This window comes from Qipengyuania sp. SM2507, assembly GCF_053714505.1.
Map to the genome: position 1 here is coordinate 171,521 of NZ_CM132307.1, position 56,775 is coordinate 228,295.

Annotated in this window: 50 protein-coding genes (2 of these 50 only partly in view); 20 read left to right on the top strand and 30 right to left on the bottom strand. The window is 66.3% G+C overall.

The window, feature by feature from the left end:
* Positions 1 to 763, bottom strand: the 5' portion of a protein-coding gene (gene pabB / locus ACWIKC_RS00795; RefSeq protein WP_454598244.1) for an aminodeoxychorismate synthase component I. It extends 1,049 nt beyond the left edge of the window; the window shows 763 of its 1,812 coding nt (coding positions 1-763); its start codon is at positions 761 to 763; the stop codon falls past the left edge of the window.
* A 105-nt stretch (positions 764 to 868) separates the two neighbouring features.
* Here pabB and ACWIKC_RS00800 point away from each other — a divergent pair, with 105 nt between their 5' ends.
* Positions 869 to 2,443, top strand: coding sequence for a helicase HerA-like domain-containing protein (locus ACWIKC_RS00800; RefSeq protein ID WP_454599520.1), 1,575 nt, complete (start codon positions 869 to 871; stop codon positions 2,441 to 2,443).
* Between the two features lie 2 nt (positions 2,444 to 2,445).
* Here ACWIKC_RS00800 and ACWIKC_RS00805 read toward each other — a convergent pair whose 3' ends face one another.
* The 6 genes from ACWIKC_RS00805 to ACWIKC_RS00830 form a co-directional block, all read right to left on the bottom strand.
* Positions 2,446 to 3,873, bottom strand: a complete 1,428-nt coding sequence (locus tag ACWIKC_RS00805; RefSeq protein ID WP_454598245.1) for an ATP-binding protein — start codon at positions 3,871 to 3,873, stop codon at positions 2,446 to 2,448.
* A 4-nt stretch (positions 3,874 to 3,877) separates the two neighbouring features.
* Complete coding sequence (locus ACWIKC_RS00810; RefSeq protein WP_454598246.1) at positions 3,878 to 4,609, bottom strand: response regulator; 732 nt, start codon at positions 4,607 to 4,609, stop codon at positions 3,878 to 3,880.
* 57 nt (positions 4,610 to 4,666) lie between these two features.
* Positions 4,667 to 5,413: an EF-hand domain-containing protein gene (locus ACWIKC_RS00815; RefSeq protein ID WP_454598247.1), complete on the bottom strand. Its 747-nt coding sequence runs from the start codon at positions 5,411 to 5,413 to the stop codon at positions 4,667 to 4,669.
* 179 nt (positions 5,414 to 5,592) lie between these two features.
* On the bottom strand, positions 5,593 to 5,994 hold the full coding sequence (locus tag ACWIKC_RS00820) for a cupin (protein ID WP_454598248.1): 402 nt from the start codon (positions 5,992 to 5,994) through the stop codon (positions 5,593 to 5,595).
* Between the two features lies 1 nt (position 5,995).
* On the bottom strand, positions 5,996 to 6,391 hold the full coding sequence (locus ACWIKC_RS00825; protein WP_454598249.1) for a VOC family protein: 396 nt from the start codon (positions 6,389 to 6,391) through the stop codon (positions 5,996 to 5,998).
* 57 nt (positions 6,392 to 6,448) lie between these two features.
* A complete protein-coding gene (locus ACWIKC_RS00830; RefSeq protein ID WP_454598250.1) occupies positions 6,449 to 8,269 on the bottom strand; it encodes an aminopeptidase P family protein in 1,821 nt (606 codons plus the stop codon).
* A gap of 141 nt (positions 8,270 to 8,410) precedes the next feature.
* Between ACWIKC_RS00830 and ACWIKC_RS00835 the strand changes: the two genes are divergently transcribed.
* A complete protein-coding gene (locus tag ACWIKC_RS00835; RefSeq protein ID WP_454598251.1) occupies positions 8,411 to 10,591 on the top strand; it encodes a S9 family peptidase in 2,181 nt (726 codons plus the stop codon).
* Between the two features lie 5 nt (positions 10,592 to 10,596).
* Complete coding sequence (locus ACWIKC_RS00840) at positions 10,597 to 10,992, top strand: acyl-CoA thioesterase (protein ID WP_454598252.1); 396 nt, start codon at positions 10,597 to 10,599, stop codon at positions 10,990 to 10,992.
* 15 nt (positions 10,993 to 11,007) lie between these two features.
* On the opposite strand, the gene ald is transcribed toward ACWIKC_RS00840, so the two are convergent.
* Positions 11,008 to 12,126, bottom strand: coding sequence for an alanine dehydrogenase (ald, locus tag ACWIKC_RS00845; protein WP_454598253.1), 1,119 nt, complete (start codon positions 12,124 to 12,126; stop codon positions 11,008 to 11,010).
* A gap of 178 nt (positions 12,127 to 12,304) precedes the next feature.
* Between ald and ACWIKC_RS00850 the strand changes: the two genes are divergently transcribed.
* Positions 12,305 to 13,558: a GGDEF domain-containing protein gene (locus tag ACWIKC_RS00850; RefSeq protein ID WP_454598254.1), complete on the top strand. Its 1,254-nt coding sequence runs from the start codon at positions 12,305 to 12,307 to the stop codon at positions 13,556 to 13,558.
* A 331-nt stretch (positions 13,559 to 13,889) separates the two neighbouring features.
* Here the strand turns inward: ACWIKC_RS00850 and ACWIKC_RS00855 are convergent, their stop codons facing one another.
* The 3 genes from ACWIKC_RS00855 to ACWIKC_RS00865 all read right to left on the bottom strand — a co-directional run bounded on the left by ACWIKC_RS00855 (position 13,890) and on the right by ACWIKC_RS00865 (position 17,930).
* Positions 13,890 to 15,041, bottom strand: coding sequence for a DUF547 domain-containing protein (locus ACWIKC_RS00855; RefSeq protein WP_454598255.1), 1,152 nt, complete (start codon positions 15,039 to 15,041; stop codon positions 13,890 to 13,892).
* A 472-nt stretch (positions 15,042 to 15,513) separates the two neighbouring features.
* A complete protein-coding gene (locus ACWIKC_RS00860; protein ID WP_454598256.1) occupies positions 15,514 to 17,280 on the bottom strand; it encodes a hypothetical protein in 1,767 nt (588 codons plus the stop codon).
* A gap of 245 nt (positions 17,281 to 17,525) precedes the next feature.
* The gene (locus tag ACWIKC_RS00865) at positions 17,526 to 17,930 is read right to left on the bottom strand and encodes a response regulator (protein ID WP_454598257.1); all 405 of its coding nucleotides are present in this window, start codon (positions 17,928 to 17,930) and stop codon (positions 17,526 to 17,528) included.
* Between the two features lie 309 nt (positions 17,931 to 18,239).
* Here ACWIKC_RS00865 and ACWIKC_RS00870 point away from each other — a divergent pair, with 309 nt between their 5' ends.
* The gene (locus tag ACWIKC_RS00870; RefSeq protein ID WP_454598258.1) at positions 18,240 to 18,788 is read left to right on the top strand and encodes a hypothetical protein; all 549 of its coding nucleotides are present in this window, start codon (positions 18,240 to 18,242) and stop codon (positions 18,786 to 18,788) included.
* A 76-nt stretch (positions 18,789 to 18,864) separates the two neighbouring features.
* On the opposite strand, the gene ACWIKC_RS00875 is transcribed toward ACWIKC_RS00870, so the two are convergent.
* The 5 genes from ACWIKC_RS00875 to ACWIKC_RS00895 all read right to left on the bottom strand — a co-directional run bounded on the left by ACWIKC_RS00875 (position 18,865) and on the right by ACWIKC_RS00895 (position 23,066).
* Entirely contained in the window at positions 18,865 to 19,164 is a 300-nt protein-coding gene (locus ACWIKC_RS00875; RefSeq protein ID WP_454598259.1) for a hypothetical protein, read from the bottom strand.
* Between the two features lie 135 nt (positions 19,165 to 19,299).
* Entirely contained in the window at positions 19,300 to 19,647 is a 348-nt protein-coding gene (locus ACWIKC_RS00880) for a hypothetical protein (protein ID WP_454598260.1), read from the bottom strand.
* Positions 19,648 to 19,763: 116 nt separating this feature from the next.
* The gene (locus ACWIKC_RS00885; protein WP_454598261.1) at positions 19,764 to 19,940 is read right to left on the bottom strand and encodes a DUF1328 domain-containing protein; all 177 of its coding nucleotides are present in this window, start codon (positions 19,938 to 19,940) and stop codon (positions 19,764 to 19,766) included.
* Positions 19,941 to 20,057: 117 nt separating this feature from the next.
* Positions 20,058 to 22,400 carry a DNA translocase FtsK 4TM domain-containing protein gene (locus tag ACWIKC_RS00890; RefSeq protein ID WP_454598262.1) on the bottom strand — a complete coding sequence of 781 codons (2,343 nt, stop codon included), beginning with the start codon at positions 22,398 to 22,400 and terminating at the stop codon, positions 20,058 to 20,060.
* 99 nt (positions 22,401 to 22,499) lie between these two features.
* Positions 22,500 to 23,066, bottom strand: coding sequence for a thiamine phosphate synthase (locus tag ACWIKC_RS00895; RefSeq protein WP_454598263.1), 567 nt, complete (start codon positions 23,064 to 23,066; stop codon positions 22,500 to 22,502).
* On the opposite strand from ACWIKC_RS00895, the gene ACWIKC_RS00900 reads away from it, so the two are divergent.
* Positions 23,065 to 23,760 (top strand): YggS family pyridoxal phosphate-dependent enzyme, encoded by a 696-nt coding sequence (locus ACWIKC_RS00900; RefSeq protein ID WP_454598264.1) that lies wholly within the window; start codon positions 23,065 to 23,067, stop codon positions 23,758 to 23,760. The genes ACWIKC_RS00895 and ACWIKC_RS00900 overlap by 2 nt on opposite strands.
* An 84-nt stretch (positions 23,761 to 23,844) precedes the next feature.
* On the opposite strand, the gene ACWIKC_RS00905 is transcribed toward ACWIKC_RS00900, so the two are convergent.
* The 3 genes from ACWIKC_RS00905 to ACWIKC_RS00915 all read right to left on the bottom strand — a co-directional run bounded on the left by ACWIKC_RS00905 (position 23,845) and on the right by ACWIKC_RS00915 (position 31,147).
* A complete protein-coding gene (locus ACWIKC_RS00905) occupies positions 23,845 to 26,598 on the bottom strand; it encodes a TonB-dependent receptor (RefSeq protein WP_454598265.1) in 2,754 nt (917 codons plus the stop codon).
* A gap of 101 nt (positions 26,599 to 26,699) precedes the next feature.
* Positions 26,700 to 29,459 carry a [protein-PII] uridylyltransferase gene (locus ACWIKC_RS00910; RefSeq protein ID WP_454598266.1) on the bottom strand — a complete coding sequence of 920 codons (2,760 nt, stop codon included), beginning with the start codon at positions 29,457 to 29,459 and terminating at the stop codon, positions 26,700 to 26,702.
* Positions 29,456 to 31,147: a class I adenylate-forming enzyme family protein gene (locus ACWIKC_RS00915; protein WP_454598267.1), complete on the bottom strand. Its 1,692-nt coding sequence runs from the start codon at positions 31,145 to 31,147 to the stop codon at positions 29,456 to 29,458. Before ACWIKC_RS00915 ends, ACWIKC_RS00910 begins: the two co-directional genes overlap by 4 nt.
* 166 nt (positions 31,148 to 31,313) lie before the next feature.
* Between ACWIKC_RS00915 and lgt the strand changes: the two genes are divergently transcribed.
* Genes lgt through ACWIKC_RS00930 form a run of 3 tightly spaced genes read left to right on the top strand, consistent with a single transcriptional unit; the run spans position 31,314 to position 33,716 of the window.
* Positions 31,314 to 32,177 (top strand): prolipoprotein diacylglyceryl transferase, encoded by an 864-nt coding sequence (gene lgt / locus ACWIKC_RS00920; RefSeq protein WP_454598268.1) that lies wholly within the window; start codon positions 31,314 to 31,316, stop codon positions 32,175 to 32,177.
* Positions 32,174 to 33,253, top strand: coding sequence for a class I SAM-dependent methyltransferase (locus ACWIKC_RS00925; protein WP_454598269.1), 1,080 nt, complete (start codon positions 32,174 to 32,176; stop codon positions 33,251 to 33,253). Before lgt ends, ACWIKC_RS00925 begins: the two co-directional genes overlap by 4 nt.
* A gap of 43 nt (positions 33,254 to 33,296) precedes the next feature.
* Complete coding sequence (locus ACWIKC_RS00930; protein ID WP_454598270.1) at positions 33,297 to 33,716, top strand: DUF2147 domain-containing protein; 420 nt, start codon at positions 33,297 to 33,299, stop codon at positions 33,714 to 33,716.
* On the opposite strand, the gene ACWIKC_RS00935 is transcribed toward ACWIKC_RS00930, so the two are convergent.
* The 4 genes from ACWIKC_RS00935 to ACWIKC_RS00950 form a co-directional block, all read right to left on the bottom strand.
* Entirely contained in the window at positions 33,713 to 35,260 is a 1,548-nt protein-coding gene (locus ACWIKC_RS00935; RefSeq protein WP_454598271.1) for a glycine betaine ABC transporter substrate-binding protein, read from the bottom strand. The genes ACWIKC_RS00930 and ACWIKC_RS00935 overlap by 4 nt on opposite strands.
* Complete coding sequence (locus ACWIKC_RS00940) at positions 35,257 to 36,033, bottom strand: ATP-binding cassette domain-containing protein (protein WP_454598272.1); 777 nt, start codon at positions 36,031 to 36,033, stop codon at positions 35,257 to 35,259. The genes ACWIKC_RS00935 and ACWIKC_RS00940 overlap by 4 nt, the downstream gene beginning before the upstream one ends.
* On the bottom strand, positions 36,030 to 36,536 hold the full coding sequence (locus ACWIKC_RS00945) for a hypothetical protein (protein ID WP_454598273.1): 507 nt from the start codon (positions 36,534 to 36,536) through the stop codon (positions 36,030 to 36,032). Before ACWIKC_RS00945 ends, ACWIKC_RS00940 begins: the two co-directional genes overlap by 4 nt.
* Positions 36,537 to 36,616: 80 nt before the next feature.
* On the bottom strand, positions 36,617 to 38,137 hold the full coding sequence (locus tag ACWIKC_RS00950; protein ID WP_454598274.1) for a sensor histidine kinase: 1,521 nt from the start codon (positions 38,135 to 38,137) through the stop codon (positions 36,617 to 36,619).
* A gap of 169 nt (positions 38,138 to 38,306) precedes the next feature.
* On the opposite strand from ACWIKC_RS00950, the gene ACWIKC_RS00955 reads away from it, so the two are divergent.
* The 6 genes from ACWIKC_RS00955 (at position 38,307) to ACWIKC_RS00980 (ending at position 44,005) form a co-directional block, all read left to right on the top strand.
* A complete protein-coding gene (locus tag ACWIKC_RS00955) occupies positions 38,307 to 39,476 on the top strand; it encodes an isovaleryl-CoA dehydrogenase (protein ID WP_454598275.1) in 1,170 nt (389 codons plus the stop codon).
* The gene (locus ACWIKC_RS00960) at positions 39,473 to 41,083 is read left to right on the top strand and encodes a carboxyl transferase domain-containing protein (RefSeq protein ID WP_454598276.1); all 1,611 of its coding nucleotides are present in this window, start codon (positions 39,473 to 39,475) and stop codon (positions 41,081 to 41,083) included. Before ACWIKC_RS00955 ends, ACWIKC_RS00960 begins: the two co-directional genes overlap by 4 nt.
* A gap of 37 nt (positions 41,084 to 41,120) precedes the next feature.
* Positions 41,121 to 41,741, top strand: a complete 621-nt coding sequence (locus ACWIKC_RS00965) for a lysophospholipid acyltransferase family protein (protein ID WP_454598277.1) — start codon at positions 41,121 to 41,123, stop codon at positions 41,739 to 41,741.
* The gene (locus ACWIKC_RS00970; RefSeq protein ID WP_454598278.1) at positions 41,738 to 42,544 is read left to right on the top strand and encodes a DUF1295 domain-containing protein; all 807 of its coding nucleotides are present in this window, start codon (positions 41,738 to 41,740) and stop codon (positions 42,542 to 42,544) included. The genes ACWIKC_RS00965 and ACWIKC_RS00970 overlap by 4 nt, the downstream gene beginning before the upstream one ends.
* Positions 42,545 to 42,642: 98 nt before the next feature.
* The gene (locus ACWIKC_RS00975) at positions 42,643 to 43,269 is read left to right on the top strand and encodes a hypothetical protein (protein ID WP_454598279.1); all 627 of its coding nucleotides are present in this window, start codon (positions 42,643 to 42,645) and stop codon (positions 43,267 to 43,269) included.
* A gap of 97 nt (positions 43,270 to 43,366) precedes the next feature.
* Complete coding sequence (locus tag ACWIKC_RS00980) at positions 43,367 to 44,005, top strand: hypothetical protein (protein WP_454598280.1); 639 nt, start codon at positions 43,367 to 43,369, stop codon at positions 44,003 to 44,005.
* Between the two features lie 18 nt (positions 44,006 to 44,023).
* On the opposite strand, the gene ACWIKC_RS00985 is transcribed toward ACWIKC_RS00980, so the two are convergent.
* Genes ACWIKC_RS00985 through gyrB form a run of 4 tightly spaced genes read right to left on the bottom strand, consistent with a single transcriptional unit; the run spans position 44,024 to position 48,552 of the window.
* Complete coding sequence (locus ACWIKC_RS00985; protein WP_454598281.1) at positions 44,024 to 44,185, bottom strand: hypothetical protein; 162 nt, start codon at positions 44,183 to 44,185, stop codon at positions 44,024 to 44,026.
* Positions 44,186 to 44,191: 6 nt separating this feature from the next.
* Positions 44,192 to 44,779 (bottom strand): M50 family metallopeptidase, encoded by a 588-nt coding sequence (locus ACWIKC_RS00990; protein ID WP_454598282.1) that lies wholly within the window; start codon positions 44,777 to 44,779, stop codon positions 44,192 to 44,194.
* A complete protein-coding gene (locus ACWIKC_RS00995; RefSeq protein WP_454598283.1) occupies positions 44,776 to 45,942 on the bottom strand; it encodes an AI-2E family transporter in 1,167 nt (388 codons plus the stop codon). Before ACWIKC_RS00995 ends, ACWIKC_RS00990 begins: the two co-directional genes overlap by 4 nt.
* A 6-nt stretch (positions 45,943 to 45,948) precedes the next feature.
* On the bottom strand, positions 45,949 to 48,552 hold the full coding sequence (gyrB, locus tag ACWIKC_RS01000; RefSeq protein WP_454598284.1) for a DNA topoisomerase (ATP-hydrolyzing) subunit B: 2,604 nt from the start codon (positions 48,550 to 48,552) through the stop codon (positions 45,949 to 45,951).
* A 155-nt stretch (positions 48,553 to 48,707) separates the two neighbouring features.
* Here gyrB and ACWIKC_RS01005 point away from each other — a divergent pair, with 155 nt between their 5' ends.
* From ACWIKC_RS01005 to guaA, 3 genes are all read left to right on the top strand, one after another.
* Entirely contained in the window at positions 48,708 to 50,093 is a 1,386-nt protein-coding gene (locus tag ACWIKC_RS01005; RefSeq protein ID WP_454598285.1) for an L-serine ammonia-lyase, read from the top strand.
* Positions 50,094 to 50,144: 51 nt separating this feature from the next.
* Complete coding sequence (locus tag ACWIKC_RS01010; RefSeq protein ID WP_454598286.1) at positions 50,145 to 51,704, top strand: class I adenylate-forming enzyme family protein; 1,560 nt, start codon at positions 50,145 to 50,147, stop codon at positions 51,702 to 51,704.
* A gap of 465 nt (positions 51,705 to 52,169) precedes the next feature.
* Positions 52,170 to 53,744: a glutamine-hydrolyzing GMP synthase gene (gene guaA / locus ACWIKC_RS01015; RefSeq protein WP_454598287.1), complete on the top strand. Its 1,575-nt coding sequence runs from the start codon at positions 52,170 to 52,172 to the stop codon at positions 53,742 to 53,744.
* Positions 53,745 to 53,808: 64 nt separating this feature from the next.
* Here the strand turns inward: guaA and ACWIKC_RS01020 are convergent, their stop codons facing one another.
* Positions 53,809 to 54,237 carry a hypothetical protein gene (locus ACWIKC_RS01020; RefSeq protein ID WP_454598288.1) on the bottom strand — a complete coding sequence of 143 codons (429 nt, stop codon included), beginning with the start codon at positions 54,235 to 54,237 and terminating at the stop codon, positions 53,809 to 53,811.
* A gap of 66 nt (positions 54,238 to 54,303) precedes the next feature.
* On the opposite strand from ACWIKC_RS01020, the gene ACWIKC_RS01025 reads away from it, so the two are divergent.
* Positions 54,304 to 55,032 carry an endonuclease III domain-containing protein gene (locus tag ACWIKC_RS01025; RefSeq protein WP_454598289.1) on the top strand — a complete coding sequence of 243 codons (729 nt, stop codon included), beginning with the start codon at positions 54,304 to 54,306 and terminating at the stop codon, positions 55,030 to 55,032.
* On the opposite strand, the gene gloA is transcribed toward ACWIKC_RS01025, so the two are convergent.
* Complete coding sequence (gloA, locus tag ACWIKC_RS01030; RefSeq protein ID WP_454598290.1) at positions 55,029 to 55,517, bottom strand: lactoylglutathione lyase; 489 nt, start codon at positions 55,515 to 55,517, stop codon at positions 55,029 to 55,031. The genes ACWIKC_RS01025 and gloA overlap by 4 nt on opposite strands.
* 137 nt (positions 55,518 to 55,654) lie before the next feature.
* Between gloA and ACWIKC_RS01035 the strand changes: the two genes are divergently transcribed.
* Positions 55,655 to 56,440 carry a hypothetical protein gene (locus ACWIKC_RS01035; RefSeq protein WP_454598291.1) on the top strand — a complete coding sequence of 262 codons (786 nt, stop codon included), beginning with the start codon at positions 55,655 to 55,657 and terminating at the stop codon, positions 56,438 to 56,440.
* A 15-nt stretch (positions 56,441 to 56,455) separates the two neighbouring features.
* Here ACWIKC_RS01035 and ACWIKC_RS01040 read toward each other — a convergent pair whose 3' ends face one another.
* Positions 56,456 to 56,775: the 3' portion of a DUF924 family protein gene (locus tag ACWIKC_RS01040; RefSeq protein ID WP_454598292.1), read on the bottom strand. Its footprint extends 232 nt past the window's final position; the window shows 320 of its 552 coding nt (coding positions 233-552); the start codon falls outside the window, past its right edge; the stop codon is at positions 56,456 to 56,458.

Below are 56,775 nucleotides of genomic sequence, written 5' to 3' on the forward strand. Positions count from 1 at the left end.
CGACACGGCTGAGATCGTTGCGCAGCAGATCGACGATCATCAGATTCTCGGCCTTGTCCTTGACCGATCCGGTCAGTTCCGCGGCCAGCGCCTCGTCTTCGGCCTCGTTGGCGCCGCGCGGGCGGGTGCCCTTCATCGGCTTGGCCTTGGCCTCGCCATCCTTGAGCGAAACGAACAGCTCGGGCGACAGGCTGAGCAACCAGTGATGCCCGTCGAACACCAGCCCGCCATAGCCCGCCTGCGCCGCGGGGCGCAGCGCGGCGTAGAGTGCCAGCGGATCGCCGGTGAAGCCCCCGGCCAGCGGCAGGGTGAGGTTCGCCTGATAGATATCGCCCGCGCGGATCGCCGCCTGCAGTTCTGCGAAGGCTTCGTCATAAGCGCCTTGCGAGACTTGGGGATCGAGCGGGCCGAGGCTGGCTCGGCCCACGGCTCGCTCCGCCAGCCAGGCGGGCATGTCGGCGGCGGCAATGCGCTCGGGCTCGTCGAACAGTCCGAGCCAGACCAGCGGGCCCATGGCGCCCGATCGCGCATCGGCCAGCGGGGCGAGCCGCGGTTCCAGCGCCAGACCCGCCTCATAGGCGATATAGCCCGCCAGCGGCTTGCCCCGTTCGCGCCGCGCCGCATCGGCGGCGGCGAGCACCTGCGCGACCTCATCCGGGCGGCGGGCGACGAAGGTCGCAAGCGGGTCGGCGAACGTCAGCGCGGCCGCCGCGCCATCGCCGCGCGCGTCGTCGAGCAGGACCATGGGCGTGCGCTCATTCATCGTCCGCCTCCTTTAGTCGCTGCTGCTGTCCTGTCGAGGTGCTTGACCCGCGCGGCCAGCCTGCGCACATCCGCGGGAATGACAGCGGTAATCGGGGTGGATGCGATGGACGGAATATTCCTCGGGCTCGGGGCCAATGGCGAGCGGCAATATCTCCGGCTCGACCAGGCCAATCGCCATGGCCTGATCGCGGGCGCCACCGGCACCGGCAAGACCGTCACGCTCCAGGGGCTGGCCGAGAGCTTCTCCGCGCAGGGCGTCCCGGTGTTCGTCGCCGATGTGAAGGGCGATCTGGCGGGGGTGGCGATGGCGGGCAGCCCGCAGTTCAAACATGCCGACAAGCTCGAGGCGCGCGCGGCGGAACTGGGCATGACGGACTACGGCTATGCCGACAACGCCGCGGTGTTCTGGGACCTCTATGGCGAGCAGGGCTTCCCGATCCGCACCACGGTCAGCGAGATGGGTCCGCTGCTGCTCGCCCGCCTGCTCGATCTCAACGAGACGCAGGAAGGCGTGCTGCAGATCGTCTTTCGCCATGCCGACGAGAACGGGCTGTTGCTGCTCGATCTGGGCGATCTGCAGTCGCTGCTCGCCTGGGCCTATGAGAATTCGAGCGCGCTGTCGGGGACCTATGGCAATGTCTCGAAGCCCAGCGTCGGCGCGATCCAGCGGCAATTGCTCAGCTTCGAAAGCCAGGGCGCGGACATGTTCTTCGGCGAGCCCGCGCTCGAGATCGACGATCTCATCGCCACCGACGAGCGCGGTCGCGGGGTGATCAACGTGCTCGCCGCCGACCGGCTGATGCGCAGCCCCAAGCTCTATGCGACCTTCCTGTTCTGGCTGCTCGCCGAACTGTTCGAGAGTCTTCCCGAGGTCGGCGATCCCGAGAAGCCGCGGTTGGTGTTTTTCTTCGACGAAGCGCATCTGCTGTTCGACGATGCGCCCGCCGTGCTCGAGGACACGATCGAGCAGGTCGTCCGCCTGATCCGCTCCAAGGGCGTCGGGGTCTATTTCGTCACCCAGAACCCGATCGACATCCCCGAGAAGATCGCCGGCCAGTTGGGCAACCGCATCCAGCATGCGCTGCGCGCCTTTACCCCGCGCGACCAGCGGGCGGTCAAATCGGCGGCGGAGACCTTCCGGGTCAACGACGCGCTCGACGTCGAACGCGCGATCACCGAACTCAAGGTGGGCGAGGCGCTGGTCTCGACGCTGGACGAGGACGGCGCCCCTTCGGTGGTGCAGCGCACGCTGGTCAAGCCGCCGCATTCGCGGCTGGGGCCGGTCACCGCGGAAGAACGCCGGATCGTCAATTCTGTGAGCGAGGTGGAAGGCAAATACGATTCCACCGTCGATCGCGAAAGCGCGACCGAGGTACTCGCCGCCAAGGCGGCCGACGCCGCGGCGACGGCCGAGGAAGTCGAGCAGAAGGGCAAGGCCGAGGTCGGTCGCCGCAGCCGCAAGACCACCACGCTGTGGGAGCGCGCGGGCAAGGCGGCGGCGGGGGCGGCGGCGAGTTCGACCGCGAGCGTGCTGGCGGCGCGGATACTGGGCAAGACCAGCCGCGCCGATCCGGTGCGCACCGCGACCACCGCCGCGGCGGGGACCATCGCCACCAGTTTCGGCGGCGCGATCGCCGGGCGGTTCGTGCGCAACCTCGTCGGCGGGCTGATGCGCTAGGGTTACCCGGTCGGCAGCCGGAACTCGGCGCGCAAGCCGCCCTGGGGCCGGTTGGCGAGCACCAGCGTGCCGCCATGCTGCTCGGCCACCGCGCGCGCCAGCGCCAGGCCGAGTCCGGCGCCCCCGGTGTCGCGATTGCGGCTGGCCTCGCCGCGGGTGAAGGGTTCGAGCATCTCGGCGAGGCGATCCTCGGGGATGCCGGGGCCCTTGTCCTCGACCCGCAGCACCGCCCAATCGCCTTCGCGCAGCACGGTGATCTCGGCCGACCCGCCATAGCGCAGCGCATTGGTGATAAGGTTGCGCAGGCCGCGTTTGACCCAGGTGATGCGCACCGGGGCGGGGATGCGGACCTGCTGCTCCATCGTCACCGGCTCGCCCATATCCTCGAATTCCTCGACCACCGATGCTGCCAGCGCGCCAAGCTCGGTGCGTTCGGCGGGCACATCGCTGCGCCCGATGCGGGCCAGCTGGAGGATTTCATCGAGCGTGCGGGTGATATCCTCGATGGTCGCGGCCATGATGGCGCGCGCCCTGGGGTTCTCGACGCCTTCGATGCGGACGCGCAGCGCGGCGAGCGGGGTCTTGAGATCGTGGCCGATCGCGCCGAGCATGACGTCCTTTTCGTCGAGCATCGAGCCGATCCGCGCCTGCATGGCGTTGTGCGCGGTGATTAGTCTGCGGATATCCTCGGGTCCGCTGAGCGCCAGCGGTAGCTCGGGCGCGCCCGTTCCCGTGAAGCGTCGCGTGCTTTGGGCGAGCGCGCCGAGCGGGCGGGTGATCCGGCGCAGGACGAACCACAGCAGCACCATCAGCACCGCCACCAGAATTATGGTCTGCAGCAGCAGCGTGCCGAGGATGCGCCCCTCGCGCGGCGGGTCGAGGACCCGGGCGATTTCCCATTGCGCGGCGCCGTCGCGTCGCAGGCCGACGACGAGCAACTCGGGCGGACGCTCGGCCATCGCGTTGCGCAGCCGCAGTTGGCGCTGTGTCGCCGTAGCGAGCAAGGGATCGGCTTCGGCGCTCCGCGTGGTGACGACCAGTTCGGCGATATCGACACCCTGTGTGGACAGGATCGCTTCGATCGCCGCCTCGCTTTCCGGGTCGCGCCGCTCGGTGGGCAGGAGCGGCGAGCTTTCTTGCGTGGTGTAGCGGATGCGGCGCGGCAGGCGGCGCATGCGGTCGTCCCGGCGCGGGCTGCGCGCGACCTGCGCCATCTGGCGCATATGGCGCCGCGCCTGGCGGTCTTCCACGCTGCGAGGGCCCGACGCCCCGGCGACGAGATGGAAGGCGGCGGTGTTGAGCAGGGCGGTCTCGCGGCGCTGCTCCGCGGCGCGATAGAGCAGCACCGCCGATATCGCCTGCGCCACGATCAGCGCGACCGCGACTGCGAGCATGGTCTGCCCGATCAGGCTGCGCGGGATCAGTCGCATCGGGTCAGTTCGCGATCACGGCGCGCGTCACATCGGCTGCGAACCGGTACCCGCCGCCGCGGACGGTCTGGATATAATCGGGATTGCGGCTGTCGCTTTCGATTTTGCGGCGCAAACGGCTGACCTGATTGTCCACCGCGCGGTCGAACAGATTCGCTTCGCGCCCCTGGACGAGATCGAGCAGCATGTCGCGATCGAGGACCTGGCGGGGATGATCGCAAAAAGCGCGCAGCATGCGGAATTCGGCGGTCGAGAGCGGCACGGTGACGCCCTCGGGATCGGCGAGGCGTTGTTTGAGCGGATCGAGCGTCCAGCCGTCGAAACTGTAGCCGAGTTCCGGGGCTTCGGGCGCGTCGTGGCGTCCCGAGCGGCGCAGGACCGAACGGATCCGCGCCACCAGCTCGCGCGGCTCGAAGGGCTTGGTGACGTAATCGTCCGCGCCGATCTCGAGCCCGACGATACGGTCGGTCGCCTCGCCGCGCGCAGTCAGCAGGATCACGGGCAGTTGGCGGTTCTCGACCAGGTGGCGACACAGCGAGAGACCGTCCTCGCCGGGCATCATGATGTCGAGCAGGACGATGTCGGGGGTTTCGCTGGTCAGCCGGCTGCGCGCCGCGGCGGCGCTGGCATCTTCGCGCACGACGAACCCCTGGCCGGTGAGATACTCGGCCAGGGGTTCGCGCAAGGTGGCCTCGTCATCGACGAGGAGGATGGTGGTGGGCGCAGGATCGGTCATCGGGTTGTTCCTGCACCTAGCGTTGGGCTGATCGTTGCGACAAGCCCTGCTGCGGGTTTACTGCTGCGCCTGACCCGCGCGCCGCTGTCGCATCCGCTCGCGCATCTGCGTCCGCATCTGGGCATGGGCGGCCTGGCGTTCCTCGGCGGTAATGGCGCCATTGCCATCGGCATCGACCCGGGCGAAGTGCGCTGCAACCGCCTGATCGAACTCTGCGCGGGTGATTGCACCGTCGTTGTCGGTGTCGGCGGTGCGCAGCATCATGCCGCCCATTGCGTGGCCACCACGCCCGCCGCGGACGCTACGACCCATCCGGTCGGAACGCTGGCCGCGTCGTTCGGCGCGGTCACCGCGATCGCCACGATCGCTGCGCGCCTCGCGCGCCGCAGCCATTTCTTCCTGCGACAATCCGCCGGAATTGTCGGTGTCGTGCTGGGCAAAGCGCGTGTCACGGCGTTCAGCCATCTTCTCGCGGCGCTCGGCCATGCGTTCTTGACGCTGGGCGCGGCGCGCTTCGCCGGCGGCCTGCATTTCGGCCTGGGTTACTTCGCCGTCATTGTCGGCATCCATTGTGGCGAAGCGCGCCGCCTGGCGTGCGGTGCGATCGGCGGCGTCGATCACGCCGTCGGAATTGGCATCCATCCGCGCGAACATGGTGGCATGCCGGCTTTGCATTTCGGCAAGCGTGACCTGGCCGTCGCCATTGGCGTCGGCTCCGGTCTTGCCGTGATTGTCCGCGAGCGCGGCACTGCCGCCGGCCAGCGCGAGCGCGGCGACGGAAAGGGTGAGGGCGATGGTCTTCATAGGGGCGTACTCCGTTTCGGTTCGATCGGGAAAGTTGCGGCAGCACCGGCAGGGAGGACAGGGCAAGCCGCAACTCATGGCATCGCTTCTACAGCGCGCATGTCGCAGGATTATGCCCGCTATGGACCTTATTGTCGCAATTTGTATCGCCCGGACCGCGCCGTTCACCCGCGCGCAAGTCAGCGGGGCCGGTGCTGGGTGCCTTCGCCAGCGGTGATGAAGATAGCGGTTGCCGGATCGATGACATCCGCGATGTGCCACACGCCCGGCGGATTGATCGCATAATCGCCCGAGTTCAGCGTCACCGTCTCGCGCCGGCCATCGGGCCATTCCTGCGTCAGCACCATCGCTCCTGCGGTGCAGATGACCAACTCGCTGCCGTGAGGGTGCATCTCCCAACTCGGCCAGCTCTCGGTGAAGCTGTATTGCGACACCAGCCGCCCTTCGCGACCGTCGCCGCCATGGCGCGCGCCGTAGCCCTCGTACCAGTCCATCGCGCCGGTGAAGGCAGGCTGGGGGACTGCGGTGGCACCCAGCCCGAGATGGACGAAGCTTTCGTCGAGCCGGTTGGGCCCCGCCATCCTACCCGGCCTTTTCCATCGCGAAGGCGTTCAACTTGTTGCCATCGGGATCGCGGAAATAGGCGGCGTAGAAGACATTGCCCTGCTCGTCCGCCTCGCCGCGCGGGCCGGGTTCGCCCTCGTCGGCCCCGCCATGGGCGAGCGCGATGGCATGCAGTCGCTGGACCTGGGCGCTGTCCACGGCCTGCAGCGCCACCATCATCCCATTGCCCACGCTCGCAGGCTTGCCGTCATAGGGCTTGGTCGCCGCGATCCCGGCGGGGCCGTCCATCTCGCCCCAGGCGATGAAGCTGTCGAACTCCATCATCCGGCCGACCCCCATCTCCCTGGCGATGGCATCGTAGAACTTTGCGGCGCGTTCGAGGTCGTTGGTTCCGACCGTCACATATCCCAGCATTCGCATCACTCCCTGACGACTCGCGACCACAGGAACATTACGCGAACGAATGCGCTCCTACAAGGGCGCGCATTCCGCTTCGAGCCAGGCGAGATCCGGGCCGTCGAGCTGCGGCGCGAGGATGGCGTGCACCTGCGCGTGATAGGAATTCCACCAATCGATTTCGCTCTCGGTCAGCAGGGTCTTGTCCACCAGTCGGCGGTCGAGCGGTACGAAGGTGAGCGTCTCGAAGCCGAGCCAGTCGCCTTCGGCACTGTCGATATCGACTTCGACGGTCAGCACCAGATTCTCGATCCGGATGCCGAACTGACCCGGCTTGTAGTATCCCGGCTCGTTCGACAGCAGCATGCCCGCCGCCAGAGGGGTGTCGGTGCCCGCAAAGGCGCCGCCGGATTTGGAGATCCGCTGCGGGCCTTCGTGGACCGAGAGATAGCTGCCCACGCCGTGGCCGGTGCCATGGCCGTAATCGACCCCCGCCTGCCACAGGTGCATCCGCGCCAGCGTGTCGAGCTGGCCGCCATTGGTGCCGACGGGGAAGTGCGCCTGCGCGAGCTGGATATGGCCCTTGAGCACGCGAGTGTTGCGATCGATCATTTCGGCGCTGGGTTCGCCCGGGCCGACCCAGACGGTGCGGGTGATGTCGGTCGTCCCGTCGAGATATTGCCCGCCCGAATCGCACAGGAAGATGCTCGAGGGCGGGATCGGGATGTTGGAATCCTCGTCCACCTTGTAATGCGGCAGCGCGGCATGGCCGCCCGCAGCGGAGATGGTGTCGAAGCTGGTATCCTTGAGGTCCGGGCTGAGACCTCGGAATTCGCGCAATTTGGCCGCGGCGCCCAGCTCGTCCACCTTGCCTGAGGGCGCGTTCTCGGAAATCCAGCGCAGGAAGCGCGTCACCGCGGCGCCGTCGCGCGCCTGGGCATCGCGATGGCCCTGCTGTTCTGCGGGGGTCTTGATCGCCTTGGGCAGGACCGCAGGATCTTCTGCGCGCGTCACTTTGGCGCCGGCTTTTTCCAGCGCGTGGAAGATACCTGCCACCGCGCGATCGGCATCGACCGCGACGCTCTTGCCCGAGAGGCCTTGCAGCGCCGGCACGAACTCGGCCCGGTCGCGCAGCGTGACCGCATTGCCGAGATGCTGTGCCAGTTCGGGCGAGACCTTGTCGGGCGCGATGAACAGGTCCGCCGTCCCGTCGGCGCGGACCAACGCGTAGGACAGCGCCACCGGCGTGTTGGCGATATCGGCGCCGCGCATGTTCATCAGCCAGGCGACCGAATCGAGCGCGGTGACGACGGTCGCATCGTAGCCTTCTTCCTTGAGCCAGTCGGCGATTTCGTTGCGCTTGTCGGCGCTCGAGCGGCCGGCGTAGCGATCATCGTGGGGCACTGCCTGCGCGGGCGAAGGCGCGGGCCGGTCTTCCCAGATCGCGTCGATCGGATTGCTGTCGAGCGGGACCAGTTCGATACCCTTGCGGTTCAGTTCCTTTGCCGCAGTCTCTGCCCATTCCACGCCGTGGAGCCAGGCGTCATAGCCGATCCGCGCGCCCTTTTGAGCGTGCTTCGCGATCCATTTTGCCGGGCTGGTGGCGGGCACATCCTCGTAATCATAGAGCGTCGCATCGACCTGTTCGCGGACTTGGACGGTGTAGCGCCCGTCGGTGAACATCGCCGCGCCCTTGCCCGAATATTGCCCCGCCAGCACCGCCGCGCTGCCCGCGCTGCCCGCGAAGCCGGTCAGCCACAGCAGCCGTTGGGCGTAGGAGCCGACATATTCGCTCATATGTTCGTCGGAAATCGGGATGACGAAGCCGTCGAGGTTGCGGCGCTGCAATTCCTTGCGCAGGGCATCGAGGCGGGCTTCATGGGTGTTCATCAGCATCGGCTTTGACCTTTCATCTGGGCCGGTCGGCAATTGCGCGACTCGGCGCTTGCGGCGCGCGTCGCAGCCGCATAATCATCCCACCCGACATAGCGATGCGTAGGCCAGCTTTCCACCGCTTGCGCCGCAAGAGAGGGGTCAATGATGGCTTTCATGCGATTGAGCCGCGTATTTTGTGCCGCCGGACTGGCGCTCGCCACCCCTCTCACCGCCCAGACCCCCGAAGGGAACTCCGTGCCCGAAACCGTTTCTTTGCCGACCTCTCCCCCGATCGCCGAGCTGCGCGACCATTCCTATACGCGCCACGGCATTACCATCGCCGACCCCTACAACTGGCTGCACGACAAATCCTATCCCACGGTCGATGACACGGATGTGCTCGCTTATCTCAACGCCGAGAACGCCTGGTTCGAAGCGCAGATGAAGCCGCAGCAGACGCTGGTCGACACGCTGTTCGAAGAGATGAAGGCGCGGATCAAGGAAGACGATTCGACCGTGCCGCAACGGAGCGGGAAATTTCTTTACTGGTCCGAATTCGAGCAAGGCGCGGAATACCGCAAATATTACCGCAAGCCGCTCGCGGGGGGCGATCCGCAGCTGATCCTCGACGAAAACGCACTGGCCGAGGGCAAGGAGTATTTTCGCCTCGGCGCCTTCTCGGTGAGCAACAACGGGCGCTATCTCGCCTATTCGGCGGACGACAACGGCTCCGAGCGCTTCGATGTCCATATCAAGGATCTCGAAACCGGCGAACTGCTGCCCGATACCATTCCCGGCACGCTCTCCGGCCTGGTCTGGGTGATGCAGGATCGCGGGCTGGTCTATGGCGTCGCCAACGACAATTGGCGCGTCCACGACGCGACGCTGCATGTGCTCGGCACCCCGGTGAGCCAGGATGTCGAACTCTATCGCGAGACGCGGGACGATGGTTTCCGCGTCGGTGCCGGCATCTCCGCGCAGGAAGACTGGCTGATCATCGGCACCGGCGACAACGAGACCAGCGAGGTCCGGCTGGTCCGCGCCGACGATCCGACCGGCGAGCAGATCGTGGTCGCCCCGCGCCGCAAGGGTGTCGAATACGATGTCGATATTCGCGACGGGAAAGTCTTCGTCCTCACCAATGACGAGCACGTCAACTTCAGGCTCGCCACCGCCGATCTCGCGACGCCCGGCGAATGGACTACGCTGATCGCCGGATCCGACGAATTCTACCTGACCGATTTCGCGTTGTTCAAGGATTACTACGTCACCGAGGGGCGGCTGAGCGGGCTCGACCAGATCCAGATCCGCGATTACGCCGATCCCGCGCTGGTCAAGCCGGTCGCCTTTGCCGAAGCCAGCTTCAACACGGGACTCTCGGACAATCCAGAATACGACCAGGACAAGCTGCGCCTGTCCTACGAGAGCATGGTCACCCCCAACTCGGTTTATGACTACGACGTCGCCAGCGGCGAGCTGGAACTGCTCAAGCAGCAGGAAATTCCCAGCGGCTACGACCCCTCGCTCTACACCACCGAGCGGCTCGAGATCACCGCGCGCGATGGCACCAGGGTTCCGGTCAGCGTGGTGATGCGCAAGGATCGACCCAAGGGCGAAAACGGCAGTGCCGGGCCGCTCCACCTCTACGCCTATGGCGCTTATGGCTACGCCGTGCCGCCAGGCTTCTCGACCACGCGGCTGAGCCTGGTCGATCGCGGCTATGCCTATGCGATCGCGCATATCCGCGGCGGCGACGATCTGGGGCGCAAATGGTATCTCGCGGGCAAGCTCAATGAACGCACCAACACCTTCAACGATTTCGTCGATGTCGCGAAAGGGTTGATCGCGGCGGGCTACACCGAAAAGGGCAGGATCAGCATTTCGGGCGGCTCCGCCGGGGGCGAGTTGATGGGCGCGGTCGTCAACACCGATCCCGAGTTGTGGGGCGCGGTGGTGGCGCATGTGCCCTTCGTCGATGTCCTCAACACCATGCTCGACGCGGATCTGCCGCTGACGCCGGGAGAATGGCCCGAATGGGGCAACCCGATCGAGAGCAAGCAGGCCTTCGCCTATATCCTCTCCTACAGCCCCTATGATCAGGTGGTGGCGCAGGACTATCCGCCCATGCTGGTGACCGCGGGCCTCAACGATCCGCGGGTGACCTATTGGGAACCGGCCAAATGGGTCGCAAAACTGCGTGTCACCAAGTCCGACGACAACACGCTGCTGCTCAAGACCAACATGGGTGCCGGGCACGGCGGCAAGTCGGGCCGTTTCCAGTCGATCTACGAGACCGCCGAGGAAGTCGCCTTCATCCTGTGGCAGATGGGCGAGGCAAAGTAGTCCTTTTGGCGGAGCGCTTCCAAAAGGCCTTCACTGCGGCGCCAGAGCACATCGACGTGATGGGCCACGTCAACAATGCGGTGTGGGTGCAGTGGATCCAGGACATGGCGACCGCGCATTGGGATGCGGCCGCCAGGGCCGAGGATCGCGCCGCGGTGGTCTGGCTCGTGGTGCGGCACGAGATCGACTATCGCGGCAATATCGCCGAGGGCGAAAGCGCCACCGCCACCACCTGGATCGAGGGCGAACCCAAGGGTGCCAAATCGCTGCGCCGGGTCGATTTCCACGATACGGATGGCAAGCTCGTGGTCACGGCCGCGACCACCTGGGCCATGCTCGACCGCGCCAGCGGGCGACCGCTTCGGGTCAGGCCCGAACTGCTCGCCCCGTTTCGCGACTGAAACGGTCCTCGCCGACTACTCCGCCAATACGTCCGCGACCGAGCGGTACTCGTAGCCCAGTTCCGTCGCGACCGCTTCATAGGTCACCGATCCGGCGTGGACGTTGAGTCCTTCGGCGAGATGCGGGTCGCGGCGCATCGCCTCCTTCCAGCCGAGCCGCGCGATCCGCAGCGCGTGCGGCAGGGTGACGTTGTTGAGCGCATAGGTGCTGGTCCGCGCCACCCCGCCTGGCATGTTGGCGACGCAGTAGTGGACCACATCGTCGACCACATAGGTCGGATCGGCATGGGTGGTCGGCCGGCTGGTCTCGAAGCAGCCGCCCTGGTCGATCGCGACATCGACCAGTACCGAGCCGGGCTTCATGCATTTGAGCATCTCGCGGCTGACCAGCTTGGGCGCCGAGGCACCGGGGATCAGCACCGCGCCGATGACCAGATCCGCCTCGCAGACCGCCTCGTCGAGATTGGCCTTGTTGGAAAAGCGGGTCGAGGCGCGCGCCTCGAAATGGGTGCCGACCTTCTCGAGCACCTCGGGATCGCGGTCGAAGATGGTGACATCGGCGCCCAGCCCGACCGCCATCTGCGCCGCGTTGAAGCCGACCACGCCGCCGCCGATCACGATCACCTTGCCCGGCATCACACCCGGCACGCCGCCTAGCAATACGCCGCGCCCGCCGTGGGCCTTTTCGAGCGCCGAGGCGCCGGCCTGGACGCTCATCCGACCTGCCACCTGGCTCATCGGCTTGAGCAGCGGGAGCGAATCATTGCGCCCCGTCACAGTCTCGTAGGCGATCGCGGTGACGCCCGACTTGACCAGATCCGCAGTCTGCGCGGCATCGGGGGCGAGGTGGAGATAGGTGTAAAGGATCTGCCCTTCGCGCAGCTTGGCGCGTTCCTCGGCCTGGGGTTCCTTGACCTTCACCACCATCTCGCATTCGGCGAAGATCGGGTCGGGTCCGTCGACGATCCGCGCGCCGGCGGATTCATATTCGAGATCGGTCGCGCCGATGCCCAGCCCCGCGCCGCTCTGGATCCAGACCTCATTGTCCTGGAGCACCAGCTCGCGGGCGCTTTCGGGCGTCAGGCCGACGCGGTATTCGTGGTTCTTGATTTCGGTGGGGCAGCCGACGCGCATGGGGAGGTCTCCTTGGGAAGCGGGCCCCCGTTACAACTGCAACCAGTCGGGCACAAGCGGCGAAGGTCGGTTCGAGGGAGTGTAGGAAAGGCGTTTCGCGCTGGTCCTTTGCGTGCCCCGGCCACCGCTTGCGGGGGGTGTGGAAGACTCTTAACCGCCTTTGTCCTAAGGGGACCCAATGTATGGTCGCGCCAGTATCGCAACACGCGCAGTCGACAGGCTCGACGAGCGCGTGCCGTTTCGCGACTGGCCACCCAAACTCAAGGCCCAGTGGCATGATTTTTTCTCGGCCCGGATCAACCGCGAGCTGCGCTTCATGCATGCGGTTGGGCTGGCGACCTGCCTTGCGTGCCTGGTGCTCGATGCGCAGGCCGGGATTCTCGGGCTGGGGCTGACGCTGCGTCTGGGTCTGGTCGTACCCGCCTATCTCTTCGCATTGGCGTTGCTGCGGCGCGGCGACGGGCTGGTGCGCGCGCTGGCGACGGTCGTTCCGATCGCGCTGTTCGTCGGCGTGGCGAGCTATCTCGGCATGGCGGCCCAGAGCGTCTTCACCGACCGCTATGTGCTGGCCAGCGCGATGCTGATCGCTTTTTGCATCGTGCTCCAGCCACTCCGCCTCGGCGCCACGCTGTTCCTCGCCGCCGCCGGCTTTGCCGCGATCGCGACCCCCGTGCTGGCCATCGCGGGGATCGGGGCGGGCAACATCGATCTGTTCGCCTTCACCCTGTTGTGCTGCACCGTTCCGATCGCGATCAAATTGCGCGGCGACAGGCTCAAGGACAGCAATTTCATTCTCACGCTCAAGAGCCGCGAGGCGCAGGACGACCTGCTGGCGGTCAATCGCCATCTCGAGACGCTGAGCAGCGTCGACGCACTGACCGCGGTTCTCAACCGTCGCGGTTTCGAACAAAGGTTCGCGGCAGCCTTCGAGGCGGCGCGCCAGACCGGTGACATGCTCGCCGTGCTGCTGCTCGACATCGACCATTTCAAGCGTTTCAACGACACCCATGGCCACCAGGCCGGGGACCGCTGCCTGACCGAGGTCGGGCAATTGTTGAACAGCGAGTTCGAGCGGCACGACGGGTTCGCCGGGCGCTATGGCGGCGAGGAATTCATCGGTGCGATGGTCGGCAAGGCGAGCCGCGAGGCCGAGGCCTTCGCGAACCGTATCAGGACGCAGATCGCTCAACTCGCCATTCTCGATCACGAGGGCCGGGCGGATTCGATAACCGTCAGCGTCGGGGTGCGTGTCGGCAGCCCGCGGACGACCGACCGCGAGAAATTCGTCACCGATGCCGACCGCGCTCTTTACGCGGCCAAGGATTCGGGGCGGAATCGCGTCGTGGTGCTCGGCGATGACGCCAAGGATGCGCGCGGCGGCAAGGCATCGAGCTCGGAGGCCTTGCCGGATGTCGCGGACGGGGTGTCCTGAGGATAGCCTCGCGGATAGTCGAGTGGCACTTTTGCGAGACCATCGCGCAGTCTTTGCGTTATTGCTGGTGAACTGTTTCCCGACTGCCGGGCAGCGTCGAGAGCACAACAGGCAGATTGCTTCACTTGCTCGCAACGCGGGTTGTAGATTCCGCTAGCCGCGCTGCCGCGAAAAAAGCCGGCTTTCGGCTGTCGACCCAATTGCGGTCGTCCAATATGCAAGACAATAAGGGAATGAGGCGTCGTTACCTAGCGTCCGCTTGTATGCTGGCCTATGCGTCATGATTCTTACAGTAATGGGGGGTCAGCAACCTGAACTATTCAAGCGAAGGTCAATCGACTTCGGGAGATGTCAGGGCCTCATCTTCCTGTAAAATGATGACCGTCCCAAGCTTTCCGGCCTCGATAAGCCGTTCAATTTTTTTGACCCTTTCATCAATAAAGATCTGAACAGCGAGATCGTTGCGGGCGCCGAGCTGTCGGCAATCGCCCGGCCCCCGCGTCAACGGATCCCAGGTGCAATGCTCCGTTTGCGAAATCGGCGAATCGCGCTCCCCCTTCGACAGGTCCGCGATGTCCGTCTCATAAATGTCTGCACTCACACTATTGGTGCGATCTATAATTTGCTGAACATCGTTCTCTGCAAACCTCGTGAGGTGTGTCCGCAAGTCAGCGTCGAAATTGGTAAAATAGAATGGCTCGGCTTCGCGGTAGATTTCGGAGACCCTCATGCGGTCACCGCTGCGACTGACACCGCGAAGCGAGTTTACAAATTCGCGGGCGCTGCTCGCCAATTGCTGGTCAAGATACTTCGCGGTGAAAGCTCGCCGGGGCAGGGAAGGTCCACCGATATCTCCGCGAAAGAAGCTGTAGATCACGCGGGGATCGCGCCAGTTGGGATAGACGATTTTGGTGCGGATGTCCTGAGGGCTCATGGCCACCCCCGCCACCGTGATGAACTTGGCCTCATCGAGCGCCGTTTCATTCACCTTGACATTACGCGGGCTTTGGACCGGGTAGGCCAGCGCGATCTGTTCGATTACTGCGACATTGTGCAGATTTATCCAGAATGCGAGCTGTTCGTTGCGCGGCAGCGCTGCCAGATCGAGCTCGCTGCCGATCCTTTCCAGATCGCGTCTATATTCTGTCAATGCCGCTTTCTGCGTATCTTGCAAAAGCGAATATGCGACCCGGTTGCCTTCGAGCCGATAGATAGAATCGTGCCCATAAATCAGTCGTGAGCCACTGCTGGCAACGCGCCGGGGCGCGACCTGGCGCAAGGAAGCGCCCATTGGCAGCACGAACCATCTGAGGGCGTCGTCCCACGATTCATAGTCCAGGGTGATGTCGAGCGAAGCCGCGCGCGGCTTGAACGCATCGAATGTTGAGCTGGATTCGATGGACGGATTGGCCTCAATTTCGGAAGCCGCCCCCAAGGTGGGCGCAGCAGCCAAAGCAAAACCTAACGCAATCAATTTAATCACTATGTCAGCCTCCGACCGCAAACATCGTCTGCATGCTACTTCACCTCGGCCCCAAGGCCTAATGCGGTCCTTATCCTAAGTTTCCAGTCATTATTTCGAAAATCCGGAAATGTGAGCTGCACCTCACATGTTGGCAAGGAAAGGCGGGCGGCTCTGGCGTGACCAGCAATCCAAAAAGGCTTGGACGGCGTTGGGCGGTTGATGCGGAAATTTCCAATCTTGAGACGATTGACGCGATGTGCGAGCCACTGGTCAGTATAATCCTCTGTCTCGTGATGATGATGGCGGTCCGCTTTCCACCCATTTGCCGACATGGGTGAGCGATGCTGCAGCATCCGAAAGCGGACGGGCATCCTTGGGTCGATCATCCCCCAAAGCCCGACGGTCGGCAAACGACCCGATTGCGGACGTTGCCATGCTCTAACATCGGCATGGCGCAGATTCGCATGGGGACGACCATTACGCGGGCTCGCTAATCGCTGACGGACAACCGACGCGCCCGGTAATCGCTGGTCGGCGGCGTCGCCAGCGCGGCGGGATCGATGCGGTACCAGATGGGATCGCGGCCCAGCGAGGCGTTGTAATTGGGGGTGAAGGTCAGCGGGTCCTTCTCGGGCGCCAGCAGCGTCGGGCCGTAGAATGCCTTGGTCTGTTCGGGCGGATAGCCCAGCAGCGCGAGCAGCGTCGGGAAGATGCGGAAATGGCTCATCGCATCCCGGTTGGTTGCGGCGATGGCCTCCCAGTCGGTCGCGGCGGAGGGGCCTTCGCCCGGACCTCCACCCGTCGCGGCGATCACCACCAGCGGCACCGCGCCTTCCTCACCGCCGCGCGGCTCGGGGACGCAATGCGTCGGCCCGCCCGGCCCGCCGCCTTCGTGGAGATTTTGCCCGTGGTCTGCGGTGTAGAGCAGCACCGCGCCGCTGCCTGCCACGCGCGGCAGCAGCAGGTCGAAAAAGCCTCCGGTGCTCCAGGTCAGCGTGTTGCGATAGGCGTTGCGATAGCGCCGCCATTCCTCCTCGGTGTCGGCCCCCTGCCCGGGCAGCGCGGCGATATCGGTGATGCCCGCCGAGCGGCCGCGCGGGGGCAGCGGGCGGTAAGAGGCGGCCGCGAGCGGAAACTTGTCGGCGATCGGGAAATGCGCGCCGACCTTGTTGACGAGGATGAATTCGGCGACCCCATTGTCCAGCCGCTCGCCCAATTGCCGCGCCAGCTCGCGATCGCGCTCGAGCACCGGGGTGCCGCCGAGCTGGACGAAGTCGTCGATCTCGCGCGCTTCAGCAGGCGTCATAAGGTTCTGCAGCGCGCCGTCCTCGCGCTGCGCGTCGAGATAGACGGTGCGGCGCCCGGCGCGGCGCGCATAGGCCCAGATCGAGGGCATGTCCTGGGCGGCCTCGCGATAGCTTTCGCGCGTGCCCCCGAAGCGCAAAGTCAGATTGCTCCCCGAACTGCAGTTGGCGACCGCGGCGGCGACGCCGAAATTGGCCGTCACCACCCCGCTACGCTCCTGCGCCAGCCCCGAGCGGACGCCGGCGGGATGGTTGATGTCGAGATATCGGGCCGAGATGCTCTCGTCGATGACCAGAACCACATCGCCATCGCCGCGCGCCGGTGCGGGCGCGAACGCAACTGCCTGACGCGGACGGTCTTCCTTCAGCGCGTGCAGCCCCGCCATGATCGCGCCCTGCGCCAGCGGAGAGAAGGGCGCGGGCAGCCCGCGGGCGCCTTCGCCGCCGCGCAGGTAGAGCAGCCCCGCCAGCGCCGCCACCGCCAGTGCGGGGACGATCCAGCCCAGCCCGAATGGCAGCGCCAGCCGCCCGGGCGGCAGCGCGATCGCCGCGAACAGCACCAGCGCCGCCAGCCCTGCGCGCAGCAGTGTCGCGCCGTGCTGTGCCATCGCATTGCCGGCATCGCCGCGCGAGGCCACCATCGTCTCGAAGGCGTCGTAGACCAGCGGCGCGCCGGTGGTCCATTCATAGCCATGCAGCATCAGCGAGCCCGCGGCGAGCAGCGCCGCCAGCACGATCCGGACAGGCGCGGGCCGGGCGAATGCCGCCCCGACCAGCGCCAGCACCAGCGCGGTGTAGAGAATGGCGAAGGCCGCCAGCTCGAGCGACGGACCCAGCGAAGCGACCCGCTGCGCAAATGCGGCATAATCGAACGTCAGATAGAGCGCGAGCAGGAGCAGCTTTGCAATCGGAAGCCACGCGCTGGCTTTGCGCCGGGGTGATGCCTTGGTCATCCGGACGGTATGTGATTCAAATACATGCGTTTGTCTACGGCAGCTGGGCTGGTGCATCCGGATGGGATCGACCGGGAGGGGTCGCTGGCGACAGCTGCACTCGTGGTCCGCTGCCGCTCTATTGCCGATGGTTCCACGCGGGCCTATGCTCGGCGAACCTCGATCGAAGCTCGGATCGAACATGGGTCACAGCCCCGAATATCGCGGCCCCCGATTGTCGCGGAACGCCGAACGAAGGCTACGCCCTAGTCCTCCTGAGGGTTTTCCGGGCCTTGCGCCTCGCCATCGCCGGCGAGCGTGAACGGGCGTTTGCGCGCGGCTTTCACCGCCGCCTCGAGCTCGGGCAGGTTCAGCGGCTTGGGGACGACGAAGGCATCGGGCAGGCGCTCGCGCACCTCGGGTTCGCTGCTGGTCACAAACACCACCGGGATCACCTGGTCGGAGCAGATCGTCATCACCGCATCGGTCCCGGTGCCGTCCATTATGCGGTGATCGGCGACAATCAGCTCGGGGCATTGCTTCTCGGCGGCCGCGACGGCCTCGGCCATGGTGGTCGCGATCTCGAAGGTGGTATAGCCGAGCTGTCGCAGCGCTTCCTCGACGGTGAACGCGAGCAGAAATTCGTCTTCGATAATGAGTGCGTGGGACAAGGGCTGTCCTCCACCAGGGCGGGAGCACGGCGTCTCTCAGCCGCTGGCAGCCGACCCACGGGCCAGCGATGCATGGGGCGTAACACAGGCCAACGGACCTGTCTGCCTTTGCGGACAATCGCCTGCCCGGCGGTGGATGACCGACGCTGGAGGGTGTGGACTCGGCGTGCAGTGCGGGCCTTGCGGAACGGTTGGAGCCATCCGTGGCAGCGAGGGCACGGCCTGTCGCGGGCCCGGTTGATCGCGCGGTCGAAGTCGCTAGCTCAGCCCGCGCTGAATTGGTCGCAAACCGCAAGTGAGAGAAAAATCATGAAATATCAGATCGCTACTGCCGCAGCCTTGGCCCTCGGCATGGCCACCCCCGCCATGGCGCAGGATGCCGCCGCTCCCACTGCCAGCGCGCCAGCCCAGGCAGAGGTCGCCGCCGGCACACAGATCCTCGGCTCCGATGGCGGCGCGATCGGCACCGTCGCCCGCGTCGAGAGCAATGTGGCGTTGGTCACCGTGGGCGAGCGGACCATCCCGATCCCCACCACCGCGATCGCCGCCATGGAAGCCGGCCCGACGGTCAACATCACCCGCGACGCTCTGGTCAGCCAGTTCGACCAGCAGATGGCGCAGATGGATGCCCAGCTCGAAGCCGCTCTGGTCGCGGGCGCAGCAGTCCAGACCGCCGACGGCCAGCCGCTCGGCACGATCCAGTCGCGCGAAGCCGATGCGATCCTCGTCGCTGGCGATGTCGGACAGATGACGCTGTCGAAGCCGATGCTGGCGCTTGGCCCGCAGGGCACGCTGGTCGTCCGCGCGACCATGGACCAGATCAAGCAGGCGATGGCGCAGGCCCCCGCCGAGGGCTGATCTCGCCACAAGAGAATGGGAAAAGGCCATCGGTGCGAGCCGGTGGCTTTTTTCGTGGGCGGGGTGGCGTGCCTGCCTATTCGGCGGGGCTCGTCTCCGTATCGCGCGGGCCGGCGATGCAGTCCGCCTCGTCGGCGACTTCCCAGACGCGGTCCGAACGCCCGTCGCGTGCGCGCACTTCGCGCACCAACGGCACCAGTTCCTCGGAAGTGGAGCGGCTGTCGGGATCGCACACCACCTCAAGCACGCGATCCTTGACCCGCGGCACCTGCTCCGCGCGATCGGAGGTTTCCTCGGCGGTTGCGTCGCGGTCGACGGAGCAGCCGGCGCACAGCCAGACGGCCATGCTGCCCATGAGGATGGCGCGGGATTTCATGCGGTCACTGTGCCGGGATGGCGCGGCGTTGCAACAGCGTGGAGGGTCGCCCGCCGCGCCAGTGCCACTGCCCGGCGCAGCGATGCGATCTCCCGAGCCCGATCTACGTGCGGCCCGATCAGCGCGCGGCTAGACTCACTCCACGCTGCAGGCGTTTTCCGGATCGACCAGCACCCAGCTTTCCCCTCCAGGTTCGAGCTCGGCGGTGTGACGGCGGTATTCGTCCTCGCCAAGCCCGAAATCGCAGGTGAAACCCGGATCGCCGAGACCCTTGGACTTGCACAGCGCCGTTCCGACCGGTTCGGCCTCGGGGCAAGCTTCGGCCCAGGCCGCGGTGAATTCCTCGCGGCGCGGCGGGGGGAGGGTTTCGGTGGTATCGGCGGGCGCGGTCGCTTCGGTCGGCACCGGTTCGGCCGGTGCTTCTTCCTGCGAACCGCAAGCGGCGAGCGCGAAAGCGGCCGCGACGGGAAGGAGAATTCTCATGGCTGCGTAAAACTCCGCTGGTGGATGGTCGTCAGGTTCCAAAACGGGCTCCGCTCCACGGGGAAACGAAGCCCGTATCGGGCAGGTGCTGCCGGTGTTATTGCCTTAGCCCGCGTCTATTTCAAAACGGATTTGGCAGCCTTCCAGCCCATCACCAGGAACACGAGGCTGAGGATGATGGCGATCACGAAGATGATGATGGCGATATCGGCCAGCGCGCCGGCGATGCCGCCGAAACCGAGAATGGCCGCGATCAGCGCGATGATACCCAGGGTGATTGCCCAACCGAACATGATAATGTCTCCGATAGGCCGCGGCTCATCGCGCCCCTTCGGTTAGTGCAACCGAGGGTCCGGGCGATCGTTCCGGCGGTGCGACTGTCCGCGCGCCCGCATCCTCGCATCGCTCTCTCACATCGGGTTGCCATCGCGGTCGCGGAAGATTTCGCGGCGGCCGACGTGGTTGGAGGGGCCGACGAACCCGTCCTCCTCCATCCGCTCGACCCATTTGGCGGCGGTGTTGTAGCCGACCCCCATCTGGCGCTGGAGCCACGAGCCGCTGGCCTTCTGGTTCTCGAAGACGATCTGGCAGGCCTGGCGGTATTTGCGTTCCTCGGGGTTGTCGCTGGCGGTGAGCTCGTCCTCGAAGGAAAAGCCGCCGTCCTCGCTTTCCTCGGTGACCGCGTCGACATATTCGGGCTTGCCCTGCGCGCGCCAGTGGTCGGCGACCCGCTCGACCTCCTCGTCGCTGACGAAGGGCCCGTGGACGCGGACCATCGCGCCGGTGTTGGGCTTGTAGAGCATGTCGCCCTTGCCCAGCAGCTGTTCCGAACCCTGTTCGCCCAGGATGGTGCGGCTGTCGATCCGGCTGGTGACCTTGAAGCTGATGCGGGTGGGCAGGTTCGCCTTGATCACGCCGGTGATGACATCGACGCTGGGGCGCTGCGTCGCCATGATCAGATGGATCCCCGCGGCACGGCTCTTCTGGCTGAGGCGCTGGATCAGCACCTCGATCTCCTTGCCGACGGTGACCATCAGATCGGCCAGTTCGTCGACGATCAGCACGATCTGCGGCAGCACCTGATAGTCGAGCTGCTCTTCCTCGTAGAGTTCCTCGCCGGTCTCGGCGTCGAAACCGGTCTGGACGCGGCGACCGAGCGGGGTGCCCTTGGCGGCGGCGCTGCGGACCTTTTCGTTGAAGGCGTTGATGCTGCGCGAATTCACGCTCGACATCATCCGGTAGCGATTTTCCATCTCGCCCACCGCCCATTTGAGCGCGCGAACCGATTTGTGCGGCTCGGTGACCACCGGGCTGAGCAGGTGCGGGATGTCGTCGTAGCTCTTGAGCTCTAGCACCTTGGGATCGATCAGGATCAGCCGGCACTCGGCTGGCGTGAAGCGGTAGAGCAGGCTCAAGAGGATGCAGTTGAGCCCGACCGACTTGCCCGAGCCGGTGGTGCCCGCGACCAGCAGATGCGGCATCGCGGCGAGATCGGCGACGATAGGCTCGCCCGCGATATTCTTGCCCAGGATCATCGGCAGATTGCCCGGCGCATCGGCGAAATCGGCGGAAGAGGCGAGCTCCTTGAAGGAGATCGTCTGGCGCTCGGCATTGGGCAGTTCGATACCGATCACGGTCTTGCCCGGGATTGGCGAGACGCGCGCCGAGATCGCGCTCATGTTTCGCGCGATATCCTCGGCGAGGCCGACCACGCGGCTGGCCTTGATGCCGGGCGCGGGCTCGAGCTCGTACATCGTCACCACCGGGCCGGCGCGGACCGCAGTGATCTCGCCCTTGACGTTGAAATCGTCGAGCACGTTCTCGAGCAGTCTGGCGTTGCGCTCCAGCGCCATTTTATCGAGCTTCACAACGCTCTGCTCGGGGATGTCCTCGAGCAGTTCGAGCCCGGGGAGATTGTATTGCGCGAACATGTCGCGCTGCACCGGGGTGGCGGGCGAGGCGGCCGGACGAGGCGAGGCGGCGGGATCGGGGATCTCGGGGGCGCGGCGCGGTGCTGCGGGTTCGGCGATGCTCTCGCCGATGCTGTCTGCGGTGTCCGCGGCGCGCTCGCGGCGCTGCTTGCGCTTGGGCAGCGGAAAGCTGTCGCTATCGACGAAGCGCGGCGCGCGGCGGAGGAAATCGGGGAGGGTGAGGAATTGCGCCCAGTCGATCGCGAAGACGCGGGTGACCAGCGCGATCCCCCCAGCCAGCGCCAGCAGCGCCAGCGCACCGGTGATCCAGCCGTGGCTGCCCTCGGGGAAACGACCCGCGACGGCCTCGATCCCGCCGGCGCCGAGCAGGCCGAACAAGCCGCCATAGCCCGCAGGCAGCGCGCCGCCGCTCTCGTCGAAGCTGAGCGCGAGCACACTCGCGAGCAGTACCATCGCCAGCAACAGCAGCGCGAAGGGGGTCCACCAGCCGGATTCGCCGCCGCTGCTGTCGGTCTCGACATCGCGCCACAGCCGCCGCGCGGAAATATAGAGCAGCGGCAGCAGCAGCACGGTCGGCAGGCCGAAGAAATAGAGCGCGCGTTCCGAGGCCCAGGCGCCGCTCGCGCCCATCCAGTTGGCGATGTCGGTGCCCGCCGCAGCGGTCGAGGGGCTGGGATCGGTCTGCGAGTAGCTGGCGAGCGCGAGCGCGAGGAACAGCGTCGCCAGCGCGAGCAGCGCGGCACCCGACATCTGCACGGCACGGCGCAGCGAGCGGCGAAACACCGCGCGCCAGTCCGATTTCGCGAGCGCTCGCGTAGCCATGGGTAAGCCCTTCCGCTGTGCTTGAACCGCACTATGTCTCGCGGGCGAGTCCCGCGTCAAGCGTTCCGGGCTGGAGGGGGTGCGGAGGGGAAGCTGCGCTCAGTTGGCGGTGAGGCCATCGATGGCAGCCCAGCTGGGCCAGCCGAGTTGGCGCGCACGGCCTGCATCCATCCCGCCCAGCGCGATCACTGGGAGCGGTGAACGGCTGACGAGCGCGTGGAACTGCGTTGCGCCCAATGCCTTGCCACCGGGATGCGAGCGGGTGGCGAAGACCGGGGAGAGCATGATGGCATCGGCGCCAGCGTCTGCTGCAGCCACGATTTCGGCTTCATCATGCGCGGTGGCAATGGCCAGAACTCCGGCCCCGGCGATCTGCGCGGCCGAGCCATAGACCCCGTCGGCGCCCCATTCCCTCGCATGCGCCGGATCGTCGGACAGCACGACAAGGTGGCCGCGCTCGCGGGCCAGCGCCGCCAGCGCAGCGAAGCGCGCGCGGCGCTCCCCGTCGGCGAGGTGATAATGGCGAAAGACGAAGCCCGAGCCAGGCGGCAGCGCGGCGAGGCTTTGCTCGAGCGCCGCATCGTTGCGCGCATCGGAGAGCAGCCACAGGTCGGGCAAGGTCGGGGTCTGGTCAGGGGCCACGGTCACGCTATAGCGCGCCGTCATGGAGACGCCACGCACCCCGCTCGCCGAAATCCCCCTTGTTGAAATTAAGGGCCGTATCGCCAAGGCCTGCGCCATCGCGCGACGCAAACCCGAGGACGTCACGCTGATCGCGGTCAGCAAGACGCATCCTGCCGCGCGGATCGAACCGCTGCTCGAACAGGGCCAGCGCGTCTTCGGCGAGAACCGGGTGCAGGAGGCGCAGGACAAATGGCCGGACTTGCGCGAACGCTTTCCCGATGCCGAGTTGCACCTGATCGGCCAGTTGCAGTCCAACAAGGCCGAGGATGCCGCGCTGCTGTTCGACTGCATCCATTCGCTCGACCGGCCCAGCCTGTTGAAGGCGCTGGCCAAGGCTTTCGACAAGACCGGGCGCCGGGTGCCGTGCTTCGTCCAGGTCGATGTCGGCGAGGAGGAGCAGAAGGGCGGATGCCCGATCAAGCAGCTGCCCGACCTGCTGGCGCAGGCGCGCGCTGCGGATATCCCGCTTGCCGGGCTGATGTGCCTGCCGCCGCAGGATATCGAGCCCGCGCCGTTCTTCGCGCTGCTCGACAAGCTCGCGCGCGATCACGGGCTGGCGGACGAACAGCCCTGGGGCCGCAGCATGGGGATGAGCGGCGATTTCGAGACCGCGATCCAGCTTGGCGCCACCCATGTCCGCATCGGCAGCGCGCTGTTCGGCGAGCGCGGCACCTAAGCCACCCTTAGAGATACCAGAACCCGCAAACGAAAAGGGGCGCCCGAGAGCGCCCCTTTCCCATTGTGCGTGTCTGGTCCGGGCTCAGAACTTGCCGCGCACCGTGATGCCGTAGGTCCGCGGTTCGGCGAGGAAGGCCGAATAGGTCTGTTGCGGCGCGACGAACGGGGTGTTGAAGGCGACCTGCGTGTAGTCCTTGTCGAACAGGTTCTGCACCCAGCCTTCGATCGAGAAGCGGTCGGCGATGTTGGTGATGCCGACGCGGCCGTTGACGATCACATAGCCGTCCTGCTCCTTGCCGAACAGCAGGTCCGAACCGGTGTTGTAGTCGCCGGTCATGCGCGCGTTGAGGAAGAACAGGCCCTCCATCCCGCTGTTGCCGATCGGCGGCGTCCAGGTGACCGACGAAGTCGCCACCAGTTCGGGCGCGTTGGAAAGGTTGTCGCCGGGCAGCAGGCGCAGCGCCGGGTCGAGCGGCGTGCCTGTGTCGTTGCCGATCAGCTCGTTCTCGTAGCTGCTGTCGGTATAGGTGAGGCCGAGCGAGAAATTCAGATCCTGGATCGGCTGGAGATAGGCTTCCATTTCCACGCCCTGCGAGACGACGCCCGGCACTACATTGTCGACGGCGCAAGCACCGGTGGCGGCGCTCGCATCTCTATCCGCCCCGCCCAGCGATGCGCTGCAGGCATTGACGTTCTGCACCAGGAAGACCGAACCGTTGAAGGTGTTCAGCTGGAAATTGGTGAATTCCTGCCGGAACCCGGCGAGGCTGATACCGAATTCGCGCGTCGCATATTTGGCGCCGATTTCGTAGGCGGTGACCGTCTCCTCGGCGAACTGAAGCGAGGAGGGGTCGATTGCGGCGACCCTGAAGGTCACCGGATTGCCCAGCGCCGAGCGGTCGAGGTTGAAACCCCCCGCCTTGTAGCCGCGCGAGTAGGACGCGTAGGTCAGCAGGTCGGGGGTGGGTTTCCAGCTCAGGATCGCGGTGCCGGTGAATTCGTCCTCGTCGCGGGTGTCGGAAATCGACACGCCGTTGAGTTCCGCGGTCGAATTGCCCTGGCAGGAAAGGGAAATGAGGCCGCCAGCAAGTCCACCGAGTGGGGCGAGATCCGGAACACCGTCCCCATTGGTGTCGACGGACGGCACCAGCAGGCCACCCAACAGCGCGCGGTTCTGCGGACAGATGGTGTTGTCATTGCCAAAGGTGGCGTCGAAATCCTTGGTCTCGTTGGTGTAGCGCAGCCCCAGGGTCAGATCGAGCGTATCGGTCAGATGCACGATATTGTGGGTGAAGACCGCGAAGTTCGTGCTCGTCTGGTTGTAGACATCGCCCGTTCCGCCGAGATCGTTGACCCGCGAGAGGTTGTTGAGACCGGCGAGGATCAGCGGCGTGGCCGGACCGAAGGCACCCGCCCCGGCAGTGAGGGCCGCGGCGTTGGGACCGAGGCAGTTCTGCGCACTCGGGTTCACCAGCGCGGGATTGATGGCGATAGCGATGCGGCAGCTGACGAAGGTGCCGTAGTCGTTGCCGAACCGCAGATTGTCGCGCACTTCCAGCTTCTCATTGGCGTAATAGCCGCCGACAAGCCAATCGAGGCGGTCGTTGAAGGCCGTACCGGCGAGGCGCAGTTCCTGGGTGAAGGTCTTGAACCCGCGGGCACCGGCATTGGGGCCGGGTGCGCGATAGAGGATGTCGACCTGAGTGTAGTCGGTATCCGAACCCTGGCTGTTGTCATATTCGCGATAGGCGGTGATGGAGGTCAGCGAGGCACCGCCGAAATCCCAGCTCAACTCGCCCGACACCCCGTAATCCTCGGTCTCGCCTTCGAAGCTGCGGCCCGGGGTGACGTAGATATTGCGGTTGAAGGTGCTCTGGTTGAGCGAAGCCGGGTTCTGGCCGAGGCCGATCAGGACCGGGACGATCGGGTTGGCGGTGCTGGTCAGGGCCGGGGCGTTGCCGACCGGACGCGTGAAGGGATCGAGGGCTGGCGAGACTCGTGCCAGCGGCGCGAAATCGGGCTGGACGAAGGTGGCGGCGCAGCAGGCCTCATCCTTCTTCGAATAATCGCCGATCAGCCGGAAGCTGATGTCCTCGGTCGGCTCGAACAGCACCTGCGCGCGGACCAGGTAACGGTCGCGGTTGTTGATGTCGGTGTTGTTGACCACATCATTGTAGAAACCGTCGCGCTTGAAATAGACGCCGTCGACGCGCGCAGCGATCGTATCGCTCAGCGGCGCGTTGAGGCCCGCTTCGACACGGATCGCGTCGAAATTCCCGTAGGTGAAGGCCCCATAGGCCTCGAAACCGAATTTGGGCGGCGCGGTGTAGATGCTGATGACGCCGGCAGAAGCGTTGCGCCCGCCCAGCGTGCCCTGCGGGCCGCGCAGGACTTCCACCCGGTCGAGCGGACCGAGTTCCGACAAGGCATTGCCCGAACGCGAACGATAGACGCCATCGACGAACACCGCGACCGAGCTTTCGAGCCCGGGGTTGTCGCCGACCGTGCCGATGCCGCGAATACGCGCCGAACCATTGGCTTCATTGCCGGTTGAGGAAACCAGCAGCGAGGGCGCGACCTGGGTCAGTTCGCGGATGTCGGTGGTGCCCGAATTCGCGAGCGTCTCGGCGGAGACCGCGGAGACCGCGACCGGCACATCGGCAAGCACCTGCGAGCGCCCTTGTGCGGTCACGATGATGACGTTGCGATCCTCGACGTCGGCATTCTCGACGAGATCGTTTCCGGTCTGGTCCTGCGCCATCGCGGTGGCCGGGGCGAGCGCGGCGCCCGCACCGAGTAGGGCGAGCACGCGCAGCGATGCGAAACGGGTTTTCATTGGCTTCTCTCTCCTGGTTCAACTTTTATGCTTTTATCTTTTGTGACGCGCATCCCTAGCTACGCGCATGGAAGTTGCAAGACTCCCCCGACAAACGGGTGTTACGCATCTTCCAACCGTGCCTGTAATGCATCACTTGCCGCTTCGAGCAGCGCATCCTCTATCCGCACCAGGCGCGCTTCGGCGGTGATCTTCGAGCCGGTGACATCGGTGACATAGAAGGTATCGACCGCGCGTTCGCCATAGGCGGTGACATGCGCCGAATGGACCACCAGCCCTTCCTCGAACAGCGTCCGCGCCAGCCGGTTGAGCAGCGCCGAACGGTCGCGGGCGTTGACCTCGATCACGGTGAAGCGGTTCGAAGCCTTGTTGTCGAACAAGACGCGCGGATCGACATCGAAGGCCTTGGAGCGGTGGTGGGGCAGCGGGCGCTGCGCCAGCCGCGGCTCGAGCGCGATGCGGTTGGCGAGCGCGTCCTCGATCGAGCGTTCGATCCGCTTGAGCTGGTTGGCTTCGCGGAACGGACGCCCGTGCGGATCCTGGATCAGGAAATTGTCGACCGCCCAGCCTGAGCGGGTGGTGTGGATCCGCGCATCGATGATGTTGGCGCCCGCCAGATGGATCCCGCCGGCGATGCGGTAGAACAGTCCGGGGTGGTCGGCGGCGATCACCGTCACCAGCGTCGCCCCGCGCTCCTCGTAATATTCGCAATGGATCGAGAGCTTGTGATCGGCGTTCCGCGCCGCCTCGAAATGGACCAGATTGAGCGCGACGATATCGGGCGCCTCGGCGATCCAGTAGGAATCGTCGAAGCGCAGGCCGACGCTGTTTGCCAGATCGGCGCGCTCGCCGAGCAGTTCGGCGACCTCTTCGCGCTTGGCCGCCACACGGACCTCGCGGCCGTGGCGCGCATGGCCCAGCCGCAGCCGCTCCTGCCCGGTGTCGAACAATTCGCCCAGCAGCTGGCCCTTCCAGCTGTTCCACACGCCTGGCCCGACCGCGCGGATATCGACCGCGGTGAGGATGGCGAGATGGCGCAGCCGCTCGACCCCCTGCACCTTTGCCACGAAATCCTCGATCGTCTTGGGATCGGTCAGGTCGCGCTTGAAGGCGGTGGCGCTCATCAGCAGGTGCTCGCGCACCAGCCAGGCGACCAGATCGGTCTCGGCGCTGGTCAGCCCGAAGCGCGGGCACAGCTCCTGCGCGACCTCGGCGCCGAGCACCGAATGGTCGCCGCCGCGCCCCTTGGCGATATCGTGGAGCAGCGCCGCGACATAGGCGACGCGGCGGCTCGAGACCTGGTGGATCAGCCGCGAAGCGCGCGGATGGTCCTGTTTCAGCTCGCCCTTCTCGATCCGGCTGAGCAGCCCGATGGCGCGGATGGTGTGTTCGTCCACCGTGTAATGGTGATACATGTTGAACTGCATCTGCGCGTTTACGCGGCCGAAATCGGGCACGAAGCGCCCCATCACCCCGGCCTCGTTCATCCAGCGCAGCACGGCTTCGGGGTCCTTGCGTCCCGCCAGCAGCTCGAGGAACAGCGCATTGGCACGCGGGCTTTCACGGACATTGTTGTCGATCAGCCCGCTGTCGCGGCTCGCCTGGCGCATGGTCTGGGGATGGATCTCGAGCTGTTCTGCCTCTGCCAGCTGGAACAGCTCGATCAGCCGCACCGGCTCCTTGCGGAACCAGTCGTCCGAAGGCGCGGCGATCTTGCCGCCGTGGACGCGGTATCCCTTGACCTCGCGCGGGCGGGCGCGGAACCCGGCGAAGAAGCCGCTGCGCTGGCTCTTCTGCGCGAACTGGTCGTCGATATGCGAGAGGAACACGCCGGTCAGGCTGCCGACGCGTTTGGCCTGGAGGAAGTAGAACTGCATGAAGCGCTCGACCGCGCTCTTGCCGGGGCGGTCGGCGAAATTCATCCGCTCGGCGATCTGGCGCTGGAAATCGAAGGTCAGCCGGTCCTCGGCGCGACCGGTGATCTGGTGGAGATGGCAGCGCACCGCGAGCAGGAAGCGCTCGGCGCGGCGGAAGCTGCGGTATTCGTCGCTTGTGAACAGCCCGACATCGACCAGTTCCGAAGCGCTGCGGACCTGGTGAATATATTTGCCGATCCAGTAGAGCGTCTGGAGATCGCGCAAGCCCCCCTTGCCCTCCTTGATATTGGGCTCGACGACATAGCGGCTGTCGCCCATGCGGCGGTGGCGCGCATCGCGCTCGGCCAGCTTCTCGCGCACGAACTGGCGCCCGGTGCCATGCGCGACCTCGGCCCAGAACCGCCGCGCCGCCTCGTCGTAGAGTGCCTCGTCGCCCCAGATGTAGCGCGCCTCGAGCAGCGCGGTGCGGATCGTCAGATCCTCGCGCGCCAGCCTGGTGGCCTCGTCGACCGAGCGGCTCGAATGGCCGACCTTGAGCCCCAGATCCCACATCAGATAGAGCATCGCCTCGATCACCTGCTCGCACCAAGGCGCGCGGCGTTCGGGGGTGAGGAAGGCGATATCGACATCCGAATGCGGCGCCATCTCGGCACGGCCGTATCCCCCCACCGCCATGATCGCGATCCGTTCGGCGGAGCTGCGGTTGGCGGCGGGGTAGAGATGGGTGGTGACATGATCGAACAGCACCCGGACGAGCTGGTCGATCAGGAAGGCGTAGCCATTGGCGCAGGCATGGCCCGCCGAAGGGGCCGCCTCGAGCCTACGGGCGAGTTCGGCGCGGCCCGAATCGAGCGCCTCGCGCAGCGCCTCGACGATTCGCGGCCGCGCTTCACCGCCCCCCGCTTCCGCCAGCACCGCGATTGCGGCGGCGAGCTTGCGCCGGTCGATGATCGCGCGCTGGTCGGGAAGCTTGGTGGCCGTCACGCGTCGACGAAATCCTTGGCAAAGGTCGCGCGCACGGTGCGCTTGTCGACCTTCTGCGTGCCCAGCCGCGGCAGGGTCTCCTCGGCCACCCAGATGTGCTGCGGCTGCTTGAAGGGCGCGATGCGGGTCTTGAGGAAATCGCGCAGTTCGTCGGCGGTCAGGCTGCTGCCCGGCTTGGGCAGGAACACCGCTGCGGGGATTTCGCCATAGCGTTCGTCGGGCAGGCCGAAGACCGAGCATTCGGCGACATCGGGATGCGCGTAGATGGCGTCCTCGACCTCGATGCAGGTGATGTTCTCGCCGCCGCGGATGATGATGTCCTTCTTGCGGTCGACGATATAGAGATAGCCGTCCTCGTCGAGCTTGCCGAGATCGCCGGTGCGAAAATACATGTCGTCGGTGAAGGCCGCCTCGGTTGCCTCGTCGTTGTTCCAATAGCCGATGAAATTGCACACCGAGCGGATGCAAACTTCGCCGATATCGCCTTGGGCCACGGCGTTGCCGTCATCGTCGAGGATCGCGAGATCGACCAGCGGGCGGCTGGGCTTACCGGTGCTGGTCGGCTTGGCGAGATAGTTCTCGTTGAAATTGCCGCAGCCCACGCCGTTGGTTTCGGTCAGCCCGTAACCCAGCAACGGGAAGCCGGCGGGGAAGGCTTCCTTGATCTTCGAGACATGCTCGGCCGGGCGCGGCGCGCCGCCGGCGGCGAGCCCGGTGCAGCTCGACATGTCGAACTGGTCGCGCTCGGGATGGCTGGCCATTTCGTAGGTCATCAGCGGGACCCCTGCGAAATAGCTGACCTTTTCCTGCTCGATCAGCCGCATCGCCTCGCGGGCATCCCATTTGGGCATCAGCACGATCTTGCGCCCCAGCGCAAAGCTCTGGAGGAACAGCGGCACTTCGCCGGTGACGTGGAACAGCGGCACCGCGAGCAGAGCGCAGGCCTGGCTGGTAGGCGCGTCGCCCGAGGCGTTGAGGTAGCTGAACGCCATCAGCGATTGCAGCGCATAGCTCATCGCTCCGTGGACGACCCCGCGATGGTCCGAATAGGCGCCCTTGGAGCGGCCGGTCGAACCCGAGGTGAAGAGAATGGTCGCCAGATCGTCGGGGCCCAGTTCGGGCAGCGTGACCGCGGCGGGATCGCCCCAGATATTGGCGAGCCCTTCTGACGAAGGCTGGTCGTGCCGGATGCGGACGAGCTCGGCGGTGAGCGCGACGCCCTCGAGCCGTTTGAAGCGCGCGCCATCGGCGAGCAGCAGCTTGGATTCGACCAGTGCGACTTGCTCGGCCAGTTCCTCGCCGGTCGAGAAGCCGTTGAGCAGCGTGGCGCAGCCCCCCGCCATCAGCACGCCCAGATAGGTGATGATCCAGTTGGCCGAATTGCGCGCGCCGATCGCGACGCGGTCGCCCTTCTGGACGCCGTGATCCTTGACCAGCCCGGCAGCGACATGGCGCGCCATGGCGAAGGTCTCGCCGAAGGTCAGGCGGTGATCGCCATCGACCAGGAAGACTGCATCCTTATGCTCGTTGCAGTAATGCGCGATGTAATGGACCATGCTCGGCGGCGCGTTCTTGAGCGCCGGCATTTCCACCCCGTTGCGGGTGAACGGCACCGTCTCGGCCGGGGCGCCGGGCGCGGTCAGCGTGTTCATGATCGTGTCGAGTGTCGTGTCGAGCGCGGTCGGCATGGGTATTCAGATCCTCTCCAGTGAGGGCGAATGCATCATTGCATTTCACCCGGGGCAAATTGCCCTGGCATGCGCAGGCTTTCCCGAAACCGCGCGCTATGCCACAAGCCGCGCCGCACGGGGTTCCATGCGCGGGCTCAGGCGCGGTCTCTAAGGGGATATCGATTTGTTGTCACTACTCGCCGCGACCGGGGCCGAGCCGATCCAGTGGGCCGAGCTGGGGCTGAGGCCCTATCTGTTCTCGATCGGTTCGTTCCAGCTGCGCTACTACTCGCTCGCCTATCTGGGCGGGATCCTGCTGGGCTATTGGCATCTGTCGCGGATGGTGCGCGCGCCGGGCGGGCCGATGGCGCAGCGCCATGTCGACGACCTGTTCTTCTATTGCACGCTCGGGATCATCCTCGGCGGTAGGCTGGGCTATGCCGCCTTCTACAAGCCCGAGCTGTTCGGCGGCCTCGAACTGTTCCAGCTGTGGACCGGCGGGATGAGCTTCCACGGCGGGGTGCTCGGGGTGCTGGCGGCGATCGCTTTCGTGTCATGGCGCGGCAAGCTCAACTGGCTGCGGGTGTGCGACTATATCGCGGTCAACGTGCCCTTCGGCATGTTCTTCGGGCGGCTGGCCAATTTCATCAATGGCGAGCTTTACGGCCGCCCGACCGACGTGGCGTGGGCGATGGTGTTCCCCAGCGATCCACTCGGGCTCGCGCGCCATCCCAGCCAGCTCTATCAGGCGGCACTCGAGGGACTGCTGTTGATCGCGATCCTGTTGCCGCTGTTCTGGTTCACCCGCGCGCGTTACCGCCCCGGCCTGCTGGTCGGCGTGTTCACCGTCGGTGTGTCGCTGGCGCGGTTCGTCAACGAATTCTTCCGCGAGCCCGATGCGCATCTCGCCTATGTGGTGGTCGAATCGGGGCTGTCGCGCGGCCAGTGGCTGTCGCTGCCGATGATCGCGGTGGGGCTGGCGGTGATCGTCTACAGCCTGACGCGGAAGGCCAACGACCGGTCCTCTGCCCAGCGCACCGTCGTTTGAGCGGAGCCGGTAAAACCGACCTTGCGGACAGTTTCGCGCGGCTGATTTGCAGCGATGGGCCGATGCCCGTGGCGCGCTTCATGGGCGAGAGCAATGCGCGCTATTACGCTGCGCGCGACCCGCTGGGCGCGGCGGGCGATTTCGTCACCGCGCCCGATATCAGCCAGATGTTCGGCGAGATGATCGGGTTGTGGCTGGCGGATCTGTGGGTCCGCGCCGGGCGGCCCGAGGATTCGATCTATGCCGAGTTGGGGCCGGGGCGCGGCACGCTGGCGCGCGATGCGCTGCGAGTGATGCGCGGGCAGGGGCTGGTGCCGCAGGTCCATCTGGTCGAAGGCTCGCCAGCGCTGCGAAAGGTGCAGGCCGAAGCGATTCCGGGGGCCGTATTCCACGACGATATCGCCAGCCTTCCCGAAGGTTGCCCGCTGCTGTTGGTGGCCAATGAATTCCTCGACGCGCTGCCGGTGCGCCAGCTGGTACGGACAGAGGCGGGCTGGCGCGAGCGGATGGTGGCGCTGGCGGGGGAGGAGGCCGGGGAGGGGTTCGTTTTCACCGCCGGAACCCAGCCGATGGATGCCGCGGTGCCCGCGCACTGGCGCGATGCGCGCGTGGACACGCTGGTCGAGACCTGCCCCGGCGCCGCCGCGGCGATGGTGGAGGTCGCGCAACGGCTGACGACGCAGGGCGGCGCGGCGCTGTTCATCGACTACGGCCATCTCGCGCCGCGCGCCGGCTCGACGCTGCAGGCGGTGCGCGCGCATTCCAAGGTGGATCCGCTGGCGCTCCCGGGCGAAGCGGATATCACCGCGCATGTCGATTTCGCGATGCTCGCCGAGATCGCCAAGGCGGGCGGTGTCCCTTGGATCGCGGGCACCACGCAAGGAGCGTGGCTGACCGCGCTCGGGATCGATGCGCGCGCCCAGACGCTGGGTGGCAAGGCGCCCGAGCGCGCCGAGGAGGTTGCCGCCGCGCATCGCCGCCTCGTTCATGGCGACGACATGGGCGATCTGTTCAAGGTCTTGGCGCTGTCCGGGGGCGGATGGCCAGCGGGCGCCGGATTCGCGCCGCAAGCATGAGACCACGCACCACACCCGCTTTGCCACCCAGAAGGAATTGCCGATGAAATTCGCCTCTATCGCCCTTGCCGCTGCCGCCGCGTTGACTGCAGGACCCGCGATCGCCGCTGCGCCGATAACGGGCAATTGGGTGACCGAGGAGAAGGACGCGGTGATCGCGGTCGGGGAGTGCGGGCGCAGCTATTGCGGGAAGATCAGCCGTTTCCTGAAACCCCCGCCCGAGGGTGCCGGCCAGCGGGACGTCAACAATCCCGACCCCGCCAAGCGCAGTCGCCGCATTCTCGGAATGCCGGTCCTGACCAGTTTCACCGAGGACGGCGATGTCTGGCGCGGACGGATCTACGACCCCAAGAGCGGCAAGGACTACCGCTCGGTGGTGCGCCGGCTGGCGAACGGCAGGCTCGAGGTGAAGGGCTGCCTCGGCCCGTTCTGCCAGACGCAGGTCTGGACCAAAGCCAACTAGAGCCCGATCCGCCCCGCCAAATCGCGCGCGGCCTCGGCGGGCGAGCGCTTGTCCTCCATCCGGTCGACCGCGAAATTGGCCTCGCGCATCGCCGCGACGTCGATCGCGCCGAGCAGGGGTTCGAGCGCGGCCACCAGCCGGGGATCGCTTTGCGCCTCGGGGCCCAGCACGATCAACGCATCGTAGCTTGGTAGTGCCTCGCGCGGGTCCTCGAGCACCAGCAGCCTGTCCGCCGCGATCCGCCCATCTGAGGTATAGGCGCTGATCACATCGGCGCCGCCCGAGCGCAGTGCATTGTACATGAAGGTGGGAGAGAAATTACGTTGCCGCGCAAAGCGCAGGCCATAGGCTTCGCGCACCGCCACCCATTCGGGCCGCTCGAAGAATTCGGGATCGCCGCCAACGGTCAGGCGCGGGGCGACGCGCGCGAGATCGGCGAGGTTGCGCACGCCCAGTTCCTGCGCGCGGTCGGCGCGCATGGCGAAGGCATAGGCGTTCTCGAACCCCAGCCGGCCGAGGATGCGCGCGTCGCTGGTGTCGCGCTTCCATGCGACGATCGCATCGTACATCGCCTCGCGCCCGGGATTGTCCTCGCGGCGCATCTGGTTGGTCCACAGCGTGCCCGTGTAGTCGATCGCGACATCGATGGCCCCGGTGGTGACCGCGCTGTGGACCACCGCCGACCCCAGCCCGTCGCGATACTCCACCGCATAGCCCGCCTGTTCGAGCCGCTGGCCGATCAGCCGGGCGAGGATATATTGTTCGGAGAACTGCTTGGCGCCGATCACCAGGGTGTCGCGACTGTCGCCGCGCAAGGTGGGGGCGAATTGGGCCGCCAGCGCAGCGGCGATCCCCAGCAGCACCGCCGCTATCCCGCCCAGCCACAGCGCGCGGCGGCGCTGCGCGAAGCCGCGCTCGACCAGCCCCAGCAGCAGGTCGGCGCTGAGCGCCAGTCCGGCGGAAGCGAGGCAGCCGGCGAGCACCAGCGCCCAGTTCTGCGTCTGCAGCCCGGCGAAGATCGGATCGCCCAGGCTCTGCTGTCCGATGGTGGTCGACAGCGTCGCCGCGCCGATGGTCCAGACCGCCGCGGTACGGATACCCGCCATGACAAAGGGTGCGGCGAGCGGGGCCTCGACCAGCCGCAACTTCTGCCACTGGCTCATCCCGACCCCGTCAGCCGCTTCGATCACCCCGGGGTCGAGATTGGCCTGCGCGGTCACCGCATTGCGCAGGATCGGCAGCAGCGCATAGAGCGCCAGCGCCAGCAGCGCGGGGAGGAAACCCAGCGTAGGCAAGCCTTCGCCGAATACCGCGCGCAAGCTTAGCAGGATCGGGAAGAACAGCGCCAGCAGCGCCAGCGCGGGGATCGTCTGGACCAGGCTGGCGAACCCCAGCGCCACCCGCGACACGCTCTCCGAGCGACCCGCCCAGACCGCCAGCGGCAGCGCCATGGCGATCCCCAGTCCGATCGCTGCGGCCGAAAGCAGGACATGCGCGGCGAGCTCGTCGCCCAAACCCAGCAGCAGCGGCCAGAAATCACTCATGCCGCGCCCTCGCGTGTCATCTGTGCCAGCCGCCCGGCCTGGTCGCGCGGGACCGCGACGAGGCCCTGTGCCACGTCTCCCCCTTGGCCGGCGAGCAGCGCATGCGGCGCCTCGTCGGTGACGATCCGCCCGCCATCCATCACCAGCACCCGGCTGGCGAGCAGCAGCGCCTCGGCCATGTCGTGCGTTACCATCACCGTGGTCAGCGCGAGCCGCTCGTGCAATTCGCGCACCTTGTGCCCCAGCGCGGCGCGGGTGATCGGGTCGAGCGCGCCGAAGGGTTCGTCCATCAGCAGCAGATGCGGTTCGCCCGCCAGCGCGCGCGCTACCCCGACGCGCTGGCGCTGCCCGCCGGACAGCGCTTCCGGCAATCGCGCGGCCATGGCGGGTTCGAGCTCGACCAGTTCGAGCAATTGCGCGATCCGCTCAGATGTCAGCCTCTCGCCCGCCAGCCGCGGGCCGATCGCTATGTTCTCGCCCACGCTCATATGCGGGAACAACCCGATGCCCTGGAAGACGTAGCCGAGCTTGCGGCGCAGCGCGGCGAGCGGCAGCGATGCGGTGTCCTCGCCCTCGAACAGCACGCGCCCCGCATCGGGGACGACCAGCCGGTTGACCGTCTTGAGCAGTGTCGACTTGCCCGACCCCGAGGCCCCCACCAGCGCGACGAATTCGCCCGATGCGATGCTCAGCGATACCCCGTCGACCGCGCGGATCGCGCCGTAGCGGCGCCCGACGCGGTCGAACTCGAGCGCCGCCGGGGCGGGGTTCACGAGGCCGCGGCCGCCGCTGCTTCGCTGTCTTCGCGCCCGGTCTCGCCTTCGACCGGCGCTTCGGGCCGACGGTATTCGACGCTTTCGAGCTGGACCCGCCGCCCGCTGGCACTGGTGACGATCATATGACCCGACTGGTCCATCCGCTCGGGCCGCCAGCACTGGTCCAGCGAATCCTCGGCATCGGGGGTGAAGCAGATCCGGTCTTCCTCGTCGTATTCCCACGCCCCCTGCTGCCACGGGTCGCCATTGCGCATGTCGCGATAGCGACCGCCGGGATCGAGGAAGGTGGTGTAGAGCGCGCCGTTCTCGTCGCGCGCGCGCCAGGCGGTGCGCGAGAATTCATTGGGCAGCGGCGGCGGTTCGGGGGTGGGCGAGGCCTTGGCGCTGCCGCCCTTGGCCACGGTCTGCTGCGGGGTTTCGAGCGCTGCGCTCTGGTCCGATCCGTCGCTGCAGGCGCCCAGCAGGGTAAAACCGGTGAGGATGGCGATGGCGGATTTCATGGGTTTCTCCTTGGGCGCGCCCTGCATAGGAAACCCGCCCGGGAAACGCGACCCCTTCGCATGGGGGTCGGGCCGTGGTTTCAGTCGGCCGCTTCGACCGCCGCGCGCGACAGCGTCAGCGCGACACGCAGCGTATCGTCTTCGAAGCGGCGTTCGAACTGGCCATTTAGCTGGCCCTCGACCGCCATGCGCAGCAGCCGCGAGCCGAAGCCCTCGCCCGCGTCGTCGCGATCGCCCGGGCTCAATCCGTTTTCGAACCAGTCGGCGGTCACGGTGTCGTCGGCGGTGGCAATACGAATCGAGACCGAACCCGCTGCGCGGCCCAGCGCACCGTATTTGGCCGAATTGGTCGCCAGTTCGTGGAAGATCAGCGCCAGCGGGGTCGCCGCCTTTTCGCCGATCGTGCAATCGTCGCCGAGCACCGAAACCTTGCCGCCCTGCGCGTCGCGATAGGGTTCGAGCAGATCCTCCAGCAGCCCTTGCAGGCTGGACCCCTTGCGACCCTCGAAGGGGCGGACATAGTCATGCGCGCGGCCCAGCGCGCGGATCGTCGATTGCAGTTCGTCGGCGAATTCCCTGGCTTGCGGCCACGCGCGCGCGCGCACCGAAACCAGGCCCGAAACCACCGCGAAGATGTTCTTGATCCGGTGCGACAGCTCGCGCGCGAGCAGGTCGCGCGAATCGGACAGGCGGTGGAGATCGTCGATATCGACCGCAGCGCCGAACCAGGCTTCGGGCGGCTCGTCGCCGATCATTACCGGCCAGGCGCGCAGGATCATCCAGCGGTAGATCCCGTCGTGACGCATGACCTGCGCCTTGGCTTCCCAGCGCGAGGCGGTCTCGCGCGAGATCCGCCGCGCCTCGCGCACTTCCTCGAGATTGTCGGGATGGATCATCTGGGCGAAATCGATGGTGGCGAGATCGCTGGTCCCGCAATAGTCGAGGAACGGCTGGTTGGCGTAGTCGATACTCCCTTCGGCATTCGCGGCCCAGGCATAGACCGGGAGATGCTCGGCGAGCTGGCGCACGCGCTGTTCGCTGCGGCTGAGATGGGCATCGGCGGCGCGCGACTGGCGCTCGAATGTCAGCCGCCGCATCACCGCATCGGCGAGCACGCTCAGCCCTTCGGCCTGGAAATCGGTCAGCCCCCCGGGGCGCGGCTCCAAATCGATCACGCACAGCGCGCCCAGCGGCGTGCCTTCGCTCGATATCAGCGGCGCGCCGGCATAGAAGCGCACCCGCGGTTCGCCGATGACCAGCGGATTGTCGGCAAAGCGCGGGTCGAGAGTGGTGTCGGGTACGACCATCGGCGCGCGTTCGAGCATGGCATGCGCGCAGAAGCTTGTCGGGCGCGGGGTCTCGCGCTCGTCCACCCCTGTTCTCGCCACAAAACGCTGGCGGTGTTCCTCGACCACGGTGACCATCGAGACCGGTGCCGCGCACAATTGCGCGGCGAATTCGACGATCCGCTGCAGCTCGGGATCGTCCTCCACCGCGTCCACGCCATGCGCGGCGATCACCCGGGCACGGTCGCGCTCTTCCGATCGCGCGGGATCGGCGGGCTTGCGACTGGGCCAGAGGGGGAATCTTGCCAAGCTCATGGGCCGCAGCGCCATAGCGCAAGACCCCGATAAGGCAAGGATTTCGAATCATCGCGGGGCCCATCGCGGCTTGCCGTTTGCCCGCCGCCCGCAACCCCGCTATCGCGCCCCCGACAAGCGAGTGCCCCGCCGGAAACGGCCCGCAACGAGGCCCGCAACAGGAGCAGTTATGCGCGCGACCCCCGATTTCGATTTCCAGCTCGGCGAGAGCGGCGAGATGATCCGCGAGACGGTGGAGCGCTTCGCCGACGAACAGATCGCCCCGCTGGCGCAGAAGGTCGATCGCGAGGACTGGTTCCCGCGCGAGCTATGGGAGCCGATGGGCGAGCTGGGGCTGCACGGCATTACCGTGGCCGAAGCCGATGGCGGGCTCGGGCTGGGCTATCTCGAACACGTCATTGCGGTCGAGGAGGTCAGCCGCGCCAGCGCCTCGGTCGGGCTCAGCTACGGCGCGCATTCGAACCTGTGCATCAACCAGATCGCGCGCTGGGGCAATGACGAACAGAAGGCGAAATATCTGCCCAAGCTCGTCTCGGGCGAGCATGTCGGCAGCCTGGCGATGAGCGAGGCGGGTGCCGGTTCGGATGTCGTCTCGATGAAGCTCAAGGCCGAGCAGGTTGAGGGCGGCTATGTCCTCAACGGCACCAAGTTCTGGATCACCAACGCACCCTATGCCGATACGCTGGTGGTCTATGCCAAGACCGATACCACAGCCGGATCGCGCGGCATCACCGCCTTCCTGATCGAAAAGGACATGCCCGGCTTCTCGATCGGCCAGAAGATCGAGAAGGTCGGCATGCGCGGTTCTCCCACCGCCGAGCTGGTGTTCGACGATTGCGAGGTTCCGCAAGAAAACGTGATGGGCGCGGTCGGCGGCGGGGTCGGCGTGCTGATGAGCGGGCTCGATTACGAGCGCGTGGTTCTGTCGGGCATCCAGCTGGGCATCATGCAGGCCTGCCTCGACACGGTCATCCCCTATCTGCGCGAGCGCAAGCAGTTCGGAAAGCCGATCGGCAGCTTCCAGCTGATGCAGGCCAAGGTGGCGGACATGTATGTCGCGCTGCAATCGGCGCGCGCTTACACCTACGCCGTCGCCAAGGCGTGCGATGCGGGGCAGACCACGCGCTTCGACGCTGCGGGCGTGATCCTGCTGTCGTCGGAAAACGCCTTCCGCGTGGCCGCCGAAAGCATCCAGGCGCTGGGCGGCGCGGGCTATACGCTCGACTGGCCGGTGGAACGCTACATGCGCGACGCCAAGCTGCTCGACATCGGTGCGGGCACCAATGAAATCCGGCGGATGCTGATCGGGCGCGAGCTGATCGGGGCGAATTTTTCGTGACCGCACCCACTCTCACCTCCACGCTCGACCGCGACAGCGCCGAGGCGAAGGCGCGGTTTGCGCACAATAAGGCGCTAGCGGACGATCTGCGCGCCAGCGTTGCCGAGGCGGCGCTGGGCGGGCCCGAACGCAGCCGCGAGCGGCATGTCTCGCGCGGCAAGCTGCTGCCCCGCGAGCGGGTGGAGCGGCTGCTCGATCCGGGCTCACCTTTCCTCGAAGTGGGCCAGCTCGCCGCCAATGGGCTGTATGACGGTGACGACATCCCCGGCGCGGGCATGATCGCCGGGATCGGCCGCGTATCGGGGCGGCAGTGCATGATCGTGTGCAACGATGCCACCGTGAAGGGCGGCACCTACTACCCGATGACGGTCAAGAAGCATCTGCGTGCGCAGGAGATCGCGCAGGAGAACCGGCTGCCGTGCATCTATCTGGTCGACAGTGGCGGCGCCAACCTGCCGCATCAGGCCGAGGTCTTCCCCGATCGCGAGCATTTCGGGCGCATCTTCTTCAACCAGGCGAATATGTCCGCGCTCGGCATCCCGCAGATCGCCTGCGTGATGGGCAGCTGCACCGCGGGTGGCGCCTATGTGCCCGCCATGTCCGACGAGAGCGTGATCGTCCGCAATCAGGGCACGATCTTCCTCGCCGGACCGCCGCTGGTGAAGGCCGCGACGGGCGAGGAAATTTCGGCTGAGGACCTGGGTGGCGGCGACCTCCACGCAAAGAAATCGGGGGTGGTCGATCATCTGGCGGAGAACGACGAGCACGCGCTCACAATTGTGCGCGATATCGTCAGCCATCTGGGCGAAAACCCCGAGGAAGCGAAGGCGGTCGAGCTGCGCGAACCGGTCCCGCCGGTGTTCGACGCGGAGGACCTCTACGCCCTCGTCCCCGACGATGTCCGCGCGCCCTACGATGTCCACGAGGTAATCGCGCGGGTGGTCGACGGCAGCGAGTTCCACGAGTTCAAGGCGCATTACGGCAGCACGCTGGTGTGCGGTTTCGCGCATATCTGGGGGATGCCGGTGGCGATCCTCGCCAACAATGGCGTGCTGTTCTCCGAAAGCGCGGTCAAGGGCGCGCATTTCATCGAACTGGCGCAGCAGCGGCGCATCCCGCTGCTGTTCCTGCAGAATATCTCGGGCTTCATGGTCGGCGGCAAATACGAGGCCGAGGGGATCGCCAAGCACGGCGCCAAGCTCGTCACCGCGGTCGCCACTGCCACCGTGCCCAAGCTCACCGTGGTGATCGGCGGCAGCTTCGGTGCGGGAAATTACGGCATGTGCGGGCGCGCCTATGGCCCACGCTTCCTGTTCACCTGGCCCAATGCGCGGATTTCGGTGATGGGCGGCGAGCAGGCAGCAAGCGTGCTCGCCACGGTCCACCGCGATGCGGATGGCTGGAGCGAGGACGAGGCCGAGGCCTTCAAGGCCCCTATCCGGCAGAAATACGAGGACGAAGGCAATCCCTATTACGCCACCGCGCGGCTGTGGGACGACGGGGTGATCGACCCCGTGCAGACCCGAGACGTGCTCGGCCTGGCACTCGCCGCGACGCTCGAGGCGCCGATCCCAGAAAGGCCGCAATTCGGCGTGTTCCGGATGTGAGCCAGTCGCTCCCTCCGCGCCCGGGCGGAACCCCTCGATGACCCCGCGCAAGCCATCGCTGCTCTCGCGGCTGGTCATGCGCGTGCTGCTGGCTCTTTATCGCCGCAGGGGCTGGCAGCTCGAGGGCAGCCGCCCCGCCTGCGAAAAATTCGTCATCACCGGCGCGCCGCATACCTCGAACTGGGACTTCGTGTTCTTCCTCGGGGTGGCGGATGCGGTCGGGATCGCGCCCAGTTTCATGGGCAAGCACACGCTGTTCCGCTGGCCGTTCGGGCGCTTCATGCGCGATATGGGCGGGATCTCTGTCGATCGCAGCAAGCGCGCCAATTCGGTCGATCAGGTGGTCGCCGCCTTCGACCGCGCCGATGCCATGGCGCTGGTGGTCGCGCCCGAAGGTTCGCGCGGATCGAGCGGCGAATGGCGCTCGGGCTTCTACCAGATCGCGCTGAAAGCCGGGGTTCCGATCGTCCCTGCCTGGGTCGATCATGCCAACCGGCGCGGCGGGATGGGCGAGGCGATTATACCGAGCGGCGATTATCGCGCTGATCTGCTAAAGATCGCGGAATTCTACCGTGCCAAGCGCCCCGATTGCGGGCGTTTCGAACGGCTGGTGCAATCTTTGCGCGAGGACGACAAGCAGGGGGAAGGACCCGCATGATGATTATCGAGGCACTGCTGGCCAATGCGGCGATCCTGCTCGGGCTCGCGTTGATCCTTTGGGTGGTGGCGCTGCAAGTGAAGGATGTCTCCTTCGTCGATGCCTTCTGGGGTGGCGGGATCGCGCTGCTGGCCTTGCTCAGCTGGCTGCAACTGGCCGAGCCGGGTCCGCTGGCGACGCTGATGATGGCGATGGTGGTGGTGTGGGGCGTGCGGCTGGGACTGCATCTGTTGCTGCGCTGGCGCCGCGAGGGCGAGGACCCGCGCTATACGCATCTGCTGCGCGCGGACCGCGCCAGGGGGCGTTTCGCATGGGCCGCGCTGGTCAAGGTGTTCCTGCTCCAGGCGCTGCTGATGTTCGTGGTTTCGAGCCCGGCGCAATACGGCATTCTCGAGGCGAGCTGGGATCAGCCGGTCAGCGGGCTGGCGTTGGTCGGGCTGGCGCTGTTCGTCATCGGGATCGCATTCGAATGGATCGGCGACTGGCAGCTCGCGCGCTTCAAGGCGCGGCGCAGCGAAGAGACCGCGGTGCTCGACAGCGGGCTGTGGCGCTACACCCGCCATCCCAATTACTTCGGCGAGGCCTGCATCTGGTGGGGCATCTGGATCGCGGCGGCATCGGCGGGATGGTGGGTCGCTGCCTGGACCGTGATCGGACCGATCGTCCTCACCGCCCTGCTGGTCAGATGGTCTGGCGCGGCATTGCTCGAAAAGGGCATGATGAAGCGCAAGGGCGAAGCTTATGCGCGCTACCGGCGCCGCACCGCGGGTTTCGTGCCCCGTCCGCCGCGTTCGTCGGACTGACGCCAGCGCTCGACCGGCGGCGGGGATTGCAGCCGCGCTGCCTTTAAACCTTCGCAAGCTTGGGCTAGATGGAGCAGGCGACCAAGGAGGCGCGGCAAGTGACGAGGGAAGACAGGGCCCGCGAACGCGAACGGCTGGCGCAAATGGCGATCGAGCTGACCGGCAAGCGCGGTGCCGAGGTCACGCCCGAAATTCTCGCCGTCGAAGCCGGCCTGTCGCGTGCGCGGATCGATGCGCTGTTCCCGCAGGAAGGCGATTTGTTCGACGCCACCACCGAGCGCTGGTTCGCGCCGCATGTCGCGATGATGGAAGAGGTGGTCGCGAGCGACCTGCCGACGATCCGCAAATTCTACGAATTCTTCGCGCGTCGCTATCTTCACAACCGCACGGAATACCGCCGCGATCCCGAAGCCTTCGCGCTGCTGTGCGAACTGGGATCGCGCCGCTTCGAGCGGGTGCGCTCCTATATCGATCTGGCCGATCACTACCTGTGCGAACTGATCGCGCAGGCGCAGGTCGACGGCGCTTTCGAGGGGCTCGAGATCGACCAGGCGCTCTCGCTGATCAACCAGATGCTGGTCGCCTACACCCAGCCCGATGTGCTGATGATGCTCGACGAGCGGCTGAACGAGGACAAGCTCGCGGCGATCGTCGAAACCATGTTCGCCGGGCTGTCGGGCAAGGACCGCGGCGCGCGCGGTCTCTCGGGGCTGCGCGCCGCCTGAGGAACGCGCGGCCTGAGGAACGCACCGGCGCGATGCGGGTTTATCCCTGCAGGCCCGAGACGCCGCAGGCGCAGCCCGGGCCAAGGGGAGAATTTCGATGCAGGCCGACCAGACCACCACATTCCTGATCATCATTGCGGCGATCGTGATTGTCCTGGCGCTGATCTGGTTTTTCCTGCGCCGCCGCACGACGACCAAGCTGCGTGATCGCTACGGCGATGAATACGACCGCACGGTCGACCGGGTCGGCGGACGCGGCAAGGCCGAACGCAATCTGGCACAGCGCGAGCAGCGCGTCTCGCAGTTCCACATTCGCCCGCTCAGCGGCGAGGAGCGGGACCGCTTCACCGGCGAATGGCAGGAGGCCAAGACGCTGTTCGTCGACAGTCCGCAGGAAGCGGTGCTCCGCGGCGACCGGCTGCTGGGCGCGATGATGGAGAAGCGCGGTTTCCCGGTTCAGGAATTCGACCGCCGCTACGAGGACCTGACGGTCCATCATGCCGAAGTCGCCAATCACTATCGCCAAGGGCACGAGATCGCGGACAAGGCGGGCGAAGCCACCACCGAGGAAATGCGCCGCGCGCTCAACCACTACGAGAAGCTGTTCGAGGAAATGGTTCGCGACGCGGAGGAGACTGCCGGGCCGGGCAAAGAGTCGACCAGCGATACCGGCGATACCGAAATCGATACCACCGTTACCTATGACAGCGAGGAGCGACCGATCCGCCCCGGCTGACCGTCAGCGGTCTGATGGTCAGCGGTGCGGGCCGCCGTCCTCGGCAAGCGCATATTTGAGCGCGGCACCGACCATCGCTCCCGAGATCGCGATGATGACGATCGCCCAGAGCCAGTAGGGGAGCCACAGTGCTTCTTCGAGCGCGCCGGTGTCCGACAGCATCGGGCGCCCGCCGATCACGGCGCTTTAGGAAAACAGGTAGTGCCAGTCGCGCAGCATGCTGAGCGCGCCGAGCACGCCGAGGAACTGCACCGCAAAACGCACCAGCCCCGCGCGCGCCCTGAACGCGATCCCGACCAGCGCGGCGGCGATCAGCGGCAGGATGAGAAAACCAACCACGCTGCGCACCCAGATCAGCGTGGAGATTAGGATGATCCCGGCGAGCACATAGAGCGCTGGCCGCCACAGTTCATGGCGACGGGTTGCCGCGATCAGCGCGGCGCCGATCACGCTCGGCCCCAGCGGCCCGCCGAGGCTGATGAAAGCTTGGGCGAAGGCGCTCGGGTTGGCGGGCGAATAGCTTTCGGCATAGCCCGAGCCGTCGGAGAGCAGCACCAGCCGTTCGAACTCCCACCCCAGCGTCAGCGCGGCCAGCCCGTGGCCCATCTCGTGGAACCAGGTGGTCAGGATGGTGAAGGGGTAGAGCAGGTAATTGCCCAGCGGCAGTTGCGGCAGGAAGATCACCAGCGCGCCCGCGATGATGAGCTGGCCGACCTGCTGCTGCTGGGTGGCCTGGTGGCGTTGCGGGGGAAAGGAGGGCGGCTGCCAGTTCATTGCGTGGTTTCGGGCGTGGTGCCGGTCGCGGCGCCGAAGGCTTGCTCTCGCTGTTCGCTCAGAATCGACCAGCCGGCGATGAACATCCCGGCGGCGAGCGGTCCGAGAACGATCCCCGAGAGGCCGATCAGCGAGAGCCCGCCCAGCGTGGTCACCAGGATCATCCAGTCGGGAATGCCGGTGTCGCGGCCGACCAGGATCGGGCGCAGCAGGTTGTCCGCCAGACCAACTATGGCGACACCCGAGGCGACCACCACCACCCCCTGCCAGACCGCCCCGGTGGCGAGCAGGTAGATCGCCACCGGCACCCAGATCAGCGCCGGTCCCACCGCGGGCAGCAGCGAGGCGATCGCCATCAGCAGTCCGAGCAGCAGCACCGAGGGGACGCCGACGATCCAGAAGGTGATGGCGCCCAGCGCGCCCTGGACAAGCCCGACCACGCCAGATCCCTTGATGGTGGCGCGCACGATGGTCACGAAGCGGTCGGCCAATTGTTCGGCGATGGCGCGCTCCATCGGCAACGCGCGAACCACCGCGCGGCTGATGGCGCTCCCGTCGCGCAGAAAGAAATAGCCGACATAGAGAGAGACCCCGAGCGCCAGCACGAAGCCCGCGACGCCGCCGCCGATGGCCAGCGCCTGCGTGGCGATCAGCCCGGCCGATTGTTCGGCGAAATCCTGGATCCGGCTCTGCGCCGCGACCAGATCGCCCCAGCCCGATTGCGCTAGCCAGGCCTGAACCCTGGTGGGCAGCGCGCCCATGATCTGCGCGAACCAGCCGGCAACGTCGATCCGGCCTTCCTGGAAGGCGACCACCAGCTCGATCGCCTGCGCGACGATCGCGCTACCGATCAGCACCGCCGGCAGGACGACGGCGAAGGTGACCACCAGCAGCGTCGCTACCGCCGCCTGGTTCTCGTGCCCCGGGCGCCAGTCGAGGAAGCGGCGATAGAGCGGCTGGAAGATGATCGCCGCCAGCGCCGCCCACAGGATCGGCGCGGCGAAGGGCCAGGCGATCGCGAGGAAGGCGAGCGTCGCCAGCGCCAGAAACACAAGGAAACCACCGCGTTCGATGCGGTTTTCGGCGCTGGAAGCCTCGATCGCGTCGCCGGTGAGCGAATCGGCTCGATCCTTCGGCGGCGGCTGGTCGCCGGTCTCGCTCATTCGCGATCAGACATCGAGATTGGCGACGTTGAGCGCATTGTCCTGGATGAACTCGCGGCGCGGTTCGACGATATCGCCCATCAGCCGGGTGAAGATCTCGTCGGTGACGTCGGCATCCTCGACCTTGACCTGCAGCAGCGCGCGGTTGTCGGGATCGAGCGTGGTCTCCCACAATTGCTCGGCGTTCATTTCGCCCAGACCCTTGTAGCGCTGGACCTTCTGGCCCTTGCGCCCCGCCACCATGACGGCGTCCAGTAGCTGCGAGGGCAGGGTGATCGAACTGTCGTCGACGATGGCGAGCGCCTCGCTCTCGCCGTCCGGGGTACTCTCGGGTGCGGCGTCGGCAGCGTCGGCTTCGGGCTCGTCCTCGCTGCCCTTCACCAATTGCACGGGGCTCTGGTAGACCTCGGCGTGCTCGCCCGCGACGCGGTGGAGCTTGCGCGCCTCGGCGCTGGTGAGGAAAGCCGCCTCGATCTCGTGGACATCGGTCACCCCGCGCCAGGCGCGGCGGAAGCGGACCAAGCCGTCCTCGCCGATCTCGGCGCTCCAGCGCGCTTCGGTGTCGCCCATCTGGAGATGCGCCGCGGCGCTGGCCAGCGCCTCGCTGCGGTTCGTCAGTTCGGGATCGAGCGCGCCCGCCAGCGCCATCGCCTCGATTAGAGCGTAATTGTATTTGCGCGGCACGAAGCCGAACAAATTGCGCAGCCGCAGCGCGTGCTCGACCAGCCCGGCCAGTTCCGCCCCGCCGCGCGTGCCCCCCGCGGTTTCGAGCAGGCGGCCGTGCAGCCCGGTCTGGACCAGGAAGCGGTCGTAGGCGGGCTGGTCCTTGAGATAGACCTCAGACTTGCCCTTCTGGATCTTGTAGAGCGGCGGCTGGGCGATGAAGAGGTGCCCGGCGCGGATGATCTCGGGCATCTGGCGGTGGAAGAAGGTCAGCAGCAGCGTGCGGATATGCGCGCCGTCGACATCGGCATCGGTCATGATGACGATCTTGTGGTAGCGCAGCTTGTCGAGCGTGAATTCGTCGCGCAGGCCCGTGCCCATCGCCTGGATCAGCGTGCCGACCTCTTTCGACGAGATGATCCGGTCGAAGCGCGCGCGCTCGACGTTGAGGATCTTGCCCTTGAGTGGCAGGATCGCCTGCGTCCGGCGATCGCGGCCCTGCTTGGCCGAGCCGCCGGCGGAATCGCCCTCGACCAGGAACAGCTCGCAATTTTCCGGATTGCGGTCTTGGCAATCGGCCAGCTTGCCGGGCAGGCTGGCGATGCTCATCGCGCCCTTGCGGCTCATCTCGCGGGCGCGGCGTGCTGCTTCGCGCGCGGCGGCGGCGTCGATCACCTTCTGGATGATCGATTTGGCGTCGGCGGGGTTTTCCTCCAGCCATTCGCTCATCTTCTCGCCCATCAGCGCCTCGAGTGGCTGGCGGACCTCGGAGCTGACCAGCTTGTCCTTGGTCTGCGAACCGAACTTGGGGTCGGGCAACTTGACTGAAACGATTGCGGTCAGCCCTTCACGCATGTCCTCGCCCGAAAGCGTGACCTTCTCTTTCTTCATCAGTCCCGAGCTCTGCGCGTAATTGTTGAGCGTCCGGGTCAGCGCGGCGCGGAAGGCCGCGAGATGCGTGCCGCCGTCGCGCTGCGGGATGTTGTTGGTGAAGGCGAGGACGTTCTCGTAATAGCTGTCGTTCCATTCGAGCGCGACATCGATGCCGATCCCGTCCTTCTCGGCCGAGACCGAGATCGGATCGACGAACAAGGGCTGCTTGTTGCGGTCGAGATATTTGACGAAGGCCGCGATGCCGCCCTCGTAATAGAGATCGTGCTCGGCCACTTCCTCGTGGCGCCTGTCGCGCAGCAGGATGTGAACGCCCGAATTGAGGAAGGCGAGCTCGCGATAGCGGTGCTCGAGCTTGTCGAAGTCGAATTCGAGCACGTTCTTGAAGGTGTCGGTCGAGGGCATGAAGGTCACGCGGGTGCCCTTCTTGAGACCGTTCTCGTCGCCCGAGCTTGCGACCGGCGGGGCATCGCCGGTGATCTCGAGCGGCGAAACCGCATTGCCGTGCTCGAAGCGGATCCAGTGCTCCTTGCCTTCGCGCCAGACCTTGAGCTCGAGCCATTCACTCAGCGCGTTGACCACCGAGACGCCGACCCCGTGGAGCCCGCCCGAGACCTTGTAGGCGTTGTCGTCATTCGTGTTCTCGAACTTGCCGCCCGCATGGAGCTGGGTCATGATGACCTCTGCTGCGGAAACGCCTTCGCCCTTGTGCATGTCCACCGGGATGCCGCGGCCATTGTCCTCGACCGAGACCGAACCATCGGGGTTCAGCTCGATCAGCACCAGGTCGCAATGGCCTGCCAGCGACTCGTCGATCGAATTGTCCGAGACCTCGAACACCATGTGGTGCAGGCCCGAGCCGTCGTCGGTGTCGCCGATATACATGCCGGGGCGCTTGCGCACCGCGTCAAGGCCCTTGAGAACCTTGATCGAATCCGCGCCATAGGCGCCTTCCTGGCGGACCCGCACCGGCGGTCCGTCGGTTCTGGTTTCGGGGGCCGCTGCGGCCGGGGTTTCGGGAGTGTTCTCGGGGCTGGTTTCGGGTGTTTCGTTCATGGACACTATATAGGCGCAAAGCCGCGGATTCCCAAAGTTTTACCGCGGATCTTTCCCACAGATCGCCGGGCTGTAGCGGTGGGTCGAATTGTGGCCGGGATGGTTTCGGGTGCAACCACTTGCTTTGCCGCGCGCAGGGGGCCATCTCGAAGCCTATGCTTTCCGTGCTCGACATCTTCCGGATCGGGATCGGTCCCTCCTCCTCGCACACGGTGGGGCCGATGCGGATCGGCGGCATGTTCGTCCGCGCGCTCACCAAGGCGGGCGGACTCGAGCGGGCCGCGCGGGTGACGGTCGAGCTGCAGGGCTCGCTGGCGCTGACCGGGATCGGCCACGGCACCCCCGATGCCGCGGTGCTCGGACTGATGGGTTTTCAACCTGAAACCACCTGCCCCGACGAAGCGGCGACGGCGCTCGCGGACATGCGCGAAACCGGGCGGCTCGAACTGGCTGGCGGCCATGCCATCGCCTTCGATCCGCGCGCTGACATCGACCTCGCTGGTCACATCATCCCCGAACTTCACCCCAATGGCATGCGACTGGCAGCGCTCGACGATGTGGGTGCGAGGCTGTTCGAACGGACGTACTACTCCACCGGTGGCGGTTTCGTCGCCACCGAGGCGCAATTGAAGAAGCGCCCCGCCAACGACCGAGTCGCGGCAGGCACATCTGTGGCGCATCCCTTCGGCTCGGCTGAAGAGCTGCTTGCGCAATGCGCGCGCACCGGCCTGTCGATCGCCGAACTCGCGCTCGCCAATGAGGACAGCTTTCGCCCGCGCGCCGAAACGCTCGCGGGGCTCGACCGGGTCGCCGAGGCCATGGATCAGTGCATCGAGCGCGGGCTGACCCAGCGCGGCGTGCTGCCCGGCGGGCTCAAGGTCACGCGGCGCGCGCCTGATTTGTGGGACAAGCTCTCCGCCAGCCCGCAATCCAACGAGCGCGAGCAATTGTTCGACTGGCTCAACTGCTTCGCCATGGCGGTGAACGAAGAAAACGCCGCCGGGGGCCGGGTGGTCACCGCGCCTACCAATGGCGCCGCAGGCATCATCCCTTCGGTGATCCGCTTCTATTGCAAGACCGCCGAGGAGCAGCGCTGCGACGAGAGCCGCCGTACCTTCCTGCTCACCGCGGGCGCTATCGGACTGCTCTACAAGCAGCGAGCCTCGATCTCGGGGGCCGAAATGGGCTGCCAGGGCGAGGTCGGGGTGGCCTGTTCGATGGCTGCGGGCGGGCTCGCGGCGCTGTGGGGCGCCAGCCCCGACCAGGTCGCCAGCGCGGCGGAAATCGGGATGGAGCACAATCTGGGCCTCACCTGCGATCCGGTCGGGGGCCTCGTGCAGGTGCCCTGCATCGAGCGCAATGCGATCGGCGCGGTCAAGGCGGTCAACGCCGCGCGGCTGGCGCTGCATCGCACCGCGGCGGAAAGCTGCGTCAGCCTCGACCAGGTGATCGAGACCATGCGCCAGACCGGGCTCGACATGTCGACGAAGTACAAGGAAACCAGCCAGGGCGGGCTGGCGGTCAACGTCATCGAATGCTGACTGGATAATGCTGACTGGACACGGGCCACGAGGCGGATAGTCTCGCGCGTCATGAACGAAACCGCTCCCACACCCGCCGACCTGACCGCCGAATTCGGCACCTACGACACCATCCTGCGCCGCTGGGCTGCGGTGCAACCCGAGGCGCTCGCGCTGCGCGACGATCACGGCGAGATTGCTTGGGGTGCGCTGGATGAAAAGCTCGACCGAATCGCGGCGCGGCTGGTCGAGATCGGGCTGGAGCGCGGGCAGTCGGTCGCGATCCTTGGCTATTCCTCGCTTGCCTACGCGCTGGTGTTTCTCGCCGCGGTGCGCGCGGGCGGGGTCGCCGCGCCGCTGACCACCAGCGCCAGCCCAGAACAGCTCGCGGGCATGGCTGCAGACAGCGGCGCGCGGCACATCTTCATCGACCGCGCCAAGCTGACCGAGCTGGGCGAAGGCTGCTTCCCCGGCATGGCGCGGATCGTGCTCGACGAGGAGCTGGAGAGCTGGATGGCACCCGCCGGCGCGACCCCGCCCGCTTTCACTCCCGAACCGGGCGACCCGTTCAACATCATCTATTCCTCGGGCACCACCGGCACCCCAAAGGGGATAGTCCATTCGCATCTGATGCGATGGCGGCAATTCGCCACCACCGCCGCGAGCTATCGCGCCAGCGACGAGCCGGTGCGCGCGCTCGCCTCGACCCCGCTCTATTCCAACACCACCATGGTCGCCTTTCTCGCGCCGCTGCTGGCGGGCGGGACAGTCACCGTGATGGGCAAGTTCGATGCATCGCGCTGGCTGGAGCTCGCTCAGGAGCAGGCGATCACTCACACCATGCTGGTACCGGTGCAGTATCGAAGGCTGATGCAGGAGCCGCGCTTCGACCACTTCGATCTCTCGGCGCTGCGCTACAAATACTGCACCTCGGCGCCCTTCTCCGCCGAACTCAAGGCCGAGGTGCTCGAACGCATGCCCGGCGCGCTGATCGAGATCTATTCGATGACCGAGGGCGGGGTGGTGTGCCTGCTGGCGGCGCATGAGCATCGCGACAAGCTGCACACCGTCGGGCGGCCCGCGCCGGGGAGCGAATTGCTGGTGCTCGACGACGAGGACCGGCCCGTTCCTCCGGGCACCCCGGGCAATCTGGTGGGCATCGGTCCGGCGATGATGATGGGTTACAAGAACCAGCCGGGCAAGACCCGCGAGGGCTATTGGACCCACCCCGAGACCGGGCAGGTGTGGCAGCGGATGGGCGATATCGGTCGGCTCGACGCCGAGGGCTTTCTCGAGCTGGTCGGACGCGCCAAGGATATGATCATCTCTGGCGGGTTCAACATCTACCCGGTCGATCTCGAAGACGCGCTGATGGCGGAAGAGGATGTGGTGGAGGCTGCGGTGATCGGCGTCGCGTCGGAACAATGGGGCGAGACCCCGGTCGGCTTCGTCGTGCTGGCCGAGGGCGCGCGCGAGCCGCAAGCGATTCGCGCAGCGGTCAACGCGCGGCTGGGCAAGACCCAGCGGCTTGCGCAATTGCACGCGGTCGAGGACATGCCGCGCAGCCATATCGGCAAGTTGCTCAAGACCGAATTGCGCGAGGAAGCGGTGCGCCGGGGGCTCCCTGGCTGACCGATTGGCCGCCTGAGGGATCAAGCCTGTCTCGAAGCCCCCCTTGGCGGGTGCTTTCGAGACGCGGCCACCGTCGGGAGGGTGGGAGAGGGAGAAGGGGGCCGCGTCTCTACTCGCTGCCATATCGCCTTGCGGGACCGGTCGCCGATCGGGGGGGAGAGGATCGCTGGTTGCGACCGGTCTCACCGCAAGGAAGGCCGGAAACCGCGGCACGACGTCGCGCATCGTGGGAGGGTTCCGAACGTGTCGACCGGGAGGGGGGGCATCCGCTGGTCGACTGTGGGGCCTGTAATAATGTTGCAACCCAGCGCACGAAAGTGAGAAAACATCCAGCATGGTTGCATTTCTTGCAAGAGGCGGTCCGGCGCGGAAATCGGGCTGGAATTGCGCTCCGAACCCCCTTGGTGGCGGCGGCCCGATTCCACGCGCTGGACGGGTTCCCGTCGAGGCCTTAACGCGGCGCGCATGGACCAAGCGCATCTCCCCGATTCCATCCTCATCGTCGATTTCGGCAGCCAGGTGACCCAGCTGATCGCGCGCCGCGTGCGCGAGGCCGGAGTATATTCCGAAATCGCGCCCTATACGATGGCGGAAGAAGCCTTCGCGCGGATGAAGCCCAAGGGGGTGATCCTCTCGGGCTCGCCCGCCAGCGTGCCCGACGAGGGTAGCCCGCGTGCACCCGAAGCCTTGTTCGAGGCGGGCATACCGATCCTCGGCATCTGCTACGGCCAGCAGGTGATGACCCAGCAGCTCGGCGGCGAGGTCCGCCCCGGTCACGAGACCGGCGAAGGCGGCGAATTCGGCCGTGCCTTCCTCACGGTCACCCGGCCCTGCGCGCTGTTCGACGGCTTGTGGGAAGTCGGCGAGCGGCATCAGGTGTGGATGAGCCATGGCGACAAGGTCACCCGCTTCGCGCCCGGCTTCGATATCGTTGCCACCAGCGACGGCGCGCCCTTCGCGGTGATTGCCGACGAGGCGCGGCGTTTCTACGGCATCCAGTTCCACCCCGAAGTGGTCCACACACCCGACGGTGCGAAGCTGATCGCCAATTTCGTCCGCCATGTCTGCGGGCTGGCGGGCGACTGGACCATGGCCGAATTTCGCGCGACCAAGATCGCGGAGATCCGCGCGCAGGTCGGGGATGGCAAGGTGATTTGCGGCTTGTCGGGCGGGGTCGATTCGGCGGTCGCCGCAGTGCTGATCCACGAGGCGATCGGCGAGCAGCTGACCTGCGTCTTCGTCGATCACGGCTTGATGCGGCAGGGCGAGGCCGAGCAGGTCGTCTCGCTGTTCAAGAATTCCTACAACATCCCGCTCGTGCACCGCGATGTCGAGGAACTTTTCCTCTCGGGCCTCGCCGGGGTCACCGATCCCGAGGCCAAGCGCAAGTTCATCGGCAAGACCTTCATCGATGTGTTCGAGGAGGAGGCCAAGGCGATCGGCGGCGCCGATTTCCTCGCGCAGGGCACACTTTATCCGGATGTCATCGAAAGCGTCAGCTTCACCGGCGGACCCTCGGTGACGATCAAGAGCCACCACAATGTCGGCGGTCTGCCCGAGCGGATGAACATGCAACTGGTCGAGCCCTTGCGCGAACTGTTCAAGGACGAGGTGCGCGAACTGGGCCGCGAACTCGGCCTGCCCGAAGCCTTCGTCGGCCGCCATCCCTTCCCCGGCCCGGGCCTCGCGATCCGCATCCCCGGCGAAGTGACCAAGGAGCGCTGCGACATCCTGCGCAAGGCCGATGCGATCTATCTGGAGGAAATCCGCAACGCCGGGCTCTACGATGCGATCTGGCAGGCCTTCGCGGTGCTGCTCCCGGTCAAGACCGTCGGGGTGATGGGCGATGCGCGCACCTACGACAATGTCTGCGGGTTGCGCGCGGTGACCAGCACCGATGGCATGACGGCCGATGTCTATCCCTTCGACGCCGGTTTCCTGACCAATATAGCGACCCGCATCGTCAACGAGGTGCGCGGCATCAACCGGGTGGTGTACGATTACACCAGCAAGCCGCCTGGCACGATTGAATGGGAGTGAAGGGCGCCCCTAAGCGCCCGGCGAATACTGCGCCACTCGCGAGCGGATCGGAGGCGCATTACACTTAATACGGCTTGGCAAAATTCGGTCCTCGGATGACGAATCTCCACGCAAGCAGGCCTCCCGATATCCCGCCGAACAGGAACAGTATGGTTGTTATAACTGTAGGTGCGTCGAAGGTGGGCCAATTTGGCCACGTCCCGACGATTAAAAAAGCGGAGCTTGCCACATAACCGGCGAGCGCACATTGCCATGGTCCTGCACCAAATATTTTTACGATGGGCGCACCGACAACAAACGCTGGGATCCATCCAATAAGAAGGCCGATTGCGGCCCCCATCAATGGTGTAAATATTACAGTCACGCCGGTCTCCACAAAACCGGCACCTGCGAGCAACCAAAGGCCAAAGCCAAGGCCAATAGAGGCGCCGCAGGTTGCTGCTCCCACACCCGACATAGCGACCAGATCGCCCAATGATGCATTTCGCTTCATGGTCGCAAAATGTGCCCGTCATACTGCGTGGTGGCAACACCGAATAGCGGTGCCTACTTATACCGGATGCAACTCCCCCTCGGCCCCGATCCGCGCATCGAGACGCTGCGGCTGTTGCAGCCGCTGCTGGTCCAGCGCTTCGGGCGGATCGAGCGTGCGGCGGCGCAGTGGCGGCGGCCCGAATGGGTGCTGGTGCAGGGGCTGATCGGCGCGCGGACCAAATCCCCCATCTCCAACGCCGCGACAGACCGGTTGATAGCGCGCTACGGGACATGGGAAGCGGTCGCCGATGCGCCGCTCGATGAGCTGCGCGAATTGCTGGCGACGCAGACCTGTCCCAATGTCGCGGCGGAGCGGCTCAAGCGCGCGCTGCAGGCGGTGGTGGCGGAGCGCGGCGCGGTCGATCTGGCGCATCTCGAACCGCTCGACACACCAGCAGCACTGGTCTGGCTCGAGACGCTGCCCGGCGTCGGGCGCAAGATCGCCGCCGGGGTCGTCAACGCCAGCACGCTCGACCGCAAGGCGCTGGTGCTTGACGGGCATCACACCCGCATCCTGCAGCGGATGGGGCTGGTGCCGCCAAAGGCCGACACCGCGCGCGCCTATGCGGCGATCATGCCCGCGATGCCGCCCGAATGGAGCGCCGCCGATTACGACGAGCATCACCTGCTGATAAAGAAGGTCGGGCAGAGCACCTGCCGCCCGAGCGATCTGGACTGCCCGGCCTGCCCCGCGCAGGCGCTGTGCAGGACCGGGCAGGCGCGGACCGATTCCGCGCCCCCGGCCGGCGCCTAGCGACCCGCCATGCTGCGCGCGCTGAAGATCTCGACCCAATAGCCGTCGGGGTCCTTGATGAAGGCGATGTGCTTCATCATCCCGTCCTCGGGGCGCTTCTGGAATTCGACCCCGTGCTTGTCGAAATGCGCGACCGCGGCAGCGAGATCGGGGACGTCGAGCGCGATATGGCCAAAGCCCTGCGGCGCGGAATTGCCGTCGTGATAGACCGGGCCGTCTTCCTCCTCGGTGCCCCAATTGTGCGTGAGTTCGAGCACGCCCTGGCGCGAGAAGACGTATTCCGTGGCATCGGCGTCGCCTGCGGGCACCTCGTCGTCGCTGCTGGTGAAGCCGAGGAAATAGAGCGAGAACTCGCCCGCCTCGATATCGGCCTTGCGCAGCAGCGTCATGCCCAGCACCCCGCAGTAGAATTCGAGGCTCTTCTCCGGGTCCTTGACCCGCAGCATGGTGTGGTTGAGCGTGTAGCCGTGCGGATTGGCGGTCATCGGGGAAGTCTCCTTGTGGGGTTCTCTCGTGAACCCATTGCATCGGTGCGGCGTTCCGACCCGGTCGCAAGCCTTGCACACGCGCCGATTCTGAACGATCTGTGCCTGCAATAGGTCAGGAACATGATGGGGGACACATGAGCTGGGACGATTATTTTGCCGACGATGCCGGTGCGGCGGAAGCCGAGGGGCGCGGCAGGAAGCGCAATGTCACGGTCGGATGGACCGTTCGCTTCGCGCAAGGCAATGCGATCTGGGCCGCGCCCAAGAGCTTCTCGCGCAGCGATCCCAAGGCCACGAGCGCGAAGTCGATCCAGGTCTGCCCGGCGGCGATCGATTTCGACCGGCGGCATTATGTCATTTCCTGTCCGGTCGATCTGACGCTGGCGTTTACCCGCAACGCGCAAGGGGGATTGCAGCTCACCGATGCCGATGGCGAGGCGTCGAAGATGCGTCCGCAGGGCCGCGCCAATCTGTTCCAGCTGCAGCCGCAGAACGAATGGCGCCATCCCGAGCGCCCGATCCTGCAGTTCACCGCGCCCTATGTCTTCGTCGCGGACGATCCCTGCTATGTCGTCCAGTCGCCGCCCTATCTGCACTGGTTCCCCGAGCAGCGGCCCGGGCTGGCGATGGGGGGCCGCTTTCCGATCCATATCTGGCCACGCCCGCTGGCCTGGGCTTTCGAATGGTACGATCTCTCCAAGCCGCTGGTGCTGAAACGCGGCGACCCGTGGTTCTACGTCCATTTCGAAACCGAGAATCCTTCCGCCCATGTCCGGCTGGTCGAGCAGGAAATGACCGACGAGCTCGAGAAATATCTCGATTCGATCATCGATGTCTCGAATTACGTCAATCAGACCTACGGCCTGTTCGGCGAGGCGCAACGCATCCGCCCCGAGAGGCTGCTCAAACCCAAGGGTTGAGCGCCGCGCCTGGCCCTACCAGCTGAAGCCCGCATCGATCGCGCGCAGTTCGGCGGGCGAGCTTGTCCGCCCCAGCACTGCGTTGCGATGCGGATAGCGCCCGAAGCGCGCGATCATCCGGTGGTGCGAGCGTGCGAAGGACAGCGAATCGGGAGCATGGCGCGCAAACAGCGCGAGGCTCAGCCGCTGGTCGGCGATCGCCTCGCTGTGCATCAGCGGCATGAGCAGGAACTGTTTCGCCTCCTGCGCCAGCCCCCGGTGCCAGCCGCGCGCCAACACGCTGTGGGCGAGCGCCAGCGCGAGCGGGTCCCAAGCGAAGGCCTGCGCGCTGCCGC

Coding starts and splice junctions, on each gene's coding strand:
- ACWIKC_RS00800 (WP_454599520.1), top strand. CDS start 869: ATGGACGGAATATTCCTCGGGCTCGGGGCCAATGGCGAGCGGCAATAT.
- ACWIKC_RS00805 (WP_454598245.1), bottom strand. CDS start 3,873: ATGCGACTGATCCCGCGCAGCCTGATCGGGCAGACCATGCTCGCAGTC.
- ACWIKC_RS00810 (WP_454598246.1), bottom strand. CDS start 4,609: ATGACCGATCCTGCGCCCACCACCATCCTCCTCGTCGATGACGAGGCC.
- ACWIKC_RS00815 (WP_454598247.1), bottom strand. CDS start 5,413: ATGAAGACCATCGCCCTCACCCTTTCCGTCGCCGCGCTCGCGCTGGCC.
- ACWIKC_RS00820 (WP_454598248.1), bottom strand. CDS start 5,994: ATGGCGGGGCCCAACCGGCTCGACGAAAGCTTCGTCCATCTCGGGCTG.
- ACWIKC_RS00825 (WP_454598249.1), bottom strand. CDS start 6,391: ATGCTGGGATATGTGACGGTCGGAACCAACGACCTCGAACGCGCCGCA.
- ACWIKC_RS00830 (WP_454598250.1), bottom strand. CDS start 8,269: ATGCTGATGAACACCCATGAAGCCCGCCTCGATGCCCTGCGCAAGGAA.
- ACWIKC_RS00835 (WP_454598251.1), top strand. CDS start 8,411: ATGATGGCTTTCATGCGATTGAGCCGCGTATTTTGTGCCGCCGGACTG.
- ald (WP_454598253.1), bottom strand. CDS start 12,126: ATGCGCGTCGGCTGCCCCACCGAAATCAAGAACCACGAATACCGCGTC.
- ACWIKC_RS00850 (WP_454598254.1), top strand. CDS start 12,305: ATGTATGGTCGCGCCAGTATCGCAACACGCGCAGTCGACAGGCTCGAC.
- ACWIKC_RS00860 (WP_454598256.1), bottom strand. CDS start 17,280: ATGACCAAGGCATCACCCCGGCGCAAAGCCAGCGCGTGGCTTCCGATT.
- ACWIKC_RS00870 (WP_454598258.1), top strand. CDS start 18,240: ATGAAATATCAGATCGCTACTGCCGCAGCCTTGGCCCTCGGCATGGCC.
- ACWIKC_RS00875 (WP_454598259.1), bottom strand. CDS start 19,164: ATGAAATCCCGCGCCATCCTCATGGGCAGCATGGCCGTCTGGCTGTGC.
- ACWIKC_RS00880 (WP_454598260.1), bottom strand. CDS start 19,647: ATGAGAATTCTCCTTCCCGTCGCGGCCGCTTTCGCGCTCGCCGCTTGC.
- ACWIKC_RS00885 (WP_454598261.1), bottom strand. CDS start 19,940: ATGTTCGGTTGGGCAATCACCCTGGGTATCATCGCGCTGATCGCGGCC.
- ACWIKC_RS00890 (WP_454598262.1), bottom strand. CDS start 22,400: ATGGCTACGCGAGCGCTCGCGAAATCGGACTGGCGCGCGGTGTTTCGC.
- ACWIKC_RS00900 (WP_454598264.1), top strand. CDS start 23,065: ATGGAGACGCCACGCACCCCGCTCGCCGAAATCCCCCTTGTTGAAATT.
- ACWIKC_RS00895 (WP_454598263.1), bottom strand. CDS start 23,066: ATGACGGCGCGCTATAGCGTGACCGTGGCCCCTGACCAGACCCCGACC.
- ACWIKC_RS00905 (WP_454598265.1), bottom strand. CDS start 26,598: ATGAAAACCCGTTTCGCATCGCTGCGCGTGCTCGCCCTACTCGGTGCG.
- ACWIKC_RS00915 (WP_454598267.1), bottom strand. CDS start 31,147: ATGCCGACCGCGCTCGACACGACACTCGACACGATCATGAACACGCTG.
- ACWIKC_RS00930 (WP_454598270.1), top strand. CDS start 33,297: ATGAAATTCGCCTCTATCGCCCTTGCCGCTGCCGCCGCGTTGACTGCA.
- ACWIKC_RS00935 (WP_454598271.1), bottom strand. CDS start 35,260: ATGAGTGATTTCTGGCCGCTGCTGCTGGGTTTGGGCGACGAGCTCGCC.
- ACWIKC_RS00945 (WP_454598273.1), bottom strand. CDS start 36,536: ATGAAATCCGCCATCGCCATCCTCACCGGTTTTACCCTGCTGGGCGCC.
- ACWIKC_RS00950 (WP_454598274.1), bottom strand. CDS start 38,137: ATGAGCTTGGCAAGATTCCCCCTCTGGCCCAGTCGCAAGCCCGCCGAT.
- ACWIKC_RS00955 (WP_454598275.1), top strand. CDS start 38,307: ATGCGCGCGACCCCCGATTTCGATTTCCAGCTCGGCGAGAGCGGCGAG.
- ACWIKC_RS00965 (WP_454598277.1), top strand. CDS start 41,121: ATGACCCCGCGCAAGCCATCGCTGCTCTCGCGGCTGGTCATGCGCGTG.
- ACWIKC_RS00970 (WP_454598278.1), top strand. CDS start 41,738: ATGATGATTATCGAGGCACTGCTGGCCAATGCGGCGATCCTGCTCGGG.
- ACWIKC_RS00980 (WP_454598280.1), top strand. CDS start 43,367: ATGCAGGCCGACCAGACCACCACATTCCTGATCATCATTGCGGCGATC.
- ACWIKC_RS00990 (WP_454598282.1), bottom strand. CDS start 44,779: ATGAACTGGCAGCCGCCCTCCTTTCCCCCGCAACGCCACCAGGCCACC.
- ACWIKC_RS00995 (WP_454598283.1), bottom strand. CDS start 45,942: ATGAGCGAGACCGGCGACCAGCCGCCGCCGAAGGATCGAGCCGATTCG.
- gyrB (WP_454598284.1), bottom strand. CDS start 48,552: ATGAACGAAACACCCGAAACCAGCCCCGAGAACACTCCCGAAACCCCG.
- ACWIKC_RS01005 (WP_454598285.1), top strand. CDS start 48,708: ATGCTTTCCGTGCTCGACATCTTCCGGATCGGGATCGGTCCCTCCTCC.
- ACWIKC_RS01010 (WP_454598286.1), top strand. CDS start 50,145: ATGAACGAAACCGCTCCCACACCCGCCGACCTGACCGCCGAATTCGGC.
- guaA (WP_454598287.1), top strand. CDS start 52,170: ATGGACCAAGCGCATCTCCCCGATTCCATCCTCATCGTCGATTTCGGC.
- ACWIKC_RS01020 (WP_454598288.1), bottom strand. CDS start 54,237: ATGAAGCGAAATGCATCATTGGGCGATCTGGTCGCTATGTCGGGTGTG.
- ACWIKC_RS01025 (WP_454598289.1), top strand. CDS start 54,304: ATGCAACTCCCCCTCGGCCCCGATCCGCGCATCGAGACGCTGCGGCTG.
- gloA (WP_454598290.1), bottom strand. CDS start 55,517: ATGACCGCCAATCCGCACGGCTACACGCTCAACCACACCATGCTGCGG.
- ACWIKC_RS01035 (WP_454598291.1), top strand. CDS start 55,655: ATGAGCTGGGACGATTATTTTGCCGACGATGCCGGTGCGGCGGAAGCC.